The organism is Martelella mangrovi (genome assembly GCF_040545495.1).
Lineage (GTDB): Bacteria > Pseudomonadota > Alphaproteobacteria > Rhizobiales > Rhizobiaceae > Martelella > Martelella mangrovi.
This window is the reverse complement of the sequence record NZ_JBEPLY010000005.1, coordinates 1-56,118: the sequence shown is the minus strand read 5'-3', so window position 1 is coordinate 56,118 and position 56,118 is coordinate 1. Positions and strand designations below refer to the sequence as shown.

56 protein-coding genes, 1 tRNA gene and 1 riboswitch (1 of these 58 only partly in view) are annotated in these 56,118 nt (G+C 60.7%); of the genes, 20 read left to right on the top strand and 37 right to left on the bottom strand.

Annotated elements, in window-relative coordinates; genetic code table 11:
- Positions 1–127 carry the 3' portion of a DUF1127 domain-containing protein gene (locus ABID12_RS09190; protein ID WP_354433979.1) on the top strand. The gene continues 89 nt to the left of window position 1, outside the view, so 127 of the gene's 216 nt are visible here — the last part of the coding sequence; the start codon falls outside the window, past its left edge; the stop codon is at positions 125–127.
- On the opposite strand, the gene mntR is transcribed toward ABID12_RS09190, so the two are convergent.
- The gene (mntR, locus tag ABID12_RS09185) at positions 124–540 is read right to left on the bottom strand and encodes a manganese-binding transcriptional regulator MntR (protein ID WP_354433978.1); all 417 of its coding nucleotides are present in this window, start codon (positions 538–540) and stop codon (positions 124–126) included. The genes ABID12_RS09190 and mntR overlap by 4 nt on opposite strands.
- 239 nt (positions 541–779) lie before the next feature.
- Here mntR and ABID12_RS09180 point away from each other — a divergent pair, with 239 nt between their 5' ends.
- Positions 780–2,093, top strand: coding sequence for an Nramp family divalent metal transporter (locus ABID12_RS09180; RefSeq protein WP_354433977.1), 1,314 nt, complete (start codon positions 780–782; stop codon positions 2,091–2,093).
- Here ABID12_RS09180 and murI read toward each other — a convergent pair.
- The 4 genes from murI to ABID12_RS09160 all read right to left on the bottom strand — a co-directional run bounded on the left by murI (position 2,090) and on the right by ABID12_RS09160 (position 4,203).
- Entirely contained in the window at positions 2,090–2,905 is an 816-nt protein-coding gene (gene murI / locus ABID12_RS09175) for a glutamate racemase (RefSeq protein ID WP_354433976.1), read from the bottom strand. The genes ABID12_RS09180 and murI overlap by 4 nt on opposite strands.
- Entirely contained in the window at positions 2,898–3,692 is a 795-nt protein-coding gene (locus tag ABID12_RS09170; RefSeq protein ID WP_354433975.1) for an RNA methyltransferase, read from the bottom strand. Before ABID12_RS09170 ends, murI begins: the two co-directional genes overlap by 8 nt.
- Positions 3,693–3,785: 93 nt before the next feature.
- On the bottom strand, positions 3,786–4,085 hold the full coding sequence (locus ABID12_RS09165) for a VOC family protein (protein WP_354433974.1): 300 nt from the start codon (positions 4,083–4,085) through the stop codon (positions 3,786–3,788).
- Positions 4,063–4,203, bottom strand: a complete 141-nt coding sequence (locus ABID12_RS09160; protein ID WP_354434117.1) for a hypothetical protein — start codon at positions 4,201–4,203, stop codon at positions 4,063–4,065. The genes ABID12_RS09165 and ABID12_RS09160 overlap by 23 nt, the downstream gene beginning before the upstream one ends.
- Positions 4,204–4,566: 363 nt before the next feature.
- On the opposite strand from ABID12_RS09160, the gene rplM reads away from it, so the two are divergent.
- The gene (gene rplM / locus ABID12_RS09155) at positions 4,567–5,031 is read left to right on the top strand and encodes a 50S ribosomal protein L13 (protein WP_319519959.1); all 465 of its coding nucleotides are present in this window, start codon (positions 4,567–4,569) and stop codon (positions 5,029–5,031) included.
- Positions 5,031–5,510 (top strand): 30S ribosomal protein S9, encoded by a 480-nt coding sequence (gene rpsI / locus ABID12_RS09150; protein WP_106311080.1) that lies wholly within the window; start codon positions 5,031–5,033, stop codon positions 5,508–5,510. The genes rplM and rpsI overlap by 1 nt, the downstream gene beginning before the upstream one ends.
- Before the next feature lie 67 nt (positions 5,511–5,577).
- Here the strand turns inward: rpsI and lpxB are convergent, their stop codons facing one another.
- The 14 genes from lpxB to ABID12_RS09080 form a co-directional block, all read right to left on the bottom strand.
- Positions 5,578–6,741 (bottom strand): lipid-A-disaccharide synthase, encoded by a 1,164-nt coding sequence (gene lpxB / locus ABID12_RS09145; RefSeq protein ID WP_354433973.1) that lies wholly within the window; start codon positions 6,739–6,741, stop codon positions 5,578–5,580.
- A 26-nt stretch (positions 6,742–6,767) separates the two neighbouring features.
- A complete protein-coding gene (locus tag ABID12_RS09140; RefSeq protein WP_354433972.1) occupies positions 6,768–7,649 on the bottom strand; it encodes an LpxI family protein in 882 nt (293 codons plus the stop codon).
- On the bottom strand, positions 7,646–8,476 hold the full coding sequence (gene lpxA / locus ABID12_RS09135) for an acyl-ACP--UDP-N-acetylglucosamine O-acyltransferase (RefSeq protein WP_354433971.1): 831 nt from the start codon (positions 8,474–8,476) through the stop codon (positions 7,646–7,648). The genes ABID12_RS09140 and lpxA overlap by 4 nt, the downstream gene beginning before the upstream one ends.
- Positions 8,473–8,907, bottom strand: a complete 435-nt coding sequence (gene fabZ / locus ABID12_RS09130; protein WP_106311068.1) for a 3-hydroxyacyl-ACP dehydratase FabZ — start codon at positions 8,905–8,907, stop codon at positions 8,473–8,475. The genes lpxA and fabZ overlap by 4 nt, the downstream gene beginning before the upstream one ends.
- 25 nt (positions 8,908–8,932) lie before the next feature.
- Positions 8,933–9,988, bottom strand: coding sequence for a UDP-3-O-(3-hydroxymyristoyl)glucosamine N-acyltransferase (gene lpxD / locus ABID12_RS09125; RefSeq protein ID WP_354433970.1), 1,056 nt, complete (start codon positions 9,986–9,988; stop codon positions 8,933–8,935).
- A 44-nt stretch (positions 9,989–10,032) separates the two neighbouring features.
- A complete protein-coding gene (gene bamA, locus ABID12_RS09120) occupies positions 10,033–12,372 on the bottom strand; it encodes an outer membrane protein assembly factor BamA (RefSeq protein WP_354433969.1) in 2,340 nt (779 codons plus the stop codon).
- Positions 12,373–12,690: 318 nt separating this feature from the next.
- Entirely contained in the window at positions 12,691–13,827 is a 1,137-nt protein-coding gene (gene rseP / locus ABID12_RS09115; protein ID WP_354433968.1) for an RIP metalloprotease RseP, read from the bottom strand.
- Positions 13,817–14,695, bottom strand: a complete 879-nt coding sequence (locus ABID12_RS09110) for a phosphatidate cytidylyltransferase (RefSeq protein ID WP_354433967.1) — start codon at positions 14,693–14,695, stop codon at positions 13,817–13,819. Before ABID12_RS09110 ends, rseP begins: the two co-directional genes overlap by 11 nt.
- Positions 14,695–15,441: an isoprenyl transferase gene (locus tag ABID12_RS09105; protein ID WP_354433966.1), complete on the bottom strand. Its 747-nt coding sequence runs from the start codon at positions 15,439–15,441 to the stop codon at positions 14,695–14,697. The genes ABID12_RS09110 and ABID12_RS09105 overlap by 1 nt, the downstream gene beginning before the upstream one ends.
- Positions 15,442–15,479: 38 nt before the next feature.
- Complete coding sequence (gene frr / locus ABID12_RS09100) at positions 15,480–16,040, bottom strand: ribosome recycling factor (RefSeq protein WP_354433965.1); 561 nt, start codon at positions 16,038–16,040, stop codon at positions 15,480–15,482.
- A gap of 52 nt (positions 16,041–16,092) precedes the next feature.
- The gene (gene pyrH / locus ABID12_RS09095) at positions 16,093–16,812 is read right to left on the bottom strand and encodes a UMP kinase (protein WP_227023779.1); all 720 of its coding nucleotides are present in this window, start codon (positions 16,810–16,812) and stop codon (positions 16,093–16,095) included.
- 92 nt (positions 16,813–16,904) lie between these two features.
- Complete coding sequence (gene tsf, locus ABID12_RS09090; protein WP_354433964.1) at positions 16,905–17,831, bottom strand: translation elongation factor Ts; 927 nt, start codon at positions 17,829–17,831, stop codon at positions 16,905–16,907.
- A 221-nt stretch (positions 17,832–18,052) separates the two neighbouring features.
- Positions 18,053–18,868 carry a 30S ribosomal protein S2 gene (gene rpsB / locus ABID12_RS09085; RefSeq protein WP_354433963.1) on the bottom strand — a complete coding sequence of 272 codons (816 nt, stop codon included), beginning with the start codon at positions 18,866–18,868 and terminating at the stop codon, positions 18,053–18,055.
- Positions 18,869–19,075: 207 nt separating this feature from the next.
- Complete coding sequence (locus ABID12_RS09080) at positions 19,076–19,885, bottom strand: EipB family protein (RefSeq protein WP_354433962.1); 810 nt, start codon at positions 19,883–19,885, stop codon at positions 19,076–19,078.
- 92 nt (positions 19,886–19,977) lie between these two features.
- Here ABID12_RS09080 and ABID12_RS09075 point away from each other — a divergent pair, with 92 nt between their 5' ends.
- Genes ABID12_RS09075 through ABID12_RS09055 form a run of 5 tightly spaced genes read left to right on the top strand, consistent with a single transcriptional unit; the run spans position 19,978 to position 23,335 of the window.
- Positions 19,978–20,445 carry a RidA family protein gene (locus ABID12_RS09075; protein ID WP_354433961.1) on the top strand — a complete coding sequence of 156 codons (468 nt, stop codon included), beginning with the start codon at positions 19,978–19,980 and terminating at the stop codon, positions 20,443–20,445.
- Position 20,446: 1 nt separating this feature from the next.
- Positions 20,447–21,157, top strand: coding sequence for a glycerophosphodiester phosphodiesterase family protein (locus ABID12_RS09070; RefSeq protein ID WP_354433960.1), 711 nt, complete (start codon positions 20,447–20,449; stop codon positions 21,155–21,157).
- Positions 21,158–21,179: 22 nt separating this feature from the next.
- Complete coding sequence (locus tag ABID12_RS09065) at positions 21,180–22,355, top strand: GNAT family N-acetyltransferase (protein WP_354433959.1); 1,176 nt, start codon at positions 21,180–21,182, stop codon at positions 22,353–22,355.
- Between the two features lie 32 nt (positions 22,356–22,387).
- Positions 22,388–22,825 carry an HIT family protein gene (locus ABID12_RS09060; protein ID WP_354433958.1) on the top strand — a complete coding sequence of 146 codons (438 nt, stop codon included), beginning with the start codon at positions 22,388–22,390 and terminating at the stop codon, positions 22,823–22,825.
- Positions 22,826–22,843: 18 nt separating this feature from the next.
- A complete protein-coding gene (locus tag ABID12_RS09055; protein WP_354433957.1) occupies positions 22,844–23,335 on the top strand; it encodes an MgtC/SapB family protein in 492 nt (163 codons plus the stop codon).
- Between the two features lie 291 nt (positions 23,336–23,626).
- Here the strand turns inward: ABID12_RS09055 and ABID12_RS09050 are convergent, their stop codons facing one another.
- Both ABID12_RS09050 and ABID12_RS09045 read right to left on the bottom strand, forming a co-directional pair.
- Positions 23,627–27,064, bottom strand: coding sequence for an ATP-binding protein (locus tag ABID12_RS09050; protein ID WP_354433956.1), 3,438 nt, complete (start codon positions 27,062–27,064; stop codon positions 23,627–23,629).
- Between the two features lie 2 nt (positions 27,065–27,066).
- A complete protein-coding gene (locus ABID12_RS09045) occupies positions 27,067–28,311 on the bottom strand; it encodes a metallophosphoesterase family protein (RefSeq protein WP_354433955.1) in 1,245 nt (414 codons plus the stop codon).
- A gap of 132 nt (positions 28,312–28,443) precedes the next feature.
- Here ABID12_RS09045 and ABID12_RS09040 point away from each other — a divergent pair, with 132 nt between their 5' ends.
- Positions 28,444–29,430, top strand: a complete 987-nt coding sequence (locus ABID12_RS09040; RefSeq protein WP_354433954.1) for an aldo/keto reductase — start codon at positions 28,444–28,446, stop codon at positions 29,428–29,430.
- Between the two features lie 314 nt (positions 29,431–29,744).
- On the opposite strand, the gene ABID12_RS09035 is transcribed toward ABID12_RS09040, so the two are convergent.
- From ABID12_RS09035 to ABID12_RS09000, 8 genes are all read right to left on the bottom strand, one after another.
- On the bottom strand, positions 29,745–32,657 hold the full coding sequence (locus ABID12_RS09035; protein WP_354433953.1) for a valine--tRNA ligase: 2,913 nt from the start codon (positions 32,655–32,657) through the stop codon (positions 29,745–29,747).
- Between the two features lie 233 nt (positions 32,658–32,890).
- Positions 32,891–33,574 carry a PopZ family protein gene (locus ABID12_RS09030; protein ID WP_354433952.1) on the bottom strand — a complete coding sequence of 228 codons (684 nt, stop codon included), beginning with the start codon at positions 33,572–33,574 and terminating at the stop codon, positions 32,891–32,893.
- Positions 33,575–33,760: 186 nt separating this feature from the next.
- A complete protein-coding gene (locus ABID12_RS09025; RefSeq protein ID WP_354434115.1) occupies positions 33,761–34,429 on the bottom strand; it encodes a protein-L-isoaspartate O-methyltransferase family protein in 669 nt (222 codons plus the stop codon).
- A 242-nt stretch (positions 34,430–34,671) separates the two neighbouring features.
- A complete protein-coding gene (locus ABID12_RS09020; RefSeq protein ID WP_354433951.1) occupies positions 34,672–35,562 on the bottom strand; it encodes a ribokinase in 891 nt (296 codons plus the stop codon).
- Between the two features lie 76 nt (positions 35,563–35,638).
- A complete protein-coding gene (locus ABID12_RS09015) occupies positions 35,639–36,463 on the bottom strand; it encodes an HpcH/HpaI aldolase family protein (RefSeq protein WP_354433950.1) in 825 nt (274 codons plus the stop codon).
- Positions 36,464–36,531: 68 nt separating this feature from the next.
- Entirely contained in the window at positions 36,532–37,545 is a 1,014-nt protein-coding gene (locus tag ABID12_RS09010; protein WP_354433949.1) for a TRAP transporter substrate-binding protein, read from the bottom strand.
- Between the two features lie 35 nt (positions 37,546–37,580).
- Entirely contained in the window at positions 37,581–38,861 is a 1,281-nt protein-coding gene (locus ABID12_RS09005) for a TRAP transporter large permease subunit (protein WP_106311002.1), read from the bottom strand.
- Positions 38,858–39,391 carry a TRAP transporter small permease gene (locus ABID12_RS09000; RefSeq protein WP_354433948.1) on the bottom strand — a complete coding sequence of 178 codons (534 nt, stop codon included), beginning with the start codon at positions 39,389–39,391 and terminating at the stop codon, positions 38,858–38,860. Before ABID12_RS09000 ends, ABID12_RS09005 begins: the two co-directional genes overlap by 4 nt.
- Positions 39,392–39,570: 179 nt before the next feature.
- Between ABID12_RS09000 and ABID12_RS08995 the strand changes: the two genes are divergently transcribed.
- Complete coding sequence (locus tag ABID12_RS08995; protein ID WP_106310996.1) at positions 39,571–40,596, top strand: LacI family DNA-binding transcriptional regulator; 1,026 nt, start codon at positions 39,571–39,573, stop codon at positions 40,594–40,596.
- A gap of 502 nt (positions 40,597–41,098) precedes the next feature.
- Here the strand turns inward: ABID12_RS08995 and ABID12_RS08990 are convergent.
- A tRNA-Leu gene (locus ABID12_RS08990) sits at positions 41,099–41,183 on the bottom strand.
- A gap of 195 nt (positions 41,184–41,378) precedes the next feature.
- On the opposite strand from ABID12_RS08990, the gene lipB reads away from it, so the two are divergent.
- Entirely contained in the window at positions 41,379–42,104 is a 726-nt protein-coding gene (gene lipB / locus ABID12_RS08985; RefSeq protein ID WP_354433947.1) for a lipoyl(octanoyl) transferase LipB, read from the top strand.
- A 4-nt stretch (positions 42,105–42,108) separates the two neighbouring features.
- Here lipB and ABID12_RS08980 read toward each other — a convergent pair whose 3' ends face one another.
- Complete coding sequence (locus ABID12_RS08980; protein ID WP_354433946.1) at positions 42,109–42,498, bottom strand: helix-turn-helix domain-containing protein; 390 nt, start codon at positions 42,496–42,498, stop codon at positions 42,109–42,111.
- Positions 42,499–42,710: 212 nt separating this feature from the next.
- Between ABID12_RS08980 and ABID12_RS08975 the strand changes: the two genes are divergently transcribed.
- The 4 genes from ABID12_RS08975 to fghA are packed head-to-tail and all read left to right on the top strand — an operon-like array spanning position 42,711 to position 45,614.
- Positions 42,711–43,838 (top strand): S-(hydroxymethyl)glutathione dehydrogenase/class III alcohol dehydrogenase, encoded by a 1,128-nt coding sequence (locus ABID12_RS08975; RefSeq protein ID WP_106310986.1) that lies wholly within the window; start codon positions 42,711–42,713, stop codon positions 43,836–43,838.
- Positions 43,838–44,308: a GNAT family N-acetyltransferase gene (locus tag ABID12_RS08970; RefSeq protein WP_354433945.1), complete on the top strand. Its 471-nt coding sequence runs from the start codon at positions 43,838–43,840 to the stop codon at positions 44,306–44,308. Before ABID12_RS08975 ends, ABID12_RS08970 begins: the two co-directional genes overlap by 1 nt.
- Positions 44,305–44,772, top strand: coding sequence for a YaiI/YqxD family protein (locus ABID12_RS08965; RefSeq protein WP_354433944.1), 468 nt, complete (start codon positions 44,305–44,307; stop codon positions 44,770–44,772). Before ABID12_RS08970 ends, ABID12_RS08965 begins: the two co-directional genes overlap by 4 nt.
- Positions 44,773–44,783: 11 nt before the next feature.
- On the top strand, positions 44,784–45,614 hold the full coding sequence (gene fghA / locus ABID12_RS08960; protein WP_319519934.1) for an S-formylglutathione hydrolase: 831 nt from the start codon (positions 44,784–44,786) through the stop codon (positions 45,612–45,614).
- Positions 45,615–45,932: 318 nt separating this feature from the next.
- Here fghA and ABID12_RS08955 read toward each other — a convergent pair whose 3' ends face one another.
- The 5 genes from ABID12_RS08955 to crcB all read right to left on the bottom strand — a co-directional run bounded on the left by ABID12_RS08955 (position 45,933) and on the right by crcB (position 49,455).
- Positions 45,933–46,685: an ATP12 family chaperone protein gene (locus ABID12_RS08955; protein ID WP_435528203.1), complete on the bottom strand. Its 753-nt coding sequence runs from the start codon at positions 46,683–46,685 to the stop codon at positions 45,933–45,935.
- The gene (locus ABID12_RS08950; RefSeq protein ID WP_354433942.1) at positions 46,682–47,344 is read right to left on the bottom strand and encodes an HAD-IA family hydrolase; all 663 of its coding nucleotides are present in this window, start codon (positions 47,342–47,344) and stop codon (positions 46,682–46,684) included. The genes ABID12_RS08955 and ABID12_RS08950 overlap by 4 nt, the downstream gene beginning before the upstream one ends.
- A gap of 15 nt (positions 47,345–47,359) precedes the next feature.
- A complete protein-coding gene (locus ABID12_RS08945; protein WP_106310968.1) occupies positions 47,360–48,010 on the bottom strand; it encodes an HAD-IA family hydrolase in 651 nt (216 codons plus the stop codon).
- Position 48,011: 1 nt separating this feature from the next.
- The gene (locus ABID12_RS08940; protein WP_354433941.1) at positions 48,012–49,001 is read right to left on the bottom strand and encodes an RluA family pseudouridine synthase; all 990 of its coding nucleotides are present in this window, start codon (positions 48,999–49,001) and stop codon (positions 48,012–48,014) included.
- A 64-nt stretch (positions 49,002–49,065) separates the two neighbouring features.
- The gene (gene crcB / locus ABID12_RS08935; RefSeq protein ID WP_106310962.1) at positions 49,066–49,455 is read right to left on the bottom strand and encodes a fluoride efflux transporter CrcB; all 390 of its coding nucleotides are present in this window, start codon (positions 49,453–49,455) and stop codon (positions 49,066–49,068) included.
- Between the two features lie 305 nt (positions 49,456–49,760).
- Positions 49,761–49,849, top strand: a riboswitch (glycine riboswitch).
- A gap of 174 nt (positions 49,850–50,023) precedes the next feature.
- On the opposite strand from crcB, the gene gcvT reads away from it, so the two are divergent.
- The 3 genes from gcvT to gcvP are packed head-to-tail and all read left to right on the top strand — an operon-like array spanning position 50,024 to position 54,411.
- Positions 50,024–51,166, top strand: a complete 1,143-nt coding sequence (gene gcvT / locus ABID12_RS08930; protein WP_435528202.1) for a glycine cleavage system aminomethyltransferase GcvT — start codon at positions 50,024–50,026, stop codon at positions 51,164–51,166.
- 15 nt (positions 51,167–51,181) lie between these two features.
- Complete coding sequence (gene gcvH / locus ABID12_RS08925) at positions 51,182–51,547, top strand: glycine cleavage system protein GcvH (RefSeq protein WP_354433940.1); 366 nt, start codon at positions 51,182–51,184, stop codon at positions 51,545–51,547.
- The gene (gcvP, locus tag ABID12_RS08920; RefSeq protein WP_354433939.1) at positions 51,547–54,411 is read left to right on the top strand and encodes an aminomethyl-transferring glycine dehydrogenase; all 2,865 of its coding nucleotides are present in this window, start codon (positions 51,547–51,549) and stop codon (positions 54,409–54,411) included. The genes gcvH and gcvP overlap by 1 nt, the downstream gene beginning before the upstream one ends.
- Before the next feature lie 311 nt (positions 54,412–54,722).
- Here the strand turns inward: gcvP and ABID12_RS08915 are convergent, their stop codons facing one another.
- Positions 54,723–55,709 carry an OmpA family protein gene (locus ABID12_RS08915; protein ID WP_354433938.1) on the bottom strand — a complete coding sequence of 329 codons (987 nt, stop codon included), beginning with the start codon at positions 55,707–55,709 and terminating at the stop codon, positions 54,723–54,725.
- A gap of 127 nt (positions 55,710–55,836) precedes the next feature.
- Here ABID12_RS08915 and ABID12_RS08910 point away from each other — a divergent pair, with 127 nt between their 5' ends.
- Positions 55,837–56,031 (top strand): hypothetical protein, encoded by a 195-nt coding sequence (locus ABID12_RS08910; RefSeq protein ID WP_354433937.1) that lies wholly within the window; start codon positions 55,837–55,839, stop codon positions 56,029–56,031.
- Positions 56,032–56,118 lie beyond the last annotated feature (87 nt).

Genomic DNA, 56,118 nt, shown 5'->3' with positions numbered 1-56,118 from the left:
TGTCTACTGGCCGCAACGGCGCAGACAGCGGCTGATACTGCGCGAACTCACCGACGAGCGCCTGCGCGACATCGGTATCGAGCCGCATCAGGCCCGTCAGGAGGCCGGACGTCCGTTCTGGGATTAGGTCTGCTTCAAAAATGCCTCGAAGGCGGCGAGCGTCTCGTCGGACACATGATGCTCGATGCCTTCGGCGTCCAACTCCGCCGCTTCCGCCGGAACGCCGACGGCCAGCAGCAGGTCGCGCACCAGCTGGTGACGGATGCGGGCCTTGCCCGCCATCGCCTCGCCGGCCTCCGTCAGAAAAACACCGCGATAGGGCCGCGATGTCGCAAGGCCCTCCCGCTTCAGCCGGGAGACGGCCTTCGCCGCTGTCGGATGGGCAATGCCCATGGCTCTGGCGATATCCACCAGCCGCGCCTCGCCATGTTCCGCCGTCAGGTCGGCAATCAGTTCGGTATAATCCTCCAGAAGCGCTGAAGCACGTTCCGAACGGGCTTTGGAGAATCGGTCGGCCTGATCGCCCGGTCCGTCGGTCATATCCCTGCCTCCCGCAGCATCAACACACCTGTGTTTGCGAAAAACGCGTATTTTCCGGCATCGAAACAGCCGAAAATAACATGTGATTGCATTTTAAAGCCCAGGCTAAACATTGTTATCACAAAATAATCGGAACCCCTCCGGCATGCAAGGGATTGCAGATATGACGCCGATTGACAAAAATGTAGCCTTGGCTATATTTGGAATATTTCCAAGTCCATTTTATTGCCGTATCCAAGATGTCAGACCATAATTCCAGACGCCCTTCGCTGAGTGATCGCACCAATACGGCCATCGAGCAGGCCATGGCTTCCGGCCATATCAGGCCGCGTTCGGCGCTGCTTTTCGCCGGCCCGGCGGTGATTGCCTCGATCGCCTATGTCGACCCCGGCAATTATGCCACCAATATCCAGGCCGGCGCCGGCTATGGCTACACACTGTTGTGGGTGGTGCTGTTCGCCAACCTGATCGCCATGCTGTTTCAGGGACTGTCGGCCAAGCTTGGCATCGTCACCGGCCGCAATCTCGCGGAAGTCTGTCGCGACGAATTCTCGAAGCCCGTGGTCATCCTGATGTGGATCGTCAGCGAAATCGCGGCGATGGCGACGGATCTTGCCGAATTTCTCGGCGGCGCCATCGGGCTTGCGCTGCTGTTCGACATGCCGCTGATGGCCGGCATGGGGGTCACGGCGATTGTCACCTACGGCATCCTGCTGTTCGAGCGCCGCGGTTTCCGGCCGATGGAGCTGATCATCGGCAGCCTGATTGCCGTCATCAGCCTCTGTTACATCGTCGAACTGTTCATCGCGCCGATCGCCTGGGGCGAAGCCGCCTTTCACATGGTCACGCCGGACATTCCCGATGCCACCGCGCTTGCCATCGCCGTCGGCATTATCGGCGCAACGGTGATGCCGCATGCGGTTTTCCTGCACTCCGGCCTCACCCAGCACCGCGTCAAGACCAGAAACGAGGCCGACCGCCGCCGGGTGCTGCGGTTTTCCAACATCGAGGTCGTGCTCGCCCTTGCCGTTGCCGGCGTGGTCAACATGGCGATGGTGATGATGGCGGCCAGCGCCTTTCACAAGGGCCACAGCGAAGTGGCGGAGATCGAGACCGCCTATCATATGCTGACGCCGCTTCTGGGCGGCGCGGCCGCGGGCGCCTTCCTGATCTCGCTGATCGCCTCGGGTATTTCCAGCTCTGTGGTCGGCACCATGGCCGGCCAGATGATCATGCAGGGTTTTGTCGGCTTCCGCATTCCGATCTGGCTGCGCCGATTGATCACCATGGCGCCGGCCTTTGTGGTCGTGGCGCTTGGCGTCAATGCCACGGAAGCGCTGGTGGTCAGCCAGATCATCCTGTCGATTGCGCTGCCGGTACCGATGATCTCGCTGGTCATCTTCACCCGCAGCCGGGCAATCATGGGCGATTATGCCAATGGCCGACTGATCGGGGCGCTTGCCATCATCGGCTCGCTTGCCGTGCTCTCGCTCAATATCGTGCTTCTGCTGCAGACCTTCGGCGTACCGATCCCGGGGCTTGCCGCCGGCTAAGCTCCCTCACCGCCTGCAACGATCAGACCGAACCCCTGCATCAGCCGCGCGATTTCCGGGCGGACATCGCGGCTGGTGAAGATCGCCAGATCACGATTGGTTTCGCCGATTGCATCGGCAGGGCGCTGGCCCAGCACGCGTCTGGCCTGCAGGGCGATGGCTTCAGCCGGGTTCAGCCAGTCCACCGGCCAGGGGGCGAGCTTTCGGAAACGGTTGGCGAGAAACGGGTAATGGGTGCAGGCCAGCACCACGATATCGGTGCGCCGCCCGTCTTCCTCGACAAAACAGGGCGCGATTTCCGCCCACAGCACCTCATCGGAAACAGCGCCGCCGCTGATATAGGCTTCGGCAAGGGCTGCGAGATATTTCGACCCCACCAGCCGGGCATGGCAATGCGTGGCAAAACTCTCGATCAGGGTGCGCGTATAATCCCGCTTCACGGTCGCAGGCGTTGCCAGTACCGAAATCAGCCCCGAAGCGGTGCGTTCGGCCGCCGGCTTGATCGCCGGAACCGTGCCGACGAAATCGGTTTCATGGAAACGCGCGCGAAGGGCCGCACCTGCCAGCGTGAAGGCCGTGTTGCAGGCGATGACGACGCAGGCCGGACGGATATCGTCGAGCAGGCGTTCAAACAGCGCCAGCAGATGCGCCAGCAGCGCCTCTTCCGGCCAGTCGCCATAGGGAAAGGCGGCATTGTCGGCGATATAGACGAAACGCCGATCCGGCATCAGCATGCGGGCCTCGCGCAGAACAGTCAGCCCGCCGATCCCTGAATCGAATATCAGAACCGGCCCCTCGCGCGCCTCAGCCATCGCTGCCCTCACCGCCGCGCGGGCTCTTGCGGGTATAGCGGTCGAGCGATGAAATCACCCCACGCAGCAGATGGATTTCCTGCATGCTCATGGCGCGCCGCGTAAATACCGAACGCAGATTGTCGATCATGCGCGGCTTCTTGTCGGCGGGCCGGAAATAGCCGCGCGCATCGAGCGCGTCTTCCAGATGGCCGAAAAAGCCGAACAGGTCCTGCTTGGTCGCCGGCGTCTGGTCAACAGGCTGAAACGCCGTCCGGCTTTCATCCTCCATGCCGGATTTCATCCATTCATAGGACATCAGCAGCACGGCCTGAGCGATATTCAGCGAGGCGAAGGCGGGATTGACCGGAAAGGTCACGATCTCGTCGGCCATGCCGACCTCTTCATTGTTGAGGCCCCAGCGCTCGCGGCCGAACAGGATGCCGGTGCGCTCGCCGCCACGATAGCGTTGGCGCAGTGTTTTGGCGGCAACGCCCGGTCCCCGCACAGGCTTGTATCCGTCGCGGCTTCTGGCGGTGGTGGCGTAGACGAAATTGAGATCGGCAATCGCATCGGCAAGGGTGTCGTGAACCGTCGCCCCATCGATCACGTGATCGGCCTTGGAGGCGGCAGCCCGCGCGGTATCACTCGGCCAGCCGTCGCGCGGATCGACAAGGCGCAGTTCCGCAAGCCCGAAATTGGCCATGGCGCGCGCCACCATGCCGATATTCTCGCCAAGCTGCGGGTTCACCAGAATGATCACCGGTCCTTCGGCGATGAGCGGAAGCTCGCTGTTCGTGCCTGCCATGGCATCCTTCTTCAATTCATTCAGACGATGCGGCTTATCGCTCCGCGCGCCCGCGATTGCAAGGAAAAGGCTGCGAACATCTTTGGCACCCGCTCATTCCGGCAAGGTCATATGACCATGCTCGTCAAGCGGCGAAAACGGATTATAGGCCACCTCCCACAAATGGCCTTCGGGGTCGGCGAAATAGCCGCTGTAACCGCCCCAGAACACTGCCTCGCCCGGCTTCACCAAGGTTGCGCCGCAGCGTTCGGCAAAGGCGATGGTTTCATCCACCGCGACTTGCGAGGAGACATTGTAGGCAAGCGCCACACCGGAAAAGGCGGGCTTGTCAGCCGGCGCACCGGAAAGCCCGGCGTCTTGCGCCAGCGCCTTACGCCCGAAAAGCCCGAGCACGATGCCGTCGAGGCCGAAAAAAACTGACGCCGTCCTGAGACGCCGATGACCGTTTCCAGCCAAGCCTTTCGTAAAAGGCCGTCGCTGCCGCCAGATCATCCACACCGAGCGTGATCATGCTGATCCTGCGCTGAAGCGCCATGAAACTCTCCCATATCTGTCATTTTTTGTTCTTTATATGTTCCATATTTTCGCCAAAAGCGCCAGCGCTATGTGCTATCCTTCGATGACCGGAAGGCTGATCCAGGCCGCAAACCGGCCGTCATATATACGGTATCATAATACCAATATTTTAAGCCATTGAAAAACAATGGAAATACATTCCATAAGCGTCATATTGGCGCTTGACCTTCCGCAAGCCTGTCTCTATACAACCGCGAGCACATGCGCCCGTCGCATATGCCACGCTTGGGGTTCCCCAAGTAAAGCAACAAAAAACGTCCGCCCTTCGGGGTCGGAATGAAATCGAGAGTATCAGAAAATGGTTACCTTCTCCCAGAAGCCTGAAGAGGTGGAAAAGAAGTGGATCGTGATTGATGCCGAAGGTCTCGTCCTCGGCCGTCTCGCTTCGCTCGTTGCCATGCGTCTGCGCGGCAAGCACAAAGCCACCTTCACCCCGCATGTCGACGACGGCGACAACGTCATCGTCATCAATGCCGAAAAGGTCGCGATGACCGGCAAGAAGTACAACGACAAGATGTACTACTGGCACACCGGCTATCCCGGCGGCATCAAGGAGCGCAATGCGCGCCAGATCATCGAAGGCCGCTTCCCCGAGCGCGTCATCGAAAAGGCTGTCGAGCGCATGGTTCCGCGCGGTCCGCTTGGCCGTCGCCAGATGAAGAACCTGCGCGTTTACGCCGGCACCAACCACCCGCATGAAGCCCAGCAGCCCGAAGTTCTCGACGTTGCCAAGCTCAACAAGAAGAATGTAAGGAGCGCTTAATGGCTGACCTGTCCGATCTGAAGACGCTGGGCGATGTCGCCACGGCCTCCGAAGCCCCCGCAGCCCCCGTTCACGAACGCAAGGTTGACGATCTCGGCCGCGCCTATGCCACCGGCAAGCGCAAGGACGCCGTCGCCCGCGTATGGGTGAAGGCCGGTTCCGGCAAGATCACCGTCAATGGCAAGGACTTCACCGACTATTTCGGTCGTCCGGTTCTGCAGATGATCCTGCAGCAGCCGATCGTCGTAACCGAACGTACCGGTCAGTTCGATATCGTTGCCACGGTTACCGGCGGCGGCCTCTCCGGCCAGGCCGGTGCTGTACGTCACGGCATCTCCAAGGCACTGACCTATTTCGAACCGGAACTGCGCGCCGTGCTGAAGAAGGGTGGTTTCCTCACCCGCGACAGCCGCGTCGTCGAGCGCAAGAAGTACGGCCGCGCGAAAGCCCGCCGTTCCTTCCAGTTCTCCAAGCGCTGATTTAAAAAGCCGCTTCTGTTTACGAAAAGGGCCGCAATCGCGGCCCTTTTTGCTATCCGGCTTGCGGCTACAGCCTGTTCTTGTCTTTCAGCACCTGAAGGGTCACCTCCGCAGCCCGCCTGCCGGGCGAAACCGCGGTACGCATCTGCTGCCAGACCCCGTCAAACCCTTCGAGCATGGTGTTTCGCTGCGGCGTGTCGCGCGTCAGGAGCTCCATCCAACGGGCCAGCGCCCCTGCCCGCATCGTGTCATCGAAATATTCCGGAACCAGCGGCTTGTCGGCAATCAGGTTCGGCAGCGATGCCGACCAGATGCTGATCTTCTTCAGCATGAACCGGCCGATGAAATCCGCCTTGTAGGCCGAAATCACCGGAATGCCGGAGAGCGCCAGCTCCAGCACCACCGTGCCGGAGGCCGCCACGGCCGCATGGGCCTCGCTGAAGGCTTTCCATTTGGCCGCATCGCCGACGACAAGCTCCGGTTTCACCGGCCAGTCGGCAATCGCCGCGCGCACCAGTTCCTCCCTGCGGGTCACTGTCGGCAGCACGAAACGGGGCATCGCATTGCGCTCCGCGTAAATCCGCGCAACATCCCGGAAGACCGGTGTGAGACTTTTGATCTCGCCGGCGCGCGAGCCGGGAAGCAGCAGGATGGTCGGCGGCGTGCCCGCAGCCGGAAGGGCGGAACTCTGCCGGGCGGCGATCACGCCCGGCTCTTCGCTCAGCCGATGTCCGACAAAGCTGGTTTCCGGCCCGCCCAGCCGTTTCATGGCTTCCGGCTCGAACGGCAGCACCGCCAGCACGTGGTCGACATAGGCCAGCATGTCGCGCGCGCGGTGTTCCTTCCACGCCCACACGCTGGGGCAGACATAATTGACCACCGGCAGATCCGGCAGCGCCTTTTTTACCCGTTTTGCCACCCGGTGGGTGAAATCCGGGCTGTCGATGATCACCAGAACGTCCGGCCGTGCCGCAATCAGCGCATCGGCCGTCTGGCGAATGCGCCTGATCAGCTGCGGCAGCCGCGCAATCACCTGGGTAAACCCCATGATCGACAGCTCGGAATAATCAAACAGCGAATCGAGCCCCTCGGCGCCAAGCGCATCGCCGCCAACCCCGACAAGCTCAACGTCACCGGTATGAATCGTCTTCAGGGCTGCAATCAGGTCGCCGCCAAGCAGATCGCCCGAAACCTCACCTGCAATCACGCCGATCTTCAAAGTTTTCGACATGGCTTCACTCCCATGAAGAGATTGGTTCACGACGCGGGCGCAGCGATCTCGTCCGGCTCGAGCCCGTAAAGGAAAAGCCCTGCCCTGTCGGCTTCCGCAATGGTTTCCGCGCGATCCAGCACCAGTGCGCGTCCGGCCTCCACCGCGATACCGCCAAGGCCTGCGGCCGATGCCGCACGCACGGTTTCCGGGCCAATCGACGGCAGGTCGGCGCGCAGATCCTGCTGGGGTTTGCACAGTTTGACAAGCGCGCCCCGGTGCTTTCGTGATATCCGTCCGCTTTCACGCATTGTGCGGACCCGTTCCAACATCTGGTCGGTTCCTTCAGCGCCTTCAAGCGCGACAACCCGGCCGCCAAGGCTGACCGCCCCCTGGCCGATATCCATCGCGCCGATGGTCCGCGCTGCTTCGGCCGCCGCCCGAATATCGCCAATCGCCTCGCGATCCGGCGCAACGGTGCCCAGCACGCCCGTTGTTGCCAGAAGATCGCCGGCAATCGCCTGTGCTGCGATGATTTCGAAGCCATGGCGCTCGAAAAGGTCGATTACCATGCGCAGCACCTTGTCATCGCCGCCGCTTTTCAGCTTTTTCAAAATCGAGGGAAGCGACAGAAATACACGCGCGGTCGGCCTGAGGCCGAAAAGGTCCGGCCGCGTCGTCACACCGCCCGACAGCACAACTTTCCGTATGCCGCGTTTCTGGAGGGCGGTGACGACCGGCCGGAACGCGCCAATATCGGCCTCCATATGGTCAAAATCGGTCCAGTCATGGCTGCGTTCGCTGCGCAGCTGAATGATGAAGGGCGGTGTGCCGGCCTGACGCGCGGCCTCGGCGACATAAAACGGCAGACGGCCGTTTCCGGCGATGATCGCGACCGGCTCCGATCCGGAAGCCGATGCCGCACTCACGCCTTGCTGCCCCGCCGCCTGGAGCCGGGCGTCGTCAAAGCCCGCTCGCTGTCGCGGTCAAGAACGAAGTCGATGATTTCGCGGGCAGCGCCTTCCGCCTCATCCCCGCTCTCAAGCAGGGCGCGGGCGTTGCCGATGACCGTGCCGGCAGCGAAAATCGCCTGATAGGCCCTGCGAACGGCATGGATCTCGCCCTTGCTCATACCGGCGCGCTGCATGCCGACCACATTGAGCCCCCCCATGAACGCCGGATTGTCGACCACCATGGCATAGGGAATCACGTCGTTGACCACGCCGGCGAGCCCGCCGATGAATGCCTGCCGCCCGATCTGCACGAACTGATGGATCGCCGCGCCGCCGCTCAGGATCACCCGGTCATGAACCGTCGCATGGCCGCCGACCATGACATTGTTCGACAGGATCACATTATTGCCGATGCGGCAGTCGTGCCCGACATGGGAATTGGCCAGAAACAGGTTGTCATGGCCAACAACGGTTTCACCGCCACCGTGGGACGAGCCGGTATTGATAGTCACGCCTTCACGGAAGACGCAGTTGCGGCCGACTTCAAGCCGTGTCTGGCTGCCGTCATGACGGATGCTTTGCGGTGCACCGCCGATCACCGCCATGGGAAACACCTGGCAGTCGTCGCCCAGCCGTGTCGCCCCCTCCACCACCGCATGGTGCAGAAGCTTCACATTGTCGCCGAGCACAGCATTGGCGCCGACGTAACAGAACGCGCCGATTTCGGCGTGCTCACCAATCACGGCTCCGTCCTCGACAATCGCGCGGCTGTCGATTTTTGCGGAGCTGGCAATATTGGTCATTCTTCGTCCTTGCGCACCATCATGGCACCGATATCAGCCTCGGCGACAAGCTGGTCGTTGACAAGCGCCTCGCAGTGGAACTTCCACACGCGGCGGCGCTGTTTCTGTTTGACGACCTTGTAATACACCTGATCTCCCGGCACCACCGGCTTGCGGAAACGGGCATTGTCTATCGTCATGAAATACACGAGATTGTCGACTTCATTGGCCTTGTGAGCACAGATCGCGCCCGCCGTCTGAGCCATTCCCTCGACAAGAAGAACGCCGGGCATGATCGGCATTTCCGGGAAATGCCCCTGGAAATGCGGCTCGTTGGCCGTGACATTCTTGATTCCAACCGCGCTTTCGTCGCCTTCAATCTCGACAATGCGGTCTACCAGCAGAAAAGGGTAACGATGAGGCAGGAACTTCATGATTTCCAGAAGATCCATCGTCCCCAACGTTTCTTTCGTTTCTTCACTCACCTTTTTTGTCTCCCGATTTCGCTGACTGCCGTGCGATCTCTGCCACTTCTTTCAGATAATCCCGGATCGGCCGTGCGGGATTCCCCCCTATCCGGTCTCCCGCAGGCACAGAGTTCAGCACACCGCTCTTGCCGGCGATCTGCGCGCCACTGCCAATTTCGATATGGCCATTGATACCGGTCTGCCCGCCGATCATCACTCCGTCGCCGATCCTGGTGCTGCCTGCAACACCCGACTGGCTCACGATACCGCAATGCCGGCCGATCTGCACATTATGGCCGATCTGCACCAGATTATCGATCTTGGTGCCTTCGCCGATGACCGTGTCGTCCATCGCGCCACGGTCGATCGTGGTATTGGCCCCGATTTCAACATCGTCCTGAATGATGACCCGGCCGACCTGCGGCAGCTTCACCATGCCCGTCGGTCCCGGCGCATAGCCGAACCCGTCCTGACCGATGCGCGCACCGGTATGGATGATGACATTGTTGCCGATCAGTGCATTGGACACCGAAACATGCGCGCCGAGCGTGACATTGCGGCCGATCTTCACATCGGCGCCGACCACGGCGCCGCACAGAACCCGCGAACCCGCGCCAATCACAGCACGCGCGCCGATCACCGCAAACGGCTCGATCTGAACGCTTTTCTCGATAACAGCCGTATCGTCAACAACCGCCTGCGGTGAAATGCCGGCCTGACGGTTCAACGCGGCCTGCGGACGCATCGCGGCCGGATAGAGCTGAGCCGCCGCACGCGCAAAGGCAAGCTGCGGCGCATCTGAAACAAGCGCCGGCAGCTCTGCCGGAATATGCTTTTTAAGGTCGGGAGAACAGAACACCGCCGCCGCACGACAGGTTTTCAGCTGATCGATATTGCTGCGCGAAAGGATGTAACAGATATCGTAGGGCCCTGCCCGATAGATCGGTGACACCGATTCAACCATACGGTCGCCGCTATCCGGTTTAGACAACACCGACCCGGTGCGCTCAGCCAATACGTCGAGACGAATTGACTGCCGCGCACCGAAAAACTGGTTCTGATCCATTTTTCTCTCCAGAACAGTGACGAAATAAGCTCTGGACAGGGAGATCAGAACGAGTTGGCAATTCCGAAGCGGAAATGCTGGGTCTCGTCGAAATCTTCCTTGGCGAACGGAACGGCGTAATCGAAGCGAAGATCGCCGAAAGGCGAGTTCCAGATCAGACCGATACCGGCAGACGCGCGGACCGCAAAGTCCGTACCCTCGATAGCCGTATTGTTAACCTCAACGGCGTTGCCCCAGGCCGAACCGGCGTCGACATACGCTGCACCACGCAGGTTGATGTCTTCCGGAATGAGCGGAAGCGGGAAGTTCGCCTCAGCCGAAATGGTCGCATAATACTGTGCCCCGAGCGCATCACCCTGCTGCACCGTGCGCGGACCAATACCGTTCTGCTTGAAGCCGCGGATTTCCTGACCACCGATGGTGAACTGGTCGAACACATTCAGATCATCATCGAAGGGCGTTACGAAACCACCGCGTCCCGTCAGCGAGCCGATGATATCCGCCTGATCCGAAATCATCTGATACCAGCGGACCTTACCGGTCATCGCGTAATAGTGCGAATCGCCGCCAAGACCAGCGACCGTATTGGTCAGGTTGGCCAGAACGCCTTCACGCGGCAGCTGCCGGCTATCAACACTCGAGAAGTCGAAGGACTGCTCGACCGACGATACGGTCCAGGGGCTGCCATTGACCAGATCCTGGAACACCGGAGACAGATTGTTCGGGTTTTCCCAATCGCCGGCACCATCATATTCGAACTGCTGATAGACATATTTGATGGTCGAGCTGAGATCGTCGGTCAGCGGCGCCGTCAGGCGGATATCGCCGGCCGTCTCGGCATAGGTGTAGTAATCCTGCGAAGCCGAATAGGAGCGATACAGATCGAAACCGGCCGCCACGCGATAGCCCAGGAAGAAGGGTTCGGTGAAGGAGAAGTTGTAGATCTGCGAATCGTCGTCACCAAGACCGGCCGATGCGCGGATGAACTGGCCACGTCCGAGGAAGTTGCGTTCCTGAACCGAGAGTTCGAGAACCAGCGAGTCACCTTCGGCATCGTAGCCGGCGCCGACCGAGAACGAACCTGTCGGCTCGTCGGTCACATCGACGACCAGGACGACGCGGTCCGGCGCGCTGCCCGGCTGGGTGGTGATGCTGACATCACTGAAATAGCCGAGCGCTTCCAGACGCCGCTTGGTGCGTGCGATCATCTCGCGGTTATAGGCATCGCCTTCGGCCAGTTCGAACTCACGCCGAATGACGTAGTCACGCGTACGCGTATTGCCGACAATGTCGATGCGCTCGATATAGGCCCGGACGCCCTGATCGATCTCGTAATTCACCGACAATGTGTCATTGCTGAAGTTACGGTCGCCGCGCGGCGTGACCTGCGCGAACGGATACCCCTGGGAAGAAACCGATGCGGCGATCGATTCGGAGGTCTTCTGAATATCGTCGGCATCATAAATCTTGCCGGCCTTGGTCTTGATGTCACCCTTCAACGTGGCGGTATCGACACCTTCAACCGTCGATGCAACGCCGATATCACCGAAACGATAACGATCGCCCTCGGAAATGTTGAACGTGATCGAATAGGAATTGTCTTCCTCGCTATAATCCACATCCGTGGAGATCAGGCGATAATCGGGGAAGCCGTGATTGTTATAGAAATCACGCAGAAGCTGTTCGTCATGACGCAGCTTGTCGGGATTGTAGATATCCTTGCGCGTCAGGAACGACAGCGGCGTCGAGCGCTTTGTGGAAATCACCGAGGCCAGACGAGAATCGCCGAATGTGTTGTTGCCTTCGAAATTGATCTTGCGGGTCTTGGTCCGCCCACCCTCATCGATGACAAAGGCAACGTTGACCCTGTTGTCCTGAACGGTCGCGGTATCAATGCTGACCTCAACGTCGGAACGGCCGATCTGCGAATAGGCGTCCTTGATGCGCTGGGCATCAAGCTCGGCCTGCGCCCTGTTGAACGGACCAAGCGAATGCAGCTGCACGACGCCCTGAAGCTTCTTGTCGTCAACCTTGCGGTTGCCGTTGAAGACGACCTGGTTGATCAGCTGGTTCTCGGTCACGTTCACAACGAGCGTCGAACCGGAAACCGAAATCTTGACGTCGGAGAAATAGCCCGAGCTGTAAAGATTGCGAATGGACTGGTTGATATCGGCGTCGGTGAAGCTGCGGCCCGGCTGAATCGTCAACTTGGAGCGGATCGCATCCGAACCGGCCTGATTGGTGCCATTGACGACAATATTACTCACAACAGCAGCGTAAGCGCTCGAGGGCAAGGCAACAGCAGCAACAATCCCCCCGGAAGCAGCGACAGCCAACGAAAGCGCCGCACCTGAAACTGTGTTCAAAAATCTTGAACCGGCCATGCTATTATCTACCCTTTATGATCGCTCAATATCAGCGTTTTAGAGGTTTTCCCGTCTTTTGTTCTAAAGACTTCACACCTCCACGCAATAGAAAGCCGCCCGACTTTTGCAACTTCCGCCCCAAGCGTGGCCAAATCGCCACGTTCTTTTCACAATATGGTAAACGGAAGGCTACAATAACCGAAACGTATCTACTGCGCTTCTCCTATCATCTCCTACGCCAAAGGCAAGGCCACATTCGCACACTCCCCCCTTCGCCACAAGATCATTCACATCTGCTTTAGCCAAACAGTCTCAAAGGGTTAAAAACGGAATGTCTCAACCCATCCGGCCAATTGTGTCGTTCCAGGTGGCGAAAACCATCAGCGCAAGCACCAGGAACAATCCGATGCGGAAGGCAAATTCCTGAACCCTGACCGACAGCGGACGCCCGCGCACGGCCTCGATTACGTAAAACAGCAGATGGCCGCCATCCAGCATGGGCACCGGCAACAGATTGAACAGACCGACGGAGACAGACAGAATCGCGGCAAAATTGGCAAAGGCGACAATCCCGAGCGATGCCATCTGCCCGGCCATTGTCGCCACCCGCACAGGTCCGCCGATCTGATCGGCCTTCATGCGGCCGGCAAAAACGTTGGTGATATAGTCATAGGTGCTGACGACGATGTGCCAGCTCTGCAGCGCGCCCTGTCCGATCGCTTCAAGCGGCTGATAGCGCTCGACCCGGAAATTACCCGAATCGCGGGTGCCCACCACACCGATCCGGCCAAGCTCCATCGCGTTTCCGAACTGGTCCTGCTCCTCGATGCGTTCCGGCACCACCGTGAGATCGACCGGCGCACCGTCGCGTTCCACCGTCACGTGGATGGGAACGCCGGGTCGCACGCTGACATAGCGCACCACTGCATCGAAGGTTCCGACCTTCTGGCCATCGAGCGACATCATGATATCGCCGGGCTGTATCCCGGCTTTGGCCGCCGGGCTGTCGGCAACGACCTCACCAACGACGGGATCGGAAACACCGCGGCCGTAAACAGAGAAGATGACCGCAAAAATGGCGATTGCCAGCAGGAAATTCGCTATCGGACCGGCGGCAACAGTCAGCGTCCGTTTCCACAGCGCCGCGCCGTTGAAGGTCTTTGCGCGCTCCTCGGGCGGCATCGCGTCCACACCGGCAAAATCGGGGCGGCTGGCCGCGTCCTCGTCACCGTAAAAGCGCACATAGCCGCCAAGCGGTATCGCGCACAGCTTCCAACGAGTGCCATGCTTGTCGGTTCGCCCGACAATCTCCGGGCCGAAACCGAGCGAAAACGCCAGAATGCGAATTCCGCACCAGCGCGCCACCAGATAGTGCCCCAGCTCGTGAAAGAAGACGAGAAAGGAGATCGCCACCAGAAAGGCAACGATCATTCCCGGTGCGTTTGTAAAACCGATACCCAATTCAGGCTCCATGAACGGGCGGCAGGGCCATCAGGCCACTCCACCGAAAAAGCACCGCGCCGACGCTGTCGCCCGTGCCGGACAGCATGGCGAAACCGGCCAAGATAAACATCGCGAATGCGGCGGCGACAAGTCCGTCCACACGATCCATCACCCCGCCATGGCCGGGAATGAGATGGCTGGAATCCTTGGCGCCACACCGCCGTTTAAGCGCTGATTCGAACAGGTCGCCGGCCTGGCTGACCGCTGACAGCACCACCGCCAGCAAGGCCAGAAGCACCGACGGCCTGCCGCCATAGGCAACACAAAGGCCAAGCGCGGCGGCAACACCGAAGACTGTACCGCCAATGGCGCCGGACCAGGTTTTGCCGGGCGAGATCGCAGGGGCAAGCTTGGGACCGCCAAACGTACGCCCGACGAAATAGGCCATGATGTCTGTCGACCAGACGACGGCAAAGATGAACAGGGTCGCGTAAAGACCTCCAGCGCTACCGCTTCTGATGGCGGCAAGCGAGACCATCGCCGCACCGGCATAGAGGAGCGCGCCGCCAAACCACAGCGGGACCGGTCTGCTGCGGCCATACGCCCAAGCGCCACCGGCGGCGATGGCCGAAAGCAACAGCGCGGGCACAAACAATTCCAGGAACGTCAGAATGGCGGTCGCAATCATGACAGCCCAGCCTGACAGCAGAACGGTGATGCTTTCCCCACGCCCGGCCGAAGGCCTGGAACGGCTCATCGCCAGCCATTCGTAAAAAACGAGAAGACCGATGCCGACGGCGAGAAGCAGAAAGGCCGCACCGCCGAACCAGGTCGCAGCCAGAACCGCGAGCGCCAGCACCACGCCCGACATGATCCGCAATTGCAGTTCCCGGCCCATCAGGACCCCGTCATAACAGCGGTCGGCTGGACCACATCGCCGAAGCGACGCGAACGCCGCGCATATTCCCTGAGCGCCTCGTCAAACACGTCCTTGGAAAATTCCGGCCACAGACACGGCAAAAACACCAGTTCGGAATAGGCCGACTGCCACATCAGGAAATTGGAAAGACGCTGTTCTCCGCTGGTGCGGATGATCAGGTCAGGATCGGGGATCCCCGCCGTATCGAGACGTCCGGACACCAGCGCCTCATTAATCTCGTCCGGCGAAATCCGGCCCTCGACCGCGTCACGCGCCAGCGCTGCCGCCGCGCGCGCGATTTCGGCGCGCGAACCATAGTTCACGGCGACGACGACATGGAGGCCGGTATTGTTGCGGGTCAGCTCTTCGGCGTATTCGAGTGCGCCCAGAACCTTGGCACCCAGCCCGTTACGCTCGCCGATCATCTGGAAGCGCATGTTCTGGGCATGATAGTTCTGCAACTCGCGGTGAATGAAGATCGCGATCAGATCCATGATGTCGCGGACTTCATCCTTGGGCCGTTTCCAGTTTTCCGAGGAAAAGGCGAACAGCGTCAGGTGCCCGATTTCGGCGTCCCGCGCCGCCTCAACGGCGCGGCGCACCGCCTCGACACCCTTGCGGTGTCCGAAAATACGCTTCAAACCCCGACCATTCGCCCATCTTCCGTTGCCATCCATAATAATGGCGACGTGATCCGGCTTGGCACTATCTGCGAATGGCGTCATATCGTTGCTCAAATTCTTGAAAAAATGCAGGTTAAAAATCAGACCTGCATGATTTCTTTTTCTTTCTCCGCAAGCAAGTCTTCAATGCGAGAAATCGAACCATCGGTCAATTTCTGCACTTCATCCGACAGCGAACGGCTGTCATCCTGACTGATATCGCCGTCTTTTTCAGCCTTTTTCAGCGCATCCATACCATCGCGTCGAACGTGACGGATCGCAACCTTGGCCTTCTCGGCATATTCATGCGCAACCTTGACCAGCGAACGACGGCGTTCCTCGTTCAGCTCGGGCAGCGGAATGCGCAGATTCTGACCGTCCATGATCGGATTGAGGCCGAGATGCGATTCGCGGATTGCCCGGTCCACTGCGCTCACCATGCCCTTGTCCCAGACATTGACCGACAGCATGCGCGGCTCCGGCACGGTGATGTTGGAAACCTGGTTGAGCGGCACTTTCGAACCATAGGCCTCAACCTGAACCGGGTCCAGAATATTGGCGGAAGCCCGGCCCGTACGCAGCGAGGTAATGTCGCTGACAAAGGCGTTGACGGCGCCTTCCATACGGCGCTCGAGATCTTTCATATCGGTTGCATCGCTCATCATCATTCTCCCGTCTTGCGCCAGACCTGCCCTTGGGGTCGTCGCGCAGTCATCATTCGTCAGTTACGATTGTCTTGCGGCCGCCGCCGGCCAGAATCTGACCGAAACCACCGCGTTCGTGAATGGAAAACACGATAATCGGTATATTGTTCTCCCGTGCCACCGCAACGGCGGCAACATCCATCACCTGCAGGCCACGTTCCAGCACCTGACTGTGTGTCAGCGCTTCGAAGCGTGTGGCCTCCGGATTGGTCTTCGGGTCTGCGGAATAGATACCGTCGACCTGGGTGCCCTTGAAGATCGCCTCCGCACCGATCTCGGCTGCACGCAGGGCTGCTGCTGAATCCGTGGTGAAGAACGGGTTGCCGGTACCGCCGGCAAAGATCACCACCCTGCCCGCATCCATATGCGTGCGTGTGGCGCGCTGGGAAAACGACTGGCAGATCTCCGGCATCGCAATCGCCGACAGCACCACCGTATCCACATCCATCTTGCGCAGGGAGGTCGCCAGCGCCAGTGCGTTGATCACCGTCCCCAGCATGCCCATGTGGTCGCCGGTGACGCGTTCGCCACCCTTGGAGGCCACCGCAACGCCGCGGAAGATATTGCCGCCGCCAACCACGATCCCGACCTCGACGCCCATGGCGCGGACCTCGGCGATATCGGAGGCAATCCGGTCAGCAACGTTGACATCGATACCAAAGCCCTGATTGCCCATCAGGGCCTCACCGGAAACCTTCAGCAAAACACGCCTGAAAATCGGATTCGTCAAAACCACAAACTCCTAAAAAGCAATGCCATCCGGATACACGAAGGGCGCCGCAATGTCACGCAGCGCCCTTCAAATTACCAGCCGTTGGACGATCAGCCCTTGGCGGTTGCAGCAACCTCGGCAGCGAAGTCGCTCTCTTCCTTCTCAACGCCTTCACCAAGCGCCAGACGGGCAATGGCGGCAACCTTGATCGGTGCGCCGGCTTCCTTCTCGGCTTCCTTGACAGCTTCCTCGACCGTCAGGTCGGGGTTGATGACGAAGGACTGCGACAGAAGCGCGACTTCCTCGAAGAACTTGCGCATGCGGCCTTCAACCATCTTTTCGGCGATGTTGGCGGGCTTGCCGGATTCCTTGGCCTGCTCCAGGAAAACCGCACGTTCGCGGTCGGCAACATCCTTGTCGACTTCCTCGGCGCGCACAGCAAGCGGGTTGGTCGCGGCAACGTGCATGGCAACCTGACGGCCGATGGCGGCCAGCACAGCCTTGTCGCCTTCCGATTCCAGTGCAACCAGAACGCCGAGCTTGCCAAGACCGTCGGCAACGGCATTGTGCATGTAGGTGGCAACGACGCCCGAGCCGACCGAAAGCTTGGCGGCGCGGCGCAGCGTCATGTTTTCGCCGATCGTGCCGATTGCATCCTTGATGCTGTCAGCAACGCTCTTGCCGGTTGCCGGATAGGTCGCAGCGCCGATCGCATCGACGGAACCGTCGGTCGACAGCGCAACTTCGGCAACGCCGGAAACCATGGTCTGGAACGCTTCGTTGCGGGCAACGAAGTCGGTCTCGGAGTTGATTTCAACGACAACAGCTTCCGTGTCGCCGCCAGCAAAGCCGATCAGGCCTTCGGCGGCCGTGCGATCCGACTTCTTGTCGGCCTTGGAAATGCCCTTGGCGCGCAGCCAGTCGATGGCCGCTTCCATGTCGCCGTCATTTTCGGTGAGCGCCTTTTTGCAATCCATCATGCCTGCGCCGCTCTTTTCGCGCAGTTCCTTCACCATTGCAGCCGTAATCGTGCTCATAACTTGCCTCTCGTCCATTCGCTTAGCAGCGTTGTCGCATCAAAACGCCGCCGGTTGGGCAACGAAGTGTACCCGTACTGTGACAGGGTGATGAAACCCCTGCGGCAGACCGACAAGGCCCGCCGGCTCAAATTCTTGCAGGAAGCGCACCGGCAACACCGATGCGCTTCTGAGCATACAGAGCGGGCCGCGGTCTGACCGCAGCCCTTTTACCCTGAAACTTACTCTGCCGGCTTTTCGGCAGAGGCGTCTTCGGCAGGCGCTTCAGCCGGAGCTTCGGCTTCGTCCTCAAGCGCGGTTTCGGCGGGCGCTTCGGAAGCTGCACCGAGATCGACGCCCTGTGCGCCCTGCTGGCGGGCGATACCGTCAATGGCTGCGCGCGAGATCAGGTCGCAGTAAAGGGCAATCGCGCGCGAGGCGTCGTCATTGCCGGGGATCGGGTAATCGACTTCATCCGGATCGCAGTTGGAATCGACGATCGCGACAACCGGAATGCCAAGACGCTTGGCTTCTTCGATGGCGATCTTTTCCTTGTTGGTGTCGATGATGACGATCAGGTCCGGAACACCGCCCATGTCGCGGATACCGCCAAGAGCGCGGTCGAGCTTTTCACGCTCGCGGTCGAGGTTCAGGCGTTCCTTCTTGGTGAAGCCCTGTGCCTCGTTGGCGAGGATTTCGTCAAGCTTGCGCAGACGCTGGATCGAGTTGGAAATCGTGCGCCAGTTGGTCAGCATACCGCCGAGCCAGCGGGAGTTGACGTAGTACTGGGCCGAACGCTGAGCCGAATCGGCAACGATCTCGGAGGCCTGACGCTTGGTGCCGACCATCAGAACGCGGCCATTGCGGGCAACGGTGTCGGAAACGACCTGCAGGGCGCGCGACAGCATCGGCACCGTCTGGGCGAGATCGAGAATGTGGATGTTGTTGCGGTCGCCAAAGATGTAGGGCTTCATCTTCGGGTTCCAGCGGTGGGTCTGGTGACCAAAATGAACGCCTGCCTCAAGCAGCTGGCGCATGGTAAAGTCGGGCAATGCCATTGCCTTTTCTCCTTTTCCGGTTGAACCTCCGCAGACCTCAAGACCAGACACCAAAATGCCTGTCACCGGCGGAACATCCCGGATTTCTCCCGGAACACCCCATGGCCTGCGTGTGGAATGAGGGCGCGATACCCGGTTTTTCAGGAAATTGCAAGAGCTTCGGCCGACCGACGTGCGATCTGGCACGCTCTGGCCTAAAAACCGTCTTCAGGGCCTGACCGAAAGTGCTGCCGACGCGGTTTCGCACGGCGCGCGTTCAAGCTTTTCCAGTTTGGTCAGTTTTCCCGCGATCTTGAAATTGCCGAAATCCATCAGCAGATCGCGACCGACCCCGTCAGCGGAGATCAGCATCGAAATCGCATAATCAGGCGTTTCGTCGCCGCTCATTTTGCCCAACGAAAAATAGGCCGAGGTTATCGGCCAGCGCGCCTCGCCGTCTTTTCCCTCGCGGCGGTCGCCGATAACGGTCACTGCGCGCATGGCATCCTCGCCCGAACCGTCAAACGAGGTCGCCTCATAGGTGCGGCGGCCATCTTCCGCCGCCAGAATGACATTGGCCATGTATTCCGTCGGGAATTCGGCATCCTGCAATTCGACCGGCTGCGTATCATCGCCGCCGAATGTGACGGAAACTGCGCCCTTGCCCGTGCGCCGCGCCTCGCCGACGGTTTCCGACTGCAGCGAAAAATCCGAAAACAGCGTGTTGGAAAAGGCCAGCGCCCCGTGATCTTCGAATGAAGATGAAACCTGGTCGGTGACCAGTGAACCACTTTCGCGGACAACATCGGTGACCATCCGCATTTCAGTGGTGTAGCCGGCACAGTCGCTGCCGGAAAACAGATAGACGAAGCGGCCCGAAAGCCCCTCGATTCCCGATTGGGCCGAGGCCCGGTCCAGCGAAAGCTCATAGACCGCACGGTGCGGCAACAGGGAAACGCCGGAGGCAGACGGACCGGCTGCCAACGCCCCCACCGCCAGAGTGGTCCAGAAAATTCCCGTCGCCGCTAATATCCGCATCTATATTCCCCTTGGCTTTGTAACCCAAGTGTATAGAAATGTGTCCGTTCTGCCAATTGTTGATACATTCCTTTCATCAGCCGGAGTCGAATATGTCCGAAACCGTTTCAGATCGCCTCAAAGCCCTCTCCATCACGCTTCCCGCAGCCTCCGCGCCCGCCGCCAATTACCTCCCCTTCGCCGCCACCGAAAACCTGCTGTTCATCTCCGGTCAGTTGCCGACGGAAAACGGCAGAATGGTCGCCACAGGACATCTCGGCGCCGATGTTTCGCTGGAAGACGGACAGAAGGCCGCACGCGCCTGCGCCATCAACATCATCGCCCAGATCAATGCAGCGCTTGACGGCGATCTTGACCGGGTCAAACGCGTGTTGAAGCTGTCGGGCTTCGTGGCCTCCGCGCCGGACTTCACGGACCAGCATCTGGTCATAAATGGCGCCTCCGACCTGATTGCCGCGGTCTTCGGCGATGCGAGCAAGCACAGCCGCGCTGCCGTCGGCATGGCCGCGCTGCCGCTGAACGCCGCCGTTGAAATCGATGCAATCGTGGAGATCGCCTGACATGCGATGCCATGACTGGCTGACGGCCCGGCCGATTGCCCATCGCGGCTATCACGACATGAACGAGGCGATCTGGGAAAACACGCTTCCCGCCTTTGCCCGCGCCATCGACAACGACCTGGCCATCGAGTGCGACATTCGCCTTTCGGCCGACGGCAAGGTGATCGTGTTTCATGACGACGATCTCGTGCGACTTTGCGGGCGTTCCGACACCATCGAATCGCTCGGCGCGGCGGAGATCGAAACAATAAATGTCGGCACGTCAGGGGCGACCATCCCGCGCCTTGAGGCCCTGCTTGAGGCGACCGATGGCCGTGTGCCGCTCGTCATCGAGCTGAAATCAGGACCGACGGACCCGGACCGCTTCGCAGCCACCGTGCTGGCCGCGATGAAGAACTATGCCGGCTCTCACGCGCTGATGAGCTTCGATGCCGGGATATTGGCGGCGCTGAAGGCGGCAGGCGCCACCTGCCCGCTCGGGCTGACCGCCAACGGCCACACACCGGAAAAATTCGAGGCACACCGCCGCGCCATGACGATCGGTCTTGATTTTGTCTCCTATTATTATGATGATCTGCCCAACGACTTCGTCGCGGGCCTGCGCGATAACGGCGTGCCGGTCATCACCTGGACCGTTCGCAATGCCCGCGCCCGCCAGATCACATTCCAATATGCCGATCAGATGACATTCGAGGGGTTCGATACCGCGTGACTGACCGGCGACGAGAGTTCTGTTGAGCGAAAACCTGCAAATCCGGATTGAAAACAGCTTCACCGCCATTGCCCCGGAGCAATGGGACGCGCTCATGGGCGTTCGCCCGGGGCTGGACGGTGCGGGCTATAACCCGTTTCTGTCCCACGCCTATCTTTCATCGCTGGAAGAATCAGGCTCGGCCTGCGCTCAGACCGGCTGGCTTGGCCATCATCTCCTGCTGGAGACGGAAGACGGCAAGCTGATCGGCGCCCTGCCCGCCTATCTGAAGAACCACAGCCAGGGCGAATATGTGTTCGACCATGGCTGGGCGGATGCCTTCGAGCGCGCCGGCGGGCATTATTATCCCAAGCTTCAGGCCTCGCTGCCGTTTACGCCAGCAACCGCGCCCCATCTTCTGGTGCGCGAGGGCTATGACAAGCCCACCGTGCAAAAGGTGCTGGCCGAGGCGCTGATGACGGTGAGCGACCGTCTCGATGTCTCCTCTGCCCATGTGACCTTCGTGCCGGAGGAGGAGACGGCCGTCTTCGATGATGCCGGTTATCTGCATCGCACCGACCAGCAGTTTCATTTTCTCAATCAGGGCTATGCGGCTTACGCGGATTTTCTCGAGACACTGGCTTCACGCAAGCGCAAGGCGCTGAAGAAGGAACGCCGGGTGGCGCTCGAGGCCGGCATCACCATTGACTGGCTGACCGGAGACGACCTGACAGAAGACATCTGGGACCAGTTCTTCGAATTCTACATGGATACCGGCAGCCGCAAATGGGGCAGGCCATACCTGACGCGCGAATTCTATTCGCTGATCGGCGAACGCATGGCGCGCGATATTCTTCTCGTCATGGCAAAGCGCGACGGCCGCTATATCGCCGGCGCGATCAACTTCATCGGGTCCGACGCGCTTTTCGGCCGCCACTGGGGCTGTGTCGAGGATCATCGCTTTCTGCATTTCGAGGTTTGCTATCATCAGGCCATCGATTTCGCCATCGCCAACAATCTCGCCCGTGTCGAGGCCGGCGCCCAGGGCGAGCACAAGCTGGCGCGCGGCTATGTTCCCGTCACCACCCATTCCGCGCACTACATCACCCATGAAGGCTTGCGAAACGCGGTGGCCGAATTTCTCGTTCACGAACGGGAAGACGTTGCCCATTTCAACGATATCCTGAGCGCACATGCGCCCTACAAGAAGAGCGAATGACGCAAGCCCGCTTGCAAAAGGGAGTGAATACCATGGCAGACGAAACCCACATTGCCGAATATGACGACGACAATATCTTCGCGAAGATCCTGCGCGGCGAGATACCGGCCACCAGGCTTTACGAGGATGACGACGTGATTGCCATCATGGATGTGATGCCGCAGGCGCCGGGACATGTTCTGGTGATCCCGCGCAAGCCGTCACGCAATCTGCTGGACGCCGATCCGGTGGTTGTCGGCAAGGCCATGGCCGTGGTCCAGAAAATGGCCCGCGCCGTCAAGACCGCGTTCGCAGCCGACGGCGTTTTCATCGCCCAGTTCAACGAGCCGGCCGCCGGCCAAACCGTGTTTCACCTGCATTTCCATGTCATCCCGCGGCACGAAGGCGTGGACCTCAAGCGGCATTCGGGCGTTATGGAAGACAGTGCGGTGCTTTCGGCCAATGCCGAAAAGATCCGGGAGCAGCTTTAACAACCCGACGGGAGAACGATGGAAGCCCTGATTGACGATATCACCACCACAGGCGGTCGCGAAAATCTTGTCTTCTTCGTCCGGCTTATGGGCGCGGCGCTGTTCGGCGGGCTGATCGGGCTTGAACGGGAGATGCAGAACCGCTCGGCCGGTCTGCGCACCCACATTCTCGTCAGCCTTGCCGCTGCCCTGTTTGTCATCGTCTCCACCGAGGTGCCGGACCTGATGCCGGAAGACAGCGATGTGCTGCGCATCGATCCGACCCGCGTGATCCAGTCGATCACCGAAGGTGTGGCCTTTCTTGCCGCCGGCATCGTGTTTTTCCAGAAAGGCACCGTCAAGGGGCTGACAACCGGCGCCGGGTTATGGCTTTCCGGCGCCATCGGCCTGACCATCGGGCTCGGGCTGTGGACGCTGGGAATATTTTCCTCGATCCTCGGCATCGTCGTGCTGTTCGTGCTGCACCGGATCGAGGTGCATACGCGGTTGATACCAAGAGTCAATGATTAGGACCCATCTGACCAGAGCGATTTTGAAAGCCGGCTAGGCGAAAACCGCAGTCGTAGCCATAGCTACGGCGAGGATTTTCAACGACGCGGGCTTTCAAAAGCGCCCGGCCCTTTAAGGGTGCGGCTGGAATGGCCACCGAGGGCGTCAAAATCCTCGCGCGATGCTCAAGCATCGCTCTGCGGTATTTTCCTACTCGGACGACCATTCCAGCGCGCATCATATGGGTCCTAATCATTGAGTCTTGGTATGAGCCGCCGCAAGCCCCGGGACAACCGCGCCGGCGAAACCTGACTATCGTTCCAGCAACACGATATCAGCCTTGTCGCCAAGCTCATTTCGGGCAATATCGACAAGGCTTTTTTCATGGGTGAACAGGATTGTCTGGATATCGCCGCCCAGCGCCGAAAGCGCCTTGAGGCCTGACGCACTGCGCGCGTCGTCAAAGGTCTGGAAAATATCGTCGACAATCAGCGGCGCAGGCTCGTTGCGGCTTGCATAATCTTCGAGAAAGGCCAGCCGCAGCGCCAGATAAAGCTGGTCTCGGGTGCCGTCGCTCAGCCCCTCGACCGGCACTTCACCGCCATCGGCCCGGCGGGCGACCAGCAGCAATTCGTCATTGGCCCCGTAATTCTGCAACAGCCCATCAAAGCCGCCCATGGTCAGCGCTGCGAAATGCCGGGCCGCATTGTCGAGGATCGGATCGGCGCGGCCGGCGCGATATCGCTCCATCGCGGCATCGAGCAGATTGCCCGCAAGCTTCAGCACCACCCATTCTCGCGCCAGTTCGCGCGCCTCTTCTTCGGCCGAAACCCGATCGAAAGCCGCCTGTTCGGCGCTTTCGCCGCGCCCGAGCTCCTGTTTGCGGTGGCGGCAGGCAGCGCGCCTCTGCAACAGGTCCTCGCGCACCGTTTCGTCTTCCGCCTCTTCCGCCGCCAGCGCCTCGCGCTCCTGCCGGCAGGCGATCACGTCCAGCCCTTCGGCAAGTGCGCGGGTTTCGGCTTCATCAGCCCCCTCGCTGCCTTCCAGAAAACGGCGACGCGCCTCGGCAAGCTCCCTGCGTATTGCCGCCCGTTCGGCAAGCCGTGCGGCCAGCCCGTCCGCAGCAACGCCATCCGGCAGGGAATGCGCAATTTCCGCAAGCTCTGCCCGGCAGGCGTCGAGATCGTCCTTCAGTGCCTGTGTTTCGCCGGCAAGCGTATCGGCCGCTTCCTTGAGCGTGTTGCGCCGCGCCGCCTCCGACGTGTTCCGGTCGATCCGCTCTCCCAGTATTTGCACCACATCCGCAGCAGTCCTGCCGGCAAGGTCCGGTGCCAGACCCTCCACCAGTGCAGCGGCAGCGGCGTCGAACCGTTCGATACGCTCCCGGTCTGCCGAAATCTCACGCCCGAGCCGGTCTTTCCGCTCCACAAGCGACGGCACCCTGCCCCATAGCTGCAAGGCCGTTTCCGCCGCCGCCAGACCCGTGCCTTCGTCGAGACCGACGGCTGCAAGGCTACGCGCATAACGGCCGGCAAAATCCTCCCCGGCGGTCTTCAGCGCTGCAAGCTCCTGCTCGCGACGGACAATTGCCTGCCGCGCCGCGGATATCTCGGCCTGCTGCCTGCGGGCATCCTCCCAGCGCTCGCTCAGGCGCTCGATCCGCGCCTCAACATAACGCGCCAGCGGCAGAACCAGCATATCGGCCCCCGCATCGCCGGCAAGTTCCGCAAGACCTGTACCGAGCGCCGTTTGCAGTTTTTCCAGCCCCTTGCGGCGGTCGATCAGGCCGTAAAGCACTTCGCGCCGTTCGAAAAGCTGTGCGACCTGCCGCAGCCATTCGAGCATGTGCTCCGGCCCGGAGGCTTCGACGGCCGATGGCTGAAACAGCGCCCGAAAATCTTCGGTTCTGCCCGCCAATGCGCCGGCGAGCTCCTGACGTTCGCGCGCTCGTTCGTCTGCTTCACGTTGAAGCGCATCCAGCCGTTTCAGATATTCGCCATGCCGGGCCACTTTTTCCGCGTTGTCGAGCGCGCGATCAGCCAGCCCGTCGGCCTCAACGACCGAAGCCAGATAGGTCTCCCGCGTCCCGTTTCCCGCGACAAACACCTCGAAAACCCGGTCGCGCTCCTGCCGGACAGCGGCGATATCCTGACGCGTCAGCACCGCGTCATCGCCGGCCTCCTGCGCCATCTGTGCCTCGATCCGTTCGCGCTCCGCCGCCCCTTCGGCAATCTTGCGGTCAAGCGTTTCCAGAGCCTGTTGCGAGGCCGCAATCTGATCGCCGGCAGTTCTGACCGCTGCGATATCCGGCAATGCGCCGCGCGAAAGCCCGTGAATATCAGCCACCGCCGGGCGAAGAGCGGCCGCATCTTCGCAAAGCGTCCGTTCACGCGCGGAGATCTCGGCATCCAGCGCATCGGCATCTTCGAGTTTGACAAGTTCCGGCCGCAGCGCATCGAAACGGCGGCGAAGGGGCGCGGGATCGACCAACTGTCCGCCGCCGTCCTCGCTTTCAAGCGCCTCTACGGCGCGACGGTTTTCTGCGAGCCCCTTTTCAAGCGCCACAAGCTCGCTCTCTCGTTTTCGTCCTTCTTCTATCAACGCCTTAAAATCGGACAGCAAGACATTGTCCGGTCTGCTCTTTTCAAGATTTTCAATCTCGGAAAAGCCAAGATCGGACGCCAGAAGCGAAAGCGCAGACATCACCTCCTGAAACGCCGCCTCGCGCTCCGGCAGATGCTCCACCGCCTGGGTGTAAATCCCGCTTTCGGCGTAAAGGCGCCTCACCTCTTCCCGACGGACCAGCAGGGCATGGTCGATTTTCAGCGCCTCGAAATCATGGCGCAACACGACCAGCCGCGCGGTCTTGTCCTCGACCTCACCAGCCATGCGGGCTTCGCGCTGCTGACGTTTTTCCAGTTCCGCGCCGGTTTCCTCCGACACGGCTTCGAGATCGGCAAATTGCGCCAGTGCCCGTTCGTGCCGGTCGACCTCGGCCAGCAGGCCGCGCAGCCGCTGCAAGCGGTCGAGATCGGCCATGCGGGTGCGCCGCGCGTGCTGGCGTTCGCCCAGAGCCGCAAGCTCCGCTTCGATCTCGCTTTCTTCGCGCAGCAGCGCCTTCCAGTCGCTGGCATTGAGTTCGAGTGCACGTTCGGCCTTGCGGGCCGCGTCATGACGTTCCAGCGCCTGATAGAAGCTGCGGTTTTGCGACTTGCGCGGGGCATAGATCCGATCGGCATCAGCGGCAAGCGCCTCACCGACGGAGCGCAGCCCCGTCAGCCCGGAAGCGGCTGAAAACAGGATCTGTCCGATTTCGCCGCCATCGGCCAGCATTTCGGCCGCGCCGGCCCTCAGCCGTTCGGAATCAAGCCCGAAGGCGCGCTCGAAGACGGTTCGATCGAGACTGCCGAGAAAACCGGAAAGCGCATCGTCATTCAGCGCGCTGTCGCCTTCCTTTCCGCCCGCAAGCAATGTGTTCTTGCGCCCCTTGCGCCGGCGGAAAGCAAGTGTTTCGCCGCCGCGCGCGCGGATTTCAGCCCCGACTCTGAGATCACGGGCATCATGGAGAAAATCAAACCCGACATCGCGGTCGGGAAAGCCGAACAGCAGGTCCGAAAAGGCGGAAAGCGCCGATGATTTGCCCGCTTCATTGGGGCCATAGACGACATGAAGCGCGGCATCCGGGCGGAATGCGATTTCGCGTCCGGTGAAATGGCCGTAGCGAATGAGATCAAGCGTCAGAAACCGCATGCCTATCCCTCTCCCGCAAGCCGCGCCCTGAGAATATCGCGCGCCTCGGCCAGCAATTCCTGTTCGCCGGCCCCCAAGAGCGGCTCACCGGGCGCTGCCCCGCTCGGAAGCTTGCGGCCGATTTCTGCAATCATGTCCTCAACAGCCAGTGTCTGCCCGGATGCAATGTCGCGCACCAGAGCGTCGATATCGACCAGCAGCTCGGTTTCAGCCGCCGGCGCTTCGGCATCTGTGGTCTCGACGTCGATCACCAGCTTTTCAAGCCAGAGCTCGGCGTGAATGCGGTGACAGGCGGCTTGCACATCATCGCGCCACTGCGCACGCGCAGCCTTGATGCGCTCTGCGGCCGGGTGCCGGCCCGAAAGCGTGACCCTCAGCGCGACGGGACGCTCATCGGCCGTTTCGGCGAACGGCAACAGCGCGGCCTCGATGGCCGCGGGAATGGCGCCGTCTGCCATCTCAGGCCCCAGCGGCACCTCCACCGTTTCGAACCGGGCGCAATCGAGCATGATCCGCTCATAGCGCGGGCGGCCGTCTTCGACCGTGACCAGAACCACACCTTTCGGGCCGGTCTCGCGAATGTTGCGGCCCTGCAGATTGCCGGGATAGATGACCGGCGGATCGGTGGAGACCGCCTCGAAGGCGTGAACATGGCCCAGCGCCCAGTAGTCATAGCCGCGCGCGGCGAGATCGGCGACAGAACACGGCGCATAGACGGCGTGCGGCGGCCGGCCGGAAAGCGAGGTGTGCAGCACGCCGATGTTGAAATGGCCCGGCAGGGCTGCGGGATAGGAAAGCGCCAGATTGTCGGCCGCCACACGCTCGGCAAAGCCCTGGCCGTGCAGCGCCACTTTCAGGTCATCCAGCACGAAGGTTTGCGGCTTGCGGGTGGAAAATTCGTAAACGCCCTCGGGCATGGCGATCGTGCGGGTGACGATGCTTTCGGCGTCATGATTGCCGCGCAGGAAATAGACCGGGATGCCGGCGCGCGACAGACGGGCGATTTCGCGGTTGAAGAACAGGCCGATATGATTGTCCTTCCAGGCGCCGTCATAGACATCGCCGGCGATCACCATAAAATCGACCTTTTCGGCCAGCGCATATTCGATCAGCGCGGAAAACGCGGCGCGCCCGGCGGCGGCAAAGCGTTCCGCCATCTGCCGGTCCTTCAGCATCAGCCCGGAAAGCGGGCTTCCCAGATGCAGATCGGCGGCGTGTATGAAGCGGAACGAAGTCACAAATCGCATTTCCCTGTTTTTTCTTCGGTCTTCGAGGGGTAAAAGACCCGGGGAGAGCATTTCAAGCATAAAAGCGCCGCCCCGGCGCTTTGTCCTGTCTGCATCATTCGGGCAGGAATCAGAAATCAACCGGAGGAACGCATGCATTATCACAATTTCGGCCGCACCGGACGCCCCGTCTCCAATATCGGCTTCGGCGCATGGCAGATCGGCGGCTCATGGGGTTCGGTCAGCGAGGAGGACGGCCGCGCCGCGCTCAACGCCGCACTCGACGCCGGCATCAATTTCATCGATACGGCCGATGTCTATGGCGACGGGCGCTCGGAAAAGATCATCGCCGATGTGCTTTCGGGCCGCGGCGGCGAAAAACCCTTCGTTGCCACCAAGGCCGGGCGGCGGCTCGATCCGCATACGGTTGAAGGCTACAACCGCGAAAACCTCGAAGGCTTCATCGACCGCAGCCTGAAGAACCTGAAAATGGAACGGCTCGATCTGGTGCAGCTTCACTGCCCGCCGACCGAGGCCTTCTACCGGCCGGAGGTGTTCGAGGCGCTTGAGGCCCTCAAGGCCAAGGGCAAGATCGCCAATTACGGCGTCAGTGTCGAAAAGGTCGAGGAAGCGCTGAAGGCCATCGAATATCCGGGCGTCACCAGCGTCCAGATCATCTACAACATCTTCCGCCAGCGCCCGGCATCCCTGTTCCTGCCCGAGGCGAAACGGAAAAATGTCGCCGTGATCGTGCGCGTGCCGCTGGCATCCGGCCTGCTTTCCGGCAAGATCACCCGCGATACCCGGTTCGACAAGGAAGACCACCGCAATTTCAACCGTTCGGGCGAGGCTTTCGATGTCGGCGAGACCTTTGCCGGCGTGCCCTTCGAGATCGCGCTCGACGCGGTGGAAGAAGTGCGCAAGCACGTGCCCGGCGGCGAGACCATGGCAGCCTTCGCGCTGCGCTGGATCCTGATGAACGAAGCCGTCACGGTCGCCATTCCCGGTGCCCGCAATGCCGAACAGGCCAAGGGCAATGCGCGCGCCTCCGATCTTCCGGTGATCGGCGACGATGTGATGGAAGCAATGGCGGAAATCTACCGCAACCGCATCGCCCGCCATGTTCATCAGCGCTGGTAGGATAGCCGAAAAGGGGCGGGACACGATTGCGCCGCCTCGGGCTGCTGACAAAGCCTGCACCACCCTCTCAGCGTCACCCTCGGGCTTGACCCGAGGGTCCAACCACGTCGCGATGCAACAGGCGTATCGGTATAAATATTGGGCTCAAACAGATCATTACAAAAAGCCCACCTCGCTCGTGTGGCGAGGTGATTAGATCCTCGGGTCAAGCCCGAGGATGACGCCTGTAAAAGGGAAAAGTTTATCAGCAAACCGAGGCGGCGCACCAGATGCCCCGCCCCTCTTGTTCATTGCCGTTGCGCGAACCGTTCCGCTTAACCGGCTTCGCTCACCCGGGTCAGCGCCGTGGCAAGCTGTTCGCGCTGTTTCTGCAGCTCGGCAAAACGCTCACGCTCGGTAGCGACAACCTCCGGATCGGCGTTGGCGATGAATTTCTCGTTGCCGAGCTTCTTGGATGAACGATCGATATCCTTGTCGACCTTGCCGATGGCCTTTTCCAGGCGCGCGGTTTCGGCCGAAACGTCGATCAGGCTGCCGAGCGGAATGCAGGCCGTTGCCTCACCGACGATCACCTGGGCGGCCCCTTTGGGCGCAATTTTTTCGAAATCGAGCGAATCGACGCGGGCGAGACGCTCGATTGCCGGATAATGGCGGGCGCTGCGTTCGCGGGTCGTGGCATTCGCACCGACGAAGATCAGCGGGGCCTTGGCCGAGGGCGGCACGTTCATTTCCGAGCGCGCGGAACGGATACCCGAGACGAGATCGACAAGCCAGTTGATTTCATCAGCGGCCTCGTCGTCGCGGTAGAGCGGCACATGCCAATCGGCATGGCAAAGCAGCCCCTCGCCGCCGATCTGCGCCCACAATTCCTCGGTCATGAACGGCATGAACGGGTGCAGGAGCTTGTAGGTCTCGGCCAGAACATAGCCGACACAGGCCTGCGCTTCCGCCTTGGCCTCTTCATCCTCGCCCATGAAGACCGGCTTCAGCAGTTCCAGATACCAGTCGCAGAGTTCGTGCCAGACGAAGTGATAGAGGGCACCGGCCGCCTCGTTGAAACGATAGGCCTCGGTGGCCCGGGTCACCTCTTCCGCGGTCTTCGAAAGTTCGGTCAGGATCCAGCGGTTGATGGTCTGGCCGGCGCTGTCCGGGCGGAAGGCGCTGTCGAGCTTCATGCCGTTCATTTCGGCAAAGCGGGTGGCGTTCCACAGCTTGGTGCCGAAATTGCGATAACCGGCGATACGGCTCTCATCGAGCTTCACGTCACGGCCCTGCGCCGCCATGATGGCAAGCGTGAAGCGCAGCGCGTCGGCGCCGTATTCATCGATCAGGTCGAGCGGGTTGATGACGTTGCCTTTCGACTTCGACATCTTCTGCCCGTTCTTGTCGCGCACCAGAGCGTGCATGTAGACGGTATGGAACGGCTCGACCGGATTGCCGTCTTCATCCTTCATGAAATGCAGGCCCATCATCATCATGCGGGCGATCCAGAAGAAGATCAGGTCGAAACCGGTGATCAGTACGGAGGTCGGATAGTAGCGGGCAAGCTCCGGCGTTTCCTCAGGCCAGCCCATGGTCGAAAACGGCCACAGCGCCGATGAGAACCAGGTGTCGAGCACGTCCTCGTCACGGGTCAGGATATTGCCCGGTTCGAAGTTTTCCAGCTGTTCCTCGACCCAGGCTTTCCACGGTCCTTCATGCGAGATGTAATGCTGGATGGCGGCTTCCAGCGCCTCTTCCTCGGTCTTTTCAACGAAGACGGAACCATCCGGGCCGTACCATGCCGGGATCTGGTGGCCCCACCACAGCTGACGCGAAATGCACCAGGGCTCGATATTTTCCAGCCAGCCGAAATAGGTCTTTTCCCAGTTCTGCGGCACGATCTTGGTGCGCCCTTCGCGCACCGAGGCGATTGCCGGTTCGGCCAGCGTCTTGGCATCGGCAAACCACTGGTCCGTCAGCATCGGCTCGATAACCACGCCGGAACGGTCACCAAAGGGCTGCATGATCTTCTTGTTCTCGACGAAGGGGGCATCATTGCCCTCGTCATCCTTGACGGTGACCGCTAGGCCTTCCGCCGTGATCGCATCGACAATGCGCTTGCGGGCCGTATAGCGGTCGAGACCACGATATTCATCGGGAACGAGGTTGATATCGTCGACCTCGGCTTCGCCCGGCAGTTCGCCCGATTTCGCGATTTCCATGGCCTGCCCGGCGCACCGCGCATAGGGCTCGCCATCGGTGCGCATTTCGGCCTGCTCGTTCATCAGACGGTAAAGCGGAATATGGTTGCGGCGGGCGACCTGATAGTCGTTGAAATCATGCGCGCCGGTGATCTTGACCGCGCCGGAACCGAAATCCGGGTCCGGATATTCGTCGGTGATAATCGGAATCAGGCGGCGATTCTGTTTAGGTCCGACCGGAATTTCACAGAATTTTCCGACAATTGCCGCATACCGTTCATCAGACGGATGAACCGCAACCGCGCCGTCGCCGAGCATGGTTTCCGGTCGCGTCGTGGCAATCGAGATATAGTTCCGTTCTTCCTCGAGAACGACGTTTCCATCCTCGTCCTTCTCGACATAGGTATAGGTTTCGCCGCCGGCCAGCGGATATTTGAAATGCCACATATGGCCGTCGACTTCCTTGTTCTCGACTTCGAGATCGGAAATCGCGGTTTCAAACTGCGGGTCCCAGTTGACGAGGCGCTTGCCGCGATAGATCAGCCCGTGCTTGTAGAGCGAGACAAAGACTTCCAGAACCGCCTCGGAAAGGCCTTCATCCATGGTGAAGCGCTCACGCGACCAGTCACAGGAGGCGCCAAGACGTTTCAGCTGATTGAGGATCTGACCACCGGATTCATCCTTCCACTCCCAGATCTTCTCGATAAACGCCTCGCGACCGAGTTCACGGCGTCCGGGCAGCTGCTTTTCCATCAACTGGCGTTCGACAACCATCTGCGTGGCGATGCCGGCATGGTCCATGCCCGGCTGCCACAGCGTATCCTTGCCACGCATGCGTTCGAAGCGGGTCAGAATGTCCTGCAGGGTATTATTGAGCGCGTGGCCCATATGCAGCGAGCCGGTCACGTTCGGCGGCGGGATCACAATGCTGAAAGACTCCGCCCCCGGCTTTGCATTGGCGCCTGCACGGAAAGCATTCTGCTCTTCCCAGCGGCGTGCGATCTTGGGTTCGACACTCTTGGCGTCATAAGTCTTTTCAAGCATTTCTGTGCCAATTCCTGCTTTGAAAGAATGATCGGACCGGAACCCGAACGAAGGGCGACCAACCGTCTTTCCGTTATCTTCCGGCCCTTTTATTCAGCCGGTCCGGGGCCGGTTTACGGCCAGATGTTGTTAAGCGTTTGGCGCAAAGCCTGTCAACAACAAAGCCGCCCCGAAGGAGGCGGCCTTAATGGCATATTGTGCCGGCGACGAATATAACCAGTGACCGGCCGTGGTCAGTGCTTGGCGGTGCGCATACGCTCCAGCTCGCGCGCAACCGCATTTTCGACGATCGACGGCATGTGCGTTTCAAGCCATTGGCTCAACAGCGGGCGCAGCTCTTCGGCGACAATCTCTTCAATGCCGCGGGCGCCTTCACGCTCAAGCGCGGCGGACAATTCACGCAGCGCTTCGGAAATACGCACTTCGGATTCCCCGGACAGCAGAGGCTCGTCATTGCTTACCGCGCTGTCTTCCGTCTCGGCTTCGTGGATCTGGCCGCTTGCTTCGCGCACCTGGCGGGCCACCTCACCCATCGTTCCCGGATAGACCGCCTGAAAAGGCTGCTCTGCCGCCGTTTCCTCGACGGCATCATGCGCGGCATGTTGCTCTGCTTCGCCGTAGACCTGCTGTTCGGCTTCATGCGGCGCAAACTGCGTCGGTTCCGGCGACTGCGGCTCTTCGGGGGCGACCGGTTCATCGGCCGCATGATGACGCGAAACGATCACCGGCTCATGCACAGGCTGTTCTTCGCGCTGATACCAGCTTTCGTCCATCTGGTCGTGCGACTGCGGTGCATCTTCACTGTCGCCCGGATTGGGACCGGCATCACGCGGCTGCGAGGAACGGTATCCGGGCGAACGTCCGGCATCTTCACCACTGTCGATAATCCGACGGATGGACGCCAGAATTTCTTCCATTGATGGTTCCTGCTGCAACTTCGGCTGCGCCATGACAAACCTTTCCGCGCGCTTATGCGAATTTCTCGTCGTTCCGAATCATACCTGACGATAGACCAATTCCAACACCCATCCCTTTTGAAAACATCGTGTTTTCAGTATCGTACACAGTTTTTTAAAAGGATGCGGACGATCTGCGTGCCGTGCCTAGAATTCGAAAGCCTTTTCGCGGGTGAAGCCCGGCAGCGGCTTGACGGCCGCATTGAAGGACAGGAGCTCGGAAAACACATCGCCATCCCGGCGACAGACCTTGGCGCGCGCAGCGTTGCCAGCGCCCTCGACGCAGACCAGCCGGCCGCCGTCGCGCAACTGCTCAAGCAATGTTTCGGGAACGTATTCCACCGCACCGTTGACGAAAATCACGTCATAGGGCGCTTCGGAGGGATAACCGGCTGTCAGCTCGCCGACCACGACAGCGGCATTGTCATAGCCCAGCTCGATGAAGTTCTCGCTTGCCGAATGCACCAGATCCTCGTCGCTGTCGATGCCGACAACGGACTGGGCCAGAAGCGAAAGAATGGCAGCGGCATAGCCCTCGCCCGCGCCGACCACGAGAACGACATCGCTCTTCGACACTTCGACAAGCTGAATCAGCTTTGCCAGCGGAGAAGGCTCCATCATGTAGCGGGCCGGCCCTTCGGCGGTGGCGGGCTTTACCTGAATATCCTCGTCGATATAGGCAAGCGGCTTCAGCGCTGCCGGCAGGAACGCCTCGCGCGGGACCGAAAGAAATGCAGAGATAACCGGGTGTGCTGTCACATCGGTGGTGCGGATCTGACACTCCACCATCTTCTCACGGGCCGTTTCGAAATTCATCATTGCCATCAACCTCACAGTGCGTTTTCGCGGGCCGTTCAAAGCCGCGGACCGGTAAAAGGGACAGTCACCCAGCCCTTGGTGTTTTACTTAAATGCGCCGACGGTCCATGGCAAGATGCGAGTGGACCCGTTCACCAAATTGGAGACGGGGGGAGCCTTGGCACCGGTCAGCGCGCAGGCCACGAAACAGATTGGCAGATGGCAATCACCAACACGAACCGCCCTCAAGGACGCCCGGCCCTACCTGATGTCGGCGGCCAGCGGAACCGCTGTCTGTGCGCCGGCCTTGAGGCAGGCAAGCGAACCGGCAACGGCCGCGCGATGCATGGCATCGGAAAGCGACAATCCCGCATCGAGACCCGCTGCAAGATAACCGCAGAACGTATCACCTGCCCCCACGGTGTCGATCGGTTCGATGGCAAGGCCTGAAGCGGAGAAGAACCGGCCGTTTTCGATGGCGATTGCCCCTTCCCCGCCCAGCGTCACGACGAAGGTCTGCCCGGTCTCGGCATGAAGTGCTGCAAGCGTTGCGCGGCGGGCTTCAGCGTCCCTGATTTCGGTTCCGGCCAACAGCTCAAACTCGGTTTCATTGGCGACAACGATATCAGCCATACGGCCGAGACGGACAGCATCCTCCGTCAGGGGCGCGACATTGAGAATGCTGCGCACGCCGCGTTCACGGGCGCAATTGAGCGCCCGTTCCACGGCAATGGCAGGAATTTCGAGCTGCAACATCACGGTATCGCCCGGCGTCATCTCCGCAATGGCATCCTCTGCCTGTTGCGCCTGAAGCGTGCCATTGGCGCCGGGGACGACGGTAATCATGTTTTCGCCGTCACCGCCAACGAGGATAACCGCGATACCGGTCGTCCCGGCCACCGTTTCAACGCCGCCAAGATCGACGCCGCCTTCACGCAGCAGGGCAAGCGCCGGCTCGGCAAAATCATCATCTCCGACCGCACCGGCCATCCGGACATGTGCTCCGGCCCGGCATGCCGCCAGCGCCTGATTGGCACCCTTGCCGCCTGCGGCCGTCACAAAACCGTTGCCGCCAACCGTTTCGCCCGGATAGGGCAATCGGTTTGCGGTGGCCGTCAGGTCCATGTTGACGGAGCCGAATACGGTGATCATGTCTTTCGTCTCGCAGTTTGGGAATCAGAAAGTGCCGGCAGGAACCGGGCGGAAGCGACGGTAGACGCTTGCGCAGTCAGTAAGACCGCGCCGGCCCGGAGACTTCCGGCTTAACACCGTTTTCGCGCGCCGTCTGAATGGACCGGTAGTCGTCCATGGCCGCCTTGCCGGCATCGCGCAGCAGCGCCACGTCATGCGGTCCTGCAATCAGGCGGTAACCCCGTTCCAGAAGGGTTGGCACATCCGCACCGTCATTGGGCACAGTACCGGCAACCTTGCCGGAGGCGGCAATCTCGGCTTCGGCCTTTTTCGCCAGCGCCTGAACATCCGCATGCCCGGTCTGTTCCAGAAGGCCCATGGAACCGGCAAGATCGTTGATGCCGATGAACACCACGTCGATGCCGGGCACCGCCGCGATGGCAGCGGCGTTGCCGATTGCCTTTTCCGATTCCAGCTGCACGACAATCAGGATTTCGTCATTGGCCTTGGCCGCGTAACCCGGCTCGTTGCCGAAGGTCGAGGCGCGCACCACGCCGGCGGCATAGCCGCGAATACCGCGCGGCGGATAGGAACAGGCTTTGACGGCCGCTTCGGCTTCTTCCGCGGTTTCGACCTGCGGGATCATCACCGACTGCACGCCAGCATCGAGTATGCGTTTCAGGAAAACATGGTCGTTCCACGGCACACGCACCAGCGCCGGGGTCGGCGTGGTCTCGATCGCCCGAAGGGTTTCCACGATCTCACGAGTGTCGCCGGTGCCATGTTCGAAATCGGCAAGAAGAAAGTCGAAGCCGGCGTGACCGAGAATTTCGGCGTTCTGGACGGAGCCTCCGCCAATCCAGCAACCATAGGCGGCTTTTCCGGCGGCAAGGTGAGATTTGAGGCGATTGGGACCAAACATTTTGATTGACCTTGAAATGACAGGGGTGACAAGGAGCCGCGCCCTCAGACGCGGCTCCGAATTTTCGGTTATTGCGCGTCGCGGACCTGGGCGATGCTTTCATTCAGCAGTTCGACGACTTCCGGATCGGCCTTTGCGGCATAGGCATCGGCAACCGGCTTGGTCTTTTCACGGAACCGGGCAACTTCTTCGGACGAAAGCTCGGTGACGACCATGCCGTCGGCCTTCAGGTCCTCGATGGCCTGCGCATCGGAATCGCGCGAAAGCTGGCGCTGGTATTCAGCAGCTTCCGTCGCCGCCTCCTGCAGCAGCGCCTGCTCATCCGGATCCAGCTTTTCCCACAGCGGCTTGGAATAGAGCATGACCATCGGATTGTAGGTATGCCGGGTCAACGTCATGTATTCCTGCACTTCGTTGAGCTTGGCCGTCAGGATGCTGGGTGCGGGGTTTTCCTGCCCATCGACGGTCCCGGTTTCGAGCGCCGTATAGACTTCGGGAAACGGCATCGGCACGGCATTGGCGCCGAGCGCATTGAACATATCGAGATAGATCGGCGACTGAACGACGCGGATCTTCAGGCCTTCGATATCATCGACCGTTTCCACCGGGCGGCGGCTGTTGGTCAGCTCGCGAAAGCCCAGTTCCCAGTAGGACAGTGCGACGAGGCCCTTTTCATCGAGCTCCTCGGCGAAGATGTCACCGACGGGACCGTCCATGACGGCGTCTGCTTCCTCGGGGGTTTCAAACAGAAACGGCAGGTCGAGGAGTGCAAAATCCGGCACCAGCGACGACAGCAGGCCGGCATTCATCACCGAAGCCTGCAGAACGCCGCCCTGCAGCGAGGACACGGCCTGCATATCGCCGCCGAGCATGCCCGCCGGGAAAACCTTGACCTTGATCTTGCCGTCGCTCTTTTCCTCCACAAGTTCGGCAAACTTGTGCTGCCCCTCCACCAGTGGGGAGCCTTCAGAGCCCGCACTGGAGAAACGGATGGTCTGCTTGTGTATTTCCGCCTGGGCGGCAAACGGCATCAGCGATGCCAGCACGACGCCTGCGAGCAGGCCTTTGAGAATGTTCCGCATGACTATTCCTCCTTGTGCAATGCGAACGTTCCGGCTCAGCGAATGAGCCAACCGGCCGGCACGGTGACGAGTTGCGGAAACACAATCATCAGGCCGAGCATGGCCAATTCTGCGAGAATGAAAGGCCAGACGCCGCGGATAACCGTCTGCATGCTGGTGCGGGTCACCGCAGCCGTGACATTGAGAACGGTTCCGACCGGCGGCGTGATAAGGCCAATCGAGGTATTGATGACGAGCAGGACACCGAAATAGATCGGGTCGATGCCCGCTTCCCGGACCACCGGCACCAGAATGGGACCGAGGATGAGAATGGTCGGCGCCATATCCATGGCCATGCCGATGGCGATCACGATCAGCATGATGATCAGCATCAGCAGACGCGGGCTTTCCATGAACGGCGCCAGAAGGTCGACGATCTGGCCGGGCAGATCGGCAATCGTGATCATCCATGCGGCAACCAGCGCTGCGGCAACCATGAAGATGACAGCAGCCGTGACCTTCGCCGACGACACGAAGACCCGGTAGAGATCACGCAACGACAGTTCCCGGTAGACCACAACAGCCACGAAAAGCGCATAGGTCGCTGCCACCACGGCCGCCTCGGTCGGCGTGAACAGGCCGAGTTTGAGGCCGAAAATGATGATGACCGGCAGGCCAAGCGCCCAGATGCTTTCGCGGAAAGCCTTCCAGCGTTCGGCAGCGGTGGCGCGCTCCTTTACTTCCACCTTTTCCTTCAGCGTCACCAGATACCAGGTGAATGCGAGGCCAAGCCCGAAGATAAGGCCGGGTGCGATACCCGCCATGAACAGCTTGGAAATCGACAGGTTGGCGGTCACGCCGAGAAGAATGAAGGCAATGGATGGCGGGATGATCGGGCCGATAATGGCACCCGATGCGACGAGACCGACGGAACGCCCCTTGTCATGACCGGCACGCACCATCATCGGCACCAGAAGCGCACCAAGTGCCGCGGCATCCGCTGCAGACGACCCCGAAAGGGCTGCCAGAATGGCTGCGGCAACGATGGTGACATAACCCAGTCCGCCGCGCACATGACCCAGCATGGCAAGCGCGAAATTGACGATGCGGCGCGAAAGGCCGCCGCTGTTCATCACCTCGCCGGCCAGCATGAAGAAGGGAACGGCCAGCAGGGTGAAACTGTCGGCGCCGCCGACGAGGTTCTGCGCCAGGATCTGCGGATCGAACAGGTCGAGCTGAAACATCAGCGCGATTGCGGCCATCAAAAGCGCATAGGCAATGGGCAGGCCGATGGCCATGGACGCAAGAAGCGCCACGATGAAAATAAGAATGGTCATGGCTGCATCTCCCGTTCAGCATCGGCTTCTTCGCTTGCCGACATCCCGGCGAGCTCGTCATCGCTGACACGGCCGACAAGCACACGCAGCACGGCGAAGGAGAACCAGCCGAGAGAAATGATCATGAAAATGATGACGGGCAGGAAGTAGAGCGACTGCGACACACCCAGCACCGGCGTCAGGGTTCCGAGATTGATTTCGGCCTGACGCCATGTTCCCGACAGGACCAGCCAGCTGGCCCAGAGCATCAACAGGTTGGCCAGCACGAAACAGGCCATCCTGGCGCTGCGGGGCATCATCAGGATCACGGTATTGACGCCCAGATGCGCCCGTTCGAACAGTGCGGCGGCTGCGCCCAGGAAAACCACCCAGACGAAAAGCAGGCGCGAGAGTTCCTCCGTCAGGGTGATGCCGCTGTTGAATGCGTAACGCAGGACAACATTGAGGAAGACCGTTACCAGCATCACCGCCAAGCAGGCTGCGATGACGGCTTCGATGCCACCAAGAAGATAGTTTCGTATTGTCTTCAAGACCAAACCTCCCTGTTCTTCTCCAAAGCCGTCCCACCGGCGTTGATCGTCTTTGTAAACACGATGTAAGCGCATACATATCGGATGACGAATATGAGTCAACACCTTATTTTGAAATGATTGAAGTACACACCGTTTTGATGTAAGCGCTTACTGATAGATTGGGAGAATGATAAAAGATGCGTGAACCGACAACACCACGCGCGCCACGCGCCGTTGACGTTGCCGCCGCGGCCGGGGTTTCGACGGCAACCGTTTCGCGGGCGTTCAACGCGCCGGAAAAGGTTGCGCCGGAGGTGCGCGAGCGCGTTTTGCAGGCTGCCCGGGATCTGGGCTGGTTCCCGAATGCCGCCGGCGCGGCACTCGCCAGCCGGCGCACCATGCTCGTCGGCGCGTTGATACCGACTCTCGACCATGACGTTTTTGCAGCCCAGGTCAATGCCCTGCAGGCACGGCTGGCCGCAGCCGGCGTGACGGTGCTGATCGGCTGCTCCAATTACGACCTCGACCACGCCGCCGAACAGGTGCGGGTGATGCTGGCGCGCGGCATGGAGGCACTGGCAATTGTCGGAGAAGAGCAGCGCCCGGCGCTGTTCAAGATGATCGATACGCGTGCCGTGCCCTATGTGGTGATGTATGCCCACCGCCCGAACTCGCCGCACCCCTGCATCGGCTTCGACAATGAGGCGGCCTTTCACCGGATAACCCGCCACCTCCTTGATCTCGGCCACCGCCGTTTCGGCGTCATTCATCAGCCTTCAACCGACAATGACCGCGTGCTGGCCCGCCTTGAGGGCATTCGCGCCGCACTGGCCACCGAAGGACTGGCCATTCGCCCGCAGCATATGACCGAGGGGCCAAGCGGGATCGAATTCGGACGACAGGCATTGCGCAGCATCTTCACGCAGGGCGAACCGCCGACGGCCATCATCTGCGGCAATGACGCCCTCGCCTTCGGTGCGCTGATCGAAGCCAGGGCCATGGGCATAGCTGTGCCTCAGACCCTTTCGATCACCGGCTTCGATGACGTACCCATGGCCGCCTTCACGGACCCACCACTGACAACAATGTCCGTCGACAATGCCGCAATCGGCAGAGCCGCGGCCGATTACCTGCTCGCCCGCCTGCAGGGCGGCGAACTGGAAAAACCGGGACCTCTGGCAACCACATTGATCGAACGCCAGTCGACCGGCCCGGTCGCATAGCCGCACGCAACTGCCACTTGGTTTTGTGCCGGTTCTCTCAAGAGATAGGTTTTGAAACCGCTGGCCGGTTGACCGGCCTATCCGTCCGCGATCGATACGGCAGGTATCAAGACCCGCGTGGCGCTGTCCGTGCCGGTGCGGACAGTTGCAGGATAGCGAATCTGACAATTCCTGGATCGATCACAAGAATGCACGACCGCAGGCGTGGAAGCCTTGCGCTGGAAATCGCTGAAAAAGGAAACAACCGAAGCCATAATTTTCAGCACACAACGTGCTTAATGGCCTTGCGGAACTGCTGGTGGAACTCGGTGTGAGCCAATACAGACTAATGGCGATTCTCGAGCACTCGGAAGCCAAGACAAGCAAGGCCTACACCCACCGTGCCGACCGCTGGAAACTCTCCAACGATGCCATGCAACGCCTCAACGTGCCCCATACGTGATTATGACGTGAGGCACATATACAATTAATTATATGATTTCATTGTGAATAATATGAAAAATGGTGCGGTCGAGAAGACTCGAACTTCCACGGGTTGCCCCACAGCGACCTCAACGCTGCGCGTCTACCAATTCCGCCACGACCGCATCGTGGTAGAGGCCGGTTTGTGCCGGCGCCGCTGCATGTAGCAAAAGCCTCATCACCGCACAAGCGCCTGTTACGGTTTTTTTTCATTTCTTCGGGAGAAACTTTTAAAGACCGTGCAGCGCCTTGCCGCCACCGGCGCTTTCGCCTTGCCGCCTATCGCGAAATCTGCAAGGAGAAGCGCGAAGGATGAACCGATGGAACGACGCGAAATCAATTTTCTCATGCATGCCGACCCCGGTTCGCCGCCGGTCAGATGGCGTCTGTCGGAAGGGCTTGTGCCCTACCCGCAAGCGCTTTCCGTGATGGAACGCGAAGTCGATCTGATCGCGCGCGGCGAAGCCGACGAGCTTGTCTGGCTGGTCGAACACCCGCCACTTTATACCGCAGGCACCAGCGCCGTACGCCAGGACCTGCTGGCCCCCGACCGGTTTCCGGTTTACGAGACCGGACGCGGCGGCGAATACACCTATCACGGTCCCGGACAGCGCGTTGCCTATCTGATGCTCGATCTGAAACGCCGCCGGCGCGATGTGCGCGCCTTCGTCGCAGCCATCGAGGAAACCATCATCAAGACGCTTGATTCGATTAATGTGCGCGGAGAGCGGCGCGAGGACCGGGTCGGTGTCTGGGTCCGCCGCCCCGAACGCCCGCCACTGCCCGACGGCACGCCGGCGGAAGACAAGATCGCCGCGATCGGCATCCGGCTGCGCCACTGGGTGAGTTTTCACGGCCTGTCGATCAATGTCGAGCCGGAATTGGAACATTTCGGGGGCATCGTGCCGTGTGGCATTGCCGGCTACGGTGTCACCAGCTTGGTCGATCTCGGCCTGCCGGTGACGATGGAAGATGTCGATATCTGTCTTAGAAAAGCGTTCGAAGAGGTTTTCGGCGAAACAGTCATCGCGTCGGAAACCGCATGAAGGCTCAGTGCAGCGTGCGGCCGCCTGTCACTGCAAACCCGAAAGCGCCGGGCAATCGTGGGTGCCTGATGGCATCCGGATAACGCCCGGCATACCCGACATGATTGACCTCGATAACGACGTCCTTGAGGCTGAAACTCTTCTGCCGGTGGCCTGAGCCCGCCTTTTCGCAGTCACCCGCAATCAGCCAGAGCGGGCGCACCTTCAGCACGGATGCAATGCGCACCAGCCGTTCCAGCGAAGGTGCGGCGCGATCGCATTCCCAGTTCCTGAGCGTCTCTCGCGTGACCCCCAGACGCCCGGCCAGTTCCGCCGGGCTCATGCCAGCGCTTTCACGGGCAGCCAGCAGGCGCCCCCCGAGCGTATCATCGCCGTAAAGTTCGTCTTCAACCATTTTAGGCCTTTCCATCCCGTTCGGCATGCCGGTTTTTCCGGTTCTTGCCTCCTTCATAGCCAAAACCGGCGGAAAGTGCCAGTCATCACCGATCAGCAGGTCACCGAACAGTAAAATTTCCGGTCACTGATCCTTGGTATTATGCTTGCGGAGGTCGGGGCGGCCATGGCAAAGATTGATCGATAACAAAGGCGATTTTGGAGAAACACCAGATGGATGTGCGCGCAGCCGTAGCGGTCGAAGCAGGTAAACCGCTTGAAATCATGAATGTACAGCTCGAAGGCCCCAAGGCCGGAGAGGTTCTGATCGAAGTCAAGGCCACCGGCCTTTGCCATACCGACGACTTCACCCTGTCGGGCGCCGACCCGGAGGGTATTTTTCCGGCGATTCTCGGCCATGAGGGCGCCGGCGTCGTGGTCGATGTCGGCCCGGGCGTCACCTCGGTGAAGAAGGGCGACCATGTCATTCCGCTTTACACGCCGGAATGCCGCGAATGCCCGTCCTGCCTGTCGCGCAAGACCAATCTGTGCACGGCGATCCGCTCCACCCAGGGCCAGGGCCTGATGCCCGACGGCACTTCGCGGTTCTCGCTCGATGGCAAGCCGCTTTATCACTATATGGGCTGCTCCACCTTCGCGAACTTCACGGTTCTGCCGGAAATCGCGGTTGCCAAGATCAATCCCGACGCGCCCTTCGACAAGGTCTGCTATATCGGCTGCGGCGTCACCACCGGCGTTGGCGCGGTGATCAACACGGCACAGGTTGAAATCGGCGCAACGGCCATCGTCTTCGGCCTCGGCGGCATCGGCCTCAACGTCATTCAGGGCCTGCGCCTTGCCGGCGCCGACATGATCATCGGCGTCGACCTCAACAACGACAAGAAGGAATGGGGCGAACGCTTCGGCATGACCCATTTCGTCAACCCGAAAGAGGTCGGCGAGGATATCGTTCCCTATCTGATCAACCTCACCAAGCGCGGCAATGACACGATCGGCGGCGCGGATTACACCTTCGACTGCACCGGCAACACCACGGTCATGCGCCAGGCGCTGGAAAGCGCGCATCGCGGCTGGGGCAAGTCGGTCGTCATCGGCGTTGCCGGCGCTGGCCAGGAGATTTCGACCCGTCCGTTCCAGCTCGTCACCGGCCGCACCTGGATGGGCACGGCATTCGGCGGTGCACGCGGGCGCACCGACGTTCCGAAAATCGTCGACTGGTACATGGACGGCAAGATCGACATCGACCCGATGATCACGCATCTCCTGAAACTCGAGGACATCAACAAGGGCTTCGACATGATGCACAGCGGCGAAAGCATCCGCTCGGTCGTCGTCTACTGATGACGGACTACAGCGTCGATATCGCCCGCATGGAGGCTCTCACTGCGGGCGAATTCCACGACGTCGTGAAACTGCGCGTCGATGTTTTCGTGGTGGAACAGAACTGCCCCTATCCCGAGATCGACGGCAAGGATCCGGAGGCGCTGCATATGCGCCTTCGCGACGATAACGGGCTTTTCGGCTATGCACGGCTGTTCGCGCCGGCTGCGCCCTCCGGCCCGGCGCGTATCGGTCGCGTCATCGTCGCCCCATCTCACCGGGGGCAGAATATGGGGCGTGCGGTCATGCGGGAAGCTGTTACGGCCTGTGAAAAGCTCTGGCCCGACACGGCGATTTCCATTTCCGCGCAGGCGCATCTTCAGAATTTCTATGCAGGCTTCGGCTTTGTCGTCACGTCTGAAGAATATCTGGAAGACGGTATCCCACATGTCGACATGCTGCGAAAGCCTGTGGCGGGAGCGGCCGCATGATTTACGTCGATGCCGACGCCTGCCCGGTTAAACCCGAAATCATCAAGGTCGCGGAACGCCACGCGCTACCGGTGACATTCGTCGCCAATTCCGGGCTTAGGCCCTCGCGCGACCCGATGATCAAGAATGTGATCGTTTCCGGCGCCTTCGATGCCGCCGACGACTGGATTGCCGAACGCGCCTCTGCCGGCGATATCGTGGTGACGGCGGATGTGCCGCTGGCCGAACGCTGCGTTTCGACAGGCGCACTGGTGACGGGCCCAACCGGCCGGCTGTTCGACACCGCCAATATCGGCATGGCGCGGGCGATGCGCGACCTTGGCCAGCACTTGCGCGAAACCGGCGAAAGCAAGGGCTATAACGCCGCCTTTACGCCGCGTGACCGCTCCGCCTTTCTGCAAACCATGGAACGGCTTTGCCGGCAGGCGAAATCAATAAAGACATCAGACACGGACCAGACCTGAGGACTGAACCCATGAACATCCTTTCCGAAAACACGGCCTTTGGCGGCATGCAGGGCGTTTTCTCGCATGATTCGAAGGCCTGCAATTGCGAGATGACCTTTGCCGTCTTCGTGCCCCCGCAGGCCGTTGACGGCCCCTGCCCGGTTCTCTGGTATCTTTCCGGTCTCACCTGCAGCCATGCCAATGTCATGGAAAAGGGCGAATACCGGCGTCTGGCCGCTGAACTCGGCATCATCATCGTCTGCCCCGACACCAGCCCGCGCGGCAAGGAAATCCCCGATGAGCTGACCAACTGGCAGCTGGGCAAGGGCGCCGGCTTCTATGTCGATGCCACCGTGTCGCCGTGGCAGCTCAATTTTCAGATGTACACCTACATCACCGAAGAACTTCCGGCGCTCATCGGCAGCCACTTCCGCGCCGATATGGAGCGTCAGGGCATATTCGGCCATTCCATGGGCGGCCACGGGGCAATGACGATTGCGCTCAGGAATCCGGACCGTTTCAAGAGCTGCTCGGCCTTCGCGCCGATCGTCTCACCGTCAACCTCGGACTGGGCGATCGGCGCCTTCAAACAGTATCTCGGTGACGACAAGGCCGCATGGCGCGCCTATGATGCCTGCGCACTGGTGGAAGACGGCGCCCGTTTTCCGGAATTTCTGATCGATCAGGGCAAGGCCGACGGCTTCCTCGAGGACGGTCTGAAACCCTGGCTGTTCGAAGAGGCCATCAAGGGCACGGACATCGCGCTGACGCTGCGCATGCACGAGCGTTACGACCATTCCTACTACTTCATTTCGACCTTCATGGAAGACCACCTGCGCTGGCATGCCGCGCGGCTTTAGGATGGTCTGAAACGCGGGGGATGGAAACGCTTCGGCCGGAAGCCGTGCTTCCGGCTGAAATGACTGACAAACGTCTGCCCCTCCACCGCGTCATTCTCGGGCTTGACCCGAGGATCCATATGTCTCGCGCCACGGCTAGCGTTTGCGGTTGTTGTGAGGCTCTTGCAATGCCGTGCTAAAAGTTCGCCAACGCTTCTCGCGACAGACGTGATTGGATGCTCGGGTCAAGCCCGAGCATGACGCCTGTCGGAAAGTCGCTTAAAACACGAACCGCCACATCTCAGGCTTCGCTGACAAGCTGAATCAAAAGCCGGCATTTCAGTCTGAAAGCGCCCTCATCAGGGTATGTGCGGCGCTCATGTCCTCGAAATGCTTTGCCCGGCGGCGCTCGGCCTCTTCGTCGCGGCCCCAATGTTCGATGGTCCAGTTTTCCTCGAGATTGGCAAGCGCCCAGCCCGTATCCAGATCGATCCGCCCGCGCGCCAGCGCCAGCGCCAAGAGAGCGGAGCCGGAAATCGTGGTCATCACATGCAGAGCGCCGAGCGCAAACGGCTCTGTATGCCGCGAAAGTTCGCGGCGGAAGGCTTCGATGCTTTCCGCCGGCTGACCGGCAAAGATAATGCCCTCGACAAGCACGAAGCGCGCGCCGAATTCCTCGGCGAACCAGTCGAGAACGGGGTCCCACTCCAGTTTCTGGCGCTCCACCAGTTCCTGCGGGCTTTCGGCCCGGTAAAACAGCATGTCATTGCCCGCATAGGCGACGATTTCCTCGAACACGGCCTCGCTGTTTAGGCTGACGCCGTCAATCACCGTATTGGCAAGCCGGGTTACCGGCATTTTTGCCGGGTCGATGACATTTTCCTGCGCCTGCCATTCGGCGCGGACATGTTCGGCGGCAGCGGCCGTCGGCAGGATCAGGGGATGGCGCGAGGGCGTCTTTACCGACCGACCGTCAAGCTTCACGGCAAAGCCTTCGCCTTCGGCGGCGATGCTGGCTTCGGAATAGAATTTCTTCGGCAGTTCGGCGCGCATCAGTTCCTGCGCGCGGCGGACGGGATCATTACTCATCATTCACCCTTTAGAACATATTTCAGAATATCATCCGGCGTTGCGGCAATCGCCATGGCGCCCGACTGTTTCAGGGCGTCCGGCGCGCCATATCCCCACGAAACCCCGATTGCCGATGCACCGGCCGCGCGCGCCATCTGGATATCGAACACGCTGTCGCCGACGACAACCGCCTGTTCGGGCCGCATGCCGGTCTCCTCACAGCATTCCAGCACCATGGCCGGATTGGGCTTGGAGGGGCAATCATCGGCCGTGCGGGTGGCGATGAATTTTTCGCTGTAGCCATGGGTCTTCAGCATATGGTCGAGCCCGCGGCGCGATTTTCCGGTCACCGCGCCGACCAGGATATCGTCCTGCAGGAACAGCTCTGACAACATCACGGCAATGCCGTCGTAAAGCTTTTCCTGCATCGCCGGATCGCGCCGCACTTCGGCAAACAGCGAGCGGTAATAGCCCATCATGTCACGGCATTCATGGTCCACCGCATTGCGCCCCAGAAGACCGGCAATCGCCACATCCAGCGTCAGGCCGACCGTGCCGCGGATTGCGTGTTCTTCCGGCACGGTATGCCCGAAGGCACGGAATGTGCGCACCATCGTCTCCTGAATGATCGCCAGGCTGTCGACCAGCGTTCCGTCACAGTCAAATAGCACCAGCTTCATGAAAGCGCTCCCGGCTCACACAAGTTTCAGGATTTCCTCCGGATGCCAGACGATCGCACCGGCGCCGGCATCCTGCAGGTCGGCAATCTCGCCATAACCCCAGGCAACACCGATGGCGTGGGCACCGGCCTTTCCGGCCATCTGCATGTCGAAGACCGCATCGCCGACAACCACGGCATCAGCCGGATTGAAGCCTGCTTCCACGCAGCATTCAAGCACCATGGCCGGATGCGGTTTCGACGGGCAGTCGTCGGCCGTGCGCGACACCGAAAAATCGGGCGCCAGTCCGTGCAGCTCCAGAACATGGTTGAGGCCCCGGCGCGAATTGCCGGTCACCGCGCCGATGGTGATATCGTCGCGCGCGGCGAGCGCTGCGATCAGTTCGGCAATCCCGGGAAACAACTGTTCCATCATGTTGGGATCGGAATGGACCTCGGCAAACAGCGACTTGAACTTCACCCGGATCGCCAGAACCTCGTCATCGACCTCCTGGCGGCCGAGCAGCCGGGCAATGGAAAGATCAAGCGAAAGACCGATAATGGTCTTGGTTTCGGCCAGCGTCGGCTCGGGATGACCGAAGGCGATAAAAGCGCGCCGCATGGTTTCATGGATGCGCACGGCGCTGTCCACCAGCGTGCCGTCGCAATCAAACAGAACGAGCTTCATGTTATTCCTTGTCGAGATCGGGGCGGTCCGGGTCGAAACCGAGCAGGTTCCAGCTCTGCACCATGTGCGGCGGCAGCGGCGCGGTCACCTTCAGGCGTCCGCCGTCGGGATGGGGGATGTCGATGTGGCGGGCGTGAAGATGCAGTTTCTTCTGCATGCCGCCGGGAAATTCCCAGTTCGGATCATCCTCGAAATATTTCGGGTCACCGATGATCGGATGGCCGATATGAAGCGCGTGGACGCGCAGCTGGTGGGTGCGCCCGGTATAGGGCTCCATCTCAAGCCAGGAAAGCCGGTTGGCGGCGGTTTCGACGACCCGGTAATAGGATACGGCGTGATCGGCATCGGGTTCGCCGTGTCTGGCGACGCGCATCCGGTCGCCATCCGGCGTCTGTTCCTTGACCAGCCAGGTCGACACCTTGTCCTCGCGCTTGCGCGGCACGCCCTTGACCAGCGACCAGTAGGTCTTCTTGGTGGTGCGGTGGCGGAATGCCTCCGTCAGCGATTGCGCGGCGCGGCGCGAACGCGCGATCACCAGAACGCCGGATGTGTCGCGGTCGAGACGGTGCACCAGACGCGGCTTTTCGCCCTTCCTGTTGGTCCAGGCTTCCAGCATCTTGTCGATATGACGGACGACGCCGGAGCCGCCCTGCACGGCAAGACCGGCCGGTTTGTTGAGAACGAAGACACGCTCATCCTCATGCAGCAGCATGCGCGACAGAAGCTCGGAATCGGGTGAATGCTTCAGCGCCTTGCCGGCAATCGGGCCGGTTTTCTTGGCGTCGGTATTGATCGGCGGAATGCGGATGGTCTGGCCCGGCTCGACGCGGGTATCGCTTTTGACCCGGCCGCCGTCGACACGCACCTGGCCCGAACGCAGCAGCTTCTGCAATGCGCCGAAACCGAGGCCCGGATAATGCACCTTGAACCAGCGGTCGAGGCGCATGCCCGCCTCGTCCTGATCCACCTTGATATGTTCGATACCCGCCATTATGCGAAAAACCCTTGTTCCAAGACGTGGCTTCTATCGCATGCCGCGCCGGAATGAAATGGCTTTAGAACACCATTCGACCGATCGCCAGACCGGCGAATACGGCAATCAGCGCCAGCACGAGGCTAGCGGCAATATAGGCAACGGCCGGGACCACATCGCCGCGCTCGATCATGTTCATGGCATCCAGCGAGAATGACGAAAAGGTGGTGAAACCGCCGAGAAAACCGGTGACGATGAAAATGCGCATATCGGCTGACTGATTCAGCGCCCGCGCAACCGCCTCGACCAGAAGACCGATCAGCAGCGACCCGACGATATTGACGATGAAGGTTCCCCACGGGAAATTCGGCCCGAACCAGCGCACCGCATAAACGCCGACAAGATAACGTCCGACAGAACCGATTGCACCGCCGGCGGCGGCAAGAAGAGCATGGGAAAGAATTTGTGGCACGGCATTTTCCTTCTGGTCTCGTTACAGTGCACCTTCGTTTAAAACCGAATGCGCAGTCTGCACACGCATGCGCCTCCCGTGCGTTCCGACCGCCCCACCTGTTGCGAGCAGACCGAACCCGGTTGTTCTAGAGCGTTTCAGACTGAAATGGAATCGTTCTGTTTGCCCAAACCGGTCATTCCACGCGAAGAATCCCGCGCGGCTTAGCCATAGCTATGGCGAGATGCGGACACAGCCTACGTTATTTCAGCGGACACGATGTCTTGCCTCTTGCAAATTGCGTCGCAAACCGGATAATCCACCTCAAATTCGTGCTGGGAGAATCCACGTTCGACGTGGTGCCGAAGGAGCAACTGCCCCGGAAACTCTCAGGCCAAAGGACCAGCGCGAGGTTCGAAAACTCTGGAGACAAGGTGGCGCTTTCTTTCACCGGAAGCGACGCTGGCCGAAGGGATAATAATCTCAGGCACACGGGACAGAGGGGGCTCAATCGTCCGGATGCGCTTTTTCCGCGTATCCTTCACCCTTTGAGCCGGCGTTTTGAACAACGCAATCCGGAGGCAATTTCTTGGACCCGCAAGAACCACTGAAACAAACCCCGCTTCATGCGCTTCATAAGGAACTCGGCGCCCGCATGGTGCCGTTTGCCGGCTATGATATGCCCGTGCAATATCCGATGGGCGTTCTGAAGGAACACCTGCACACCCGTGAAAAGGCTGGTCTTTTCGACGTTTCGCATATGGGCCAGGTCTACCTCAAGCCGATCTCCGGCAATCTCGCCGACGCGGCCATCGCTCTGGAAAAAATCGTGCCTGTCGATATCGCCGGCCTGAAGGCCGCACGGCAGCGCTATGCCTTTTTCACCAAAGAAGACGGCGGCATTCTGGACGATCTGATGGTGGCCAATCGCGGTGACCATCTGCTGGTCATCGTCAATGCCGCCTGCAAGGAAGCCGACCTTGCGCATATGAAGGCCTACCTCTCCGATCTTTGCATCGTCGAGGAACATTTCGAAGACAAGGCGCTGCTGGCGTTGCAGGGGCCGAAGGCGGAAGCCGTGCTCTCGCCGCTTTGTCCGGCTGTTGCCGAGATGAAGTTCATGGATGTGCGCGCCTGCGAAATTCTGGGCGTGACCTGCGTGATTTCACGCTCCGGCTATACCGGGGAAGACGGCTTCGAAATCTCCGTGCCGGCCGAAAAAGCCGAAGAACTGGCCCGCGCGCTGCTGGCGCATGAGGACTGCGAACCGATCGGCCTTGGCGCCCGCGATTCGCTGCGCCTTGAAGCCGGGCTCTGCCTTTATGGCAACGATATCGACACGACCACGACGCCGGTCGAGGCTGCGCTCGTCTGGGGCATGCAGAAGGCCCGCAGGCCCGGCGGCGCGCGCGAAGGCGGGTTTCCCGGCGCCGAAATCGTCTTCCGCCAGCTTGCAGAGGGCGTTGCCCGCAAGCGCGTCGGCCTGAAGCCCGAAGGCCGCGCCCCGGTCCGTCCGCCGGCGAAACTGTTTGCCGATGAGACCGGCGAGACCGAGATCGGTCATGTCACCTCCGGCGGCTTTGGCCCCTCCGTCGAAAGCCCGGTCGCAATGGGCTATGTCGAAACCCAATACGCCGAAACCGGAAAAACCATTTTCGCCGAGGTGCGCGGCAAATACCTGCCCGTCACCATCGCCGATACCCCCTTTATTCAACCCACCTACAAACGCTGAGCGGGAACATTTTCCATGACCATCAAATTTACCGAAGAACATGAATGGCTGAAGATCGAGGGCGATATCGCCACTGTCGGCATCACCGCGCATGCCGCCGAACAGCTCGGCGACCTCGTCTTTGTCGAGCTGCCGGAAATCGGTGCGACATTCGAGAAGAATGATGACGCGGCAACCGTCGAATCCGTCAAGGCAGCGTCCGATGTGTTTTGTCCGCTGGCCGGTGAAATCACCGAGGTCAACGCGGCGATCACCGACAATCCGGAACTGGTCAACGCCGAGCCGATGGCGGGCGGCTGGTTCTTCAAGCTGAAGCTCGCCAATCCCGCCGATGCCGACGCGCTGATGGATGAAGCGGCCTACAAGGAGTTCATCGCCTGATGTCCACGCCCGCCGAATTCAAGTTTACCGATTACCAGCCATATGACTTCGCCAACCGGCGGCATATCGGCCCCTCGCCCGCCGAAATGGCCGGCATGCTGGAAACAATCGGCTATGACAGCCTTGACGCGCTGATCGACGACACCGTGCCGGCTGCGATCCGTCAGGAAACGCCGCTGGCCTGGGGCCCGGCCATGACCGAGCGCGAGGCGCTGGACAAGCTGCGCGAAACCGCCAACAAGAACAAGCCGCTAATCTCGATGATCGGCCAGGGCTATAACCCGACCATCGTGCCGCCGGTGATCCAGCGCAATATTCTGGAAAACCCGGCCTGGTACACGGCCTATACGCCTTATCAGCCGGAAATTTCGCAAGGTCGCCTTGAGGCTCTGTTGAACTTCCAGACGATGATTGCCGACCTCACCGGTCTCGATATCGCCAATGCCTCGCTCCTTGATGAGGCGACAGCGGCGGCCGAAGCCATGGCAATGGCAAACCGCATCGCAAAATCGAAGGCAACGGCGTTCTTCGTCGATGAAAACTGCCATCCGCAGACGATTGCGCTGCTGAAAACCCGCTCCGAACCGCTCGGCTGGACTATTGTCGTCGGCAATCCTTTTACCGATCTGAAGGCGGAAGAGGTGTTCGGTGCGATTTTCCAGTATCCCGGCACCTATGGCCATGTGCACGACTTCACCAATGTGATCGCCGCACTCCATGAGGCCAAGGCGATTGCCACGGTCGCCGCCGATCCGCTGGCGCTGACGCTGCTGAAATCGCCCGGCGAGATGGATGCCGATATCGCCATCGGCTCGTCCCAGCGTTTCGGCGTGCCGCTCGGCTTCGGCGGTCCGCATGCCGCCTTCATGGCGGTGAAGGATGCCTACAAGCGCTCCATGCCCGGTCGTCTGGTCGGCGTTTCGGTGGATAGCCGCGGCAACCGCGCCTACCGTCTGGCGCTGCAGACCCGCGAACAGCACATCCGCCGCGAAAAGGCGACGTCGAACATCTGCACCGCGCAGGTTCTGCTCGCCGTCATGGCCTCCATGTATGGCGTGTTCCACGGGCCCGACGGGCTGAAGGCGATTGCCCAGCAGGTGCACCGCAAGGGCGTGCTGCTGGCAAAGGGGCTGGAAGCGCTCGGCTTTGCAGTCGAGCCGCAGACCTTCTTCGATACCGTGACTGTCGAGGTCGGCGCATTCCAGGGCCTGATCATGCGCAATGCCGTGGAAAACGGCGTCAATCTCAGGAAGATCGGCACCACGAAAATCGGCATTTCCGTCAACGAGCGCACCCGTCCCGCCCATGTGGAAGCGGTCTGGGAAGCCTTTGGCGGCAAATTCTCGATTTCCGAATTCGAGGCGGATTATCGTCTTCCGAAAAGCCTTTTGCGCACAAGCGTTTACATGACGCACCCGATCTTCCACATGAACCGCGCGGAAAGCGAGATGACCCGCTATATGCGCCGCCTCGCCGACCGCGATCTGGCGCTTGACCGGGCGATGATCCCGCTTGGCTCGTGCACGATGAAGCTGAATGCCACGGTGGAAATGCTGCCGATCACATGGCCGGAATTCGCCGACATTCACCCCTTCGCGCCGGAAAGCCAGTGGGCGGGTTACCGCGAAATGATCGCCGACCTTTCGGAAAAGCTCTGCGCCATCACCGGCTATGACGCCTTTTCCATGCAGCCGAATTCCGGCGCGCAGGGCGAATATGCCGGCCTTCTGACCATCCGCCGCTATCACCGCGCCAATGGCGAAGCCCATCGCGACATCTGCCTCATTCCGATGTCGGCGCACGGCACCAACCCGGCATCCGCCCATATGGCGGGCATGAAGGTGGTTGCGGTGAAATCGCGCGAAAACGGCGATATCGACCTTGCCGATTTTGCCGAAAAGGCCGCACAGCACGCCGACAATCTCGCCGCCTGCATGATCACCTATCCCTCGACCCATGGCGTGTTCGAGGCGACGGTGAAGGAGGTCTGCGAGATCACGCACAAATTTGGCGGCCAGGTCTATCTCGACGGCGCCAATATGAATGCGATGGTCGGTCTGTCGCGGCCGGGCGATATCGGTTCCGATGTCAGCCATCTGAACCTGCACAAGACCTTCTGCATTCCCCATGGCGGAGGCGGCCCGGGCATGGGGCCGATCGGCGTCAAGGCGCATCTGGCCCCGCATTTGCCCGCCAATCCGGCAACGGACGAGGCAGGCGGCGCGGTCTCGGCCGCCCCCTTCGGCTCGCCGTCGATCCTGCCGATCTCGTGGAGCTACTGCCTGATGATGGGTGGCGAAGGGCTGACGCAGGCAACACGCGTGGCAATCCTCAACGCCAATTATATCGCCGCCCGGCTGAAAGGCGCCTACGACGTGCTCTACAAGTCGGAAAAGGGCCGCGTGGCGCATGAATGCATCATCGACACACGGCCCCTGAAGGACAGCGCCGATGTCAGCGTCGACGATATCGCCAAGCGCCTGATCGACTGCGGCTTCCATGCGCCGACGATGAGCTTTCCCGTCCCCGGCACGCTGATGATCGAGCCGACGGAATCGGAAACCCGGGCCGAGCTTGACCGGTTCTGCGATGCGCTGCTGTCGATCCGCGAGGAAGTCCGCGCCATCGAGGAAGGCAAGGCCGACCGCACCGACAACCCGCTGAAGAACGCGCCGCACACGGTGGAAGACCTCGTCGGCGAATGGACCCACCCCTATTCGCGCGAGGAAGCCTGCTTCCCCCCCGGCGCCTTCCGCGTCGACAAATACTGGCCCCCGGTCAACCGCGTGGACAATGTCTACGGCGACCGCAACCTTGTCTGCGCCTGCCCGCCGATGAGCGAGTATGCGGAGGCTGCGGAGTAACGCCAGCCAGCAACGCCAAACGTCAAAAAAGGCCGGTGGAAACGCCGGCCTTTTACTTTGTCGACATGCCTCTTGGCACGCTTTGCTCGCGGACCTCTCGCCGCACGCTCTGCCCGTCTATCCCTCTCCGCGTCATCCTCGGGCTTGACCCGAGGATCCAACCACGTTGCGGCAGGAGAAATGAATGAGCTTATGGCTCGGCGCAAAACAGGCTACCGGCACCACGTCATTGGATGTCCGTGGATCCTCGGGTCAAGCCCGAGGATGACACAGGTCGATAAGGTCGCGGCCATCAGCGTTTGAGCCGCCGCTCAGTCCTGCGCAACCAGTTCAACGCGGCGGTTTTCGGCGCGGCCGGTTTCGGTTTCGTTGCTGGTCACCGGGGCAACGGGGCCGATGCCGACGGCCATCATCTGCGCGGCGGCGACGCCGTAATCCTTCACCAGCGCATCAATGACGGCATCGGCGCGTTCGCGGCTCAGCGCCCGATTATAATCGAGCCCGCCCTCGATATCGGTATGACCGACGACGAAGAATTTCCGCTCCGGGTTGGCGTTAAGGTAATCGGCGATCACCGTCAGCGCGGGTTCGGAATCGGGCGTCAGCGTCGCCTTGTCGAAGTCGAAGAACACGCCATCGAGCACCACATGACCGTCCTTTTCCATGTCCCCGGTCATCGCCTCGGTATTGATGGTGATCTGGTCGTCATCAAGCGCCTCGGGCTTGCTGATATCGAGAACGACGACGGCGGGAAAGTTCATCGCCGAATGCTGGGCAACCAGAAGCGAGATGACATAATCGCCGCTCTCGGCCTCGCCCGTGCCGGACCAGTAATAATAGGTGTGGCGGTCGCCGTGGCGGTTGGGCGCATCGAGGCGCGGGTTCTGGCCCTGCCGCTGCGGATCGCCGTACCAGTAGAGCTGGGTGACGAATTTCTCGCCGCATTCCGCATCCGATTTGCAGGTAAACGTCTCCTCGAAACCGGCCTGAGCAAAGGCCTTTTCGAAGTTCCTGAAGATTGCCAGCGCCGAAAGCGACTTCTCGTCCGCCAGATAGGTGATGACGGTGGACTGACCTTCAAACCGCTCGACCGGCGGAAGATCCTCCCCCTCAGCCTTCGGCCCTGTCGCAATCATGAATTCCTGATAATCCGAGGTGTGATAGCCAATAATATGCGTGCCCGGCATGCGCGACACCAACGGATGGTCCTGCGACCCCTTGATATCGGCTTCGTCGGCAAGGGCGGGCGTGGCAAGACAGACAAGGGCAACGCCCAGGGCGGCGAATTTATGCAGCATGTTATATTTCCGGGATTTTTCAAAATTGGGGTGTGAAAACGCAGAGCCGCAAAAGCGACTCCGTTACCGGAAACTTATCCATCATGAAGTGAGGTGCAAGAGGATATGTTGGTGACTTCCGTGCCCCGTGAGCAAATTTTCACCGATCCGCGAGGACCTCCGCACCACAGAGGAACGTCGTGCCGACCGCACCGACAACCCGCTCAAGAACGCCCCGCACACGGTGGAAAACCTCGTCGGCGAATGGCCCCATCTCTATTCGCGCGAGGAAGCCTGCTTCCCTTCGGCGCCTTCAGCGTCGACAAATACTGGCCTGACCTGAGCCCCTGAACTTCCTCCAGATTCTGGTAGAGTCTGTCACGACACGGAGACGGACGGCATGAAGCGTTCACGGTTCACGGAAGAACAG

What these genes read in the sequence shown, in the direction of transcription:
- ABID12_RS08965 (WP_354433944.1), top strand. Translation starts at nt 44,305, where the DNA reads ATGATTTACGTCGATGCCGACGCCTGCCCGGTTAAACCCGAAATCATC.
- murI (WP_354433976.1), bottom strand. Translation starts at nt 2,905, where the DNA reads ATGGCTGAGGCGCGCGAGGGGCCGGTTCTGATATTCGATTCAGGGATC.
- ABID12_RS08955 (WP_435528203.1), bottom strand. Translation starts at nt 46,685, where the DNA reads ATGATGAGTAATGATCCCGTCCGCCGCGCGCAGGAACTGATGCGCGCC.
- ABID12_RS08970 (WP_354433945.1), top strand. Translation starts at nt 43,838, where the DNA reads ATGACGGACTACAGCGTCGATATCGCCCGCATGGAGGCTCTCACTGCG.
- rpsB (WP_354433963.1), bottom strand. Translation starts at nt 18,868, where the DNA reads ATGGCATTGCCCGACTTTACCATGCGCCAGCTGCTTGAGGCAGGCGTT.
- ABID12_RS09050 (WP_354433956.1), bottom strand. Translation starts at nt 27,064, where the DNA reads ATGCGGTTTCTGACGCTTGATCTCATTCGCTACGGCCATTTCACCGGA.
- gcvP (WP_354433939.1), top strand. Translation starts at nt 51,547, where the DNA reads ATGTCCACGCCCGCCGAATTCAAGTTTACCGATTACCAGCCATATGAC.
- ABID12_RS09035 (WP_354433953.1), bottom strand. Translation starts at nt 32,657, where the DNA reads ATGCTTGAAAAGACTTATGACGCCAAGAGTGTCGAACCCAAGATCGCA.
- bamA (WP_354433969.1), bottom strand. Translation starts at nt 12,372, where the DNA reads ATGGCCGGTTCAAGATTTTTGAACACAGTTTCAGGTGCGGCGCTTTCG.
- ABID12_RS09030 (WP_354433952.1), bottom strand. Translation starts at nt 33,574, where the DNA reads ATGGAAGAAATTCTGGCGTCCATCCGTCGGATTATCGACAGTGGTGAA.
- ABID12_RS08950 (WP_354433942.1), bottom strand. Translation starts at nt 47,344, where the DNA reads ATGAAGCTGGTGCTATTTGACTGTGACGGAACGCTGGTCGACAGCCTG.
- ABID12_RS09105 (WP_354433966.1), bottom strand. Translation starts at nt 15,441, where the DNA reads ATGACGCCATTCGCAGATAGTGCCAAGCCGGATCACGTCGCCATTATT.
- ABID12_RS08975 (WP_106310986.1), top strand. Translation starts at nt 42,711, where the DNA reads ATGGATGTGCGCGCAGCCGTAGCGGTCGAAGCAGGTAAACCGCTTGAA.
- ABID12_RS08940 (WP_354433941.1), bottom strand. Translation starts at nt 49,001, where the DNA reads ATGGCGGGTATCGAACATATCAAGGTGGATCAGGACGAGGCGGGCATG.
- ABID12_RS09005 (WP_106311002.1), bottom strand. Translation starts at nt 38,861, where the DNA reads ATGACCATTCTTATTTTCATCGTGGCGCTTCTTGCGTCCATGGCCATC.
- ABID12_RS08945 (WP_106310968.1), bottom strand. Translation starts at nt 48,010, where the DNA reads ATGAAGCTCGTTCTGTTTGATTGCGACGGCACGCTGGTGGACAGCGCC.
- rpsI (WP_106311080.1), top strand. Translation starts at nt 5,031, where the DNA reads ATGGCTGACCTGTCCGATCTGAAGACGCTGGGCGATGTCGCCACGGCC.
- fabZ (WP_106311068.1), bottom strand. Translation starts at nt 8,907, where the DNA reads ATGGATCTTCTGGAAATCATGAAGTTCCTGCCTCATCGTTACCCTTTT.
- lpxA (WP_354433971.1), bottom strand. Translation starts at nt 8,476, where the DNA reads ATGACCAATATTGCCAGCTCCGCAAAAATCGACAGCCGCGCGATTGTC.
- ABID12_RS09040 (WP_354433954.1), top strand. Translation starts at nt 28,444, where the DNA reads ATGCATTATCACAATTTCGGCCGCACCGGACGCCCCGTCTCCAATATC.
- ABID12_RS09015 (WP_354433950.1), bottom strand. Translation starts at nt 36,463, where the DNA reads ATGTTTGGTCCCAATCGCCTCAAATCTCACCTTGCCGCCGGAAAAGCC.
- ABID12_RS08980 (WP_354433946.1), bottom strand. Translation starts at nt 42,498, where the DNA reads ATGGTTGAAGACGAACTTTACGGCGATGATACGCTCGGGGGGCGCCTG.
- ABID12_RS08995 (WP_106310996.1), top strand. Translation starts at nt 39,571, where the DNA reads ATGCGTGAACCGACAACACCACGCGCGCCACGCGCCGTTGACGTTGCC.
- ABID12_RS09045 (WP_354433955.1), bottom strand. Translation starts at nt 28,311, where the DNA reads ATGCGATTTGTGACTTCGTTCCGCTTCATACACGCCGCCGATCTGCAT.
- lipB (WP_354433947.1), top strand. Translation starts at nt 41,379, where the DNA reads ATGGAACGACGCGAAATCAATTTTCTCATGCATGCCGACCCCGGTTCG.
- ABID12_RS09160 (WP_354434117.1), bottom strand. Translation starts at nt 4,203, where the DNA reads ATGATCACGCTCGGTGTGGATGATCTGGCGGCAGCGACGGCCTTTTAC.
- ABID12_RS09180 (WP_354433977.1), top strand. Translation starts at nt 780, where the DNA reads ATGTCAGACCATAATTCCAGACGCCCTTCGCTGAGTGATCGCACCAAT.
- ABID12_RS09170 (WP_354433975.1), bottom strand. Translation starts at nt 3,692, where the DNA reads ATGGCAGGCACGAACAGCGAGCTTCCGCTCATCGCCGAAGGACCGGTG.
- rseP (WP_354433968.1), bottom strand. Translation starts at nt 13,827, where the DNA reads ATGGAGCCTGAATTGGGTATCGGTTTTACAAACGCACCGGGAATGATC.
- ABID12_RS09025 (WP_354434115.1), bottom strand. Translation starts at nt 34,429, where the DNA reads ATGAATTTCGAAACGGCCCGTGAGAAGATGGTGGAGTGTCAGATCCGC.
- frr (WP_354433965.1), bottom strand. Translation starts at nt 16,040, where the DNA reads ATGAGCGATGCAACCGATATGAAAGATCTCGAGCGCCGTATGGAAGGC.
- mntR (WP_354433978.1), bottom strand. Translation starts at nt 540, where the DNA reads ATGACCGACGGACCGGGCGATCAGGCCGACCGATTCTCCAAAGCCCGT.
- rplM (WP_319519959.1), top strand. Translation starts at nt 4,567, where the DNA reads ATGGTTACCTTCTCCCAGAAGCCTGAAGAGGTGGAAAAGAAGTGGATC.
- fghA (WP_319519934.1), top strand. Translation starts at nt 44,784, where the DNA reads ATGAACATCCTTTCCGAAAACACGGCCTTTGGCGGCATGCAGGGCGTT.
- ABID12_RS09070 (WP_354433960.1), top strand. Translation starts at nt 20,447, where the DNA reads ATGCGATGCCATGACTGGCTGACGGCCCGGCCGATTGCCCATCGCGGC.
- tsf (WP_354433964.1), bottom strand. Translation starts at nt 17,831, where the DNA reads ATGAGCACGATTACGGCTGCAATGGTGAAGGAACTGCGCGAAAAGAGC.
- ABID12_RS09055 (WP_354433957.1), top strand. Translation starts at nt 22,844, where the DNA reads ATGGAAGCCCTGATTGACGATATCACCACCACAGGCGGTCGCGAAAAT.
- lpxD (WP_354433970.1), bottom strand. Translation starts at nt 9,988, where the DNA reads ATGGATCAGAACCAGTTTTTCGGTGCGCGGCAGTCAATTCGTCTCGAC.
- lpxB (WP_354433973.1), bottom strand. Translation starts at nt 6,741, where the DNA reads ATGTCGAAAACTTTGAAGATCGGCGTGATTGCAGGTGAGGTTTCGGGC.
- gcvH (WP_354433940.1), top strand. Translation starts at nt 51,182, where the DNA reads ATGACCATCAAATTTACCGAAGAACATGAATGGCTGAAGATCGAGGGC.
- ABID12_RS09110 (WP_354433967.1), bottom strand. Translation starts at nt 14,695, where the DNA reads ATGGGCCGGGAACTGCAATTGCGGATCATGTCGGGCGTGGTGCTGGCG.
- ABID12_RS09075 (WP_354433961.1), top strand. Translation starts at nt 19,978, where the DNA reads ATGTCCGAAACCGTTTCAGATCGCCTCAAAGCCCTCTCCATCACGCTT.
- ABID12_RS09080 (WP_354433962.1), bottom strand. Translation starts at nt 19,885, where the DNA reads ATGCGGATATTAGCGGCGACGGGAATTTTCTGGACCACTCTGGCGGTG.
- ABID12_RS08915 (WP_354433938.1), bottom strand. Translation starts at nt 55,709, where the DNA reads ATGCTGCATAAATTCGCCGCCCTGGGCGTTGCCCTTGTCTGTCTTGCC.
- ABID12_RS09020 (WP_354433951.1), bottom strand. Translation starts at nt 35,562, where the DNA reads ATGATCACCGTATTCGGCTCCGTCAACATGGACCTGACGGCCACCGCA.
- ABID12_RS09010 (WP_354433949.1), bottom strand. Translation starts at nt 37,545, where the DNA reads ATGCGGAACATTCTCAAAGGCCTGCTCGCAGGCGTCGTGCTGGCATCG.
- ABID12_RS09060 (WP_354433958.1), top strand. Translation starts at nt 22,388, where the DNA reads ATGGCAGACGAAACCCACATTGCCGAATATGACGACGACAATATCTTC.